The sequence below is a fragment of the Catellatospora vulcania genome (assembly GCF_009720385.1).
In the GTDB taxonomy this organism is placed as follows: Bacteria; Actinomycetota; Actinomycetes; order Mycobacteriales; family Micromonosporaceae; genus Catellatospora; species Catellatospora vulcania.
This window is the reverse complement of record NZ_ML769308.1, coordinates 56,568-114,238: the sequence shown is the minus strand read 5'-3', so window position 1 is coordinate 114,238 and position 57,671 is coordinate 56,568. Positions and strand designations below refer to the sequence as shown.

Below are 57,671 nucleotides of genomic sequence, written 5' to 3'. Positions count from 1 at the left end.
CGGCTCCCTCCTCCGCGACCACTGACCCACCCCACCACCCCGCCCCTGCCGGACCCCGCTCCGCTCTGCGATGGACGTTGGCCTATCAGATCGAGTTCGATCTACGAATACTCGATCTGATAGGCCAACGTCCATGAGAAACGGGTGTCAGCGGTCGCGTCGGCTGGTGACTGGTAGGGCCATGCGGAGGGCGTCGGTCAGGTCGGCCGGTCGGTACACACCTGCGGGCAGCGGGTCACCCCAGCCGGGGCCGGCGGCGGCGATCAGGGCCGGGCGCGGGCGGACGGCGAGCACCGGTTCGAGCTGGGACGGGGTGCCGGTCTGGGCGAACTGGGACCAGACGAAGACGGCCGACGGACCGGTGCGGCGCACCGCGTCGGCGAGGGCCAGGGGCGGCACACGGGCGCCGAGCATGCGGCTGCCGCAGCCCTGTTCGGCCAGGGCGGCGGCCAACGCCTCCAGGGGCAGGGTGTGCTGCTCGTCGGCGGAGCAGGCCAGCAGGGTGCGGGCGCTGGCCGCGCCGAAGGGGCGGGGCACCGTCCACAGCACCTCCAGGATGCAGCGCGACAGCAGGTGCTCCACCTCGATCATGTGATGGTCCGGCTGCTGCCGCCGGGCCACCTCGACCAGTACGGGGCACAGCAGGTGGTCCCAGGCGTAGACGACGCCGCGGCCGCGCACCGCCGAGGCGATGGTCGACAGCATCGCGGGCATGTCCAGGCGCACCGCGGCCACGGTGAGCCCACGCGCCGACGGGTCGGCGACCGGGGCGAGGCGGGCCGCGGCGGGTTCGCCGGGGAGCCCGGCCAGCGCGATCCGGGCCGCCTCGTGGGCCGGCACGCCTTCGGTGGTCAGCCGGCACATGACCTCCAGCCGGGCCACGTCGTCGGTGGTGTACCGGCGGTGCCGGTGCGCGACGTGCTCGCTCGGGCCCAGCCCGTACCGCTGGTGCCAGGTGCGCAGCGTGGTGACCGCGACGCCGAGCCACCGGGCCACGTCCCCGACACTGCGGCCGGACTCGCTCACGCCTTCACCCCGCTTCGCTCGGCTCCGGCATGGGTCGCGGTCGTTTTGACCCGCACGCCGCGCTCGCTCATGGCCGCTCCCCCGTGGCGCGGGTCATGTCAGCCGCCGGTGATGCGGGCGGCGGCGAGCTTGCCCGAGATCAGCACCATCGGCACGCCGACGCCCGGGGTGGTGCCCGAGCCGGTGAAGACCACGTTGGACAGCGCCGGGTGCAGGTTGCGGGGCCGGAACGGGCCCGACTGGGTGAGCGTGTGCGCGGCCGCGAACGGGGTGCCCGCGTCCATGCCCAGGTCCGACCAGTCGGCCGGGGTGATCACGGTCCGGGTCTGCACGCCCGCCTTGAAACCGGTGTAGCCGCGCGCTTCGAGGACGTCGATCAGCTCGTCGGCGTACCGGTCGGCCAGCCCGCCGCGCCAGTCCTGGTCACCGGCGACCAGGTTCGGCACCGGCGCGAGCACGTAGTAGGTGTGCCGCCCGGCCGGGGCGACCGACGGGTCGGTCCGGCTGGGGTTGGTGACCAGCAGCGACGGGTCGCTCATCAGCTCCCCCCTGGTGATCACCTCGTCGAAGGTGCGCCGCCACTGCCGTCCGAAGTGGATGTTGTGGTGTCCCGCCTGTGAGTAGGCGGCGTCGGAGCCGACGTGCAGCACCACGCACGACGGCGAGTAGCGCAGCTTGCGCGGGTGCGAGCCGGGCAGCAGCGCGTGCGCGGCGGCGGTGTCGGGGTTGAGCACGACCGCGTCGGCGGGGATGCGCTCGCCCGCCGTGGTGATCACCGCGGTGGCCCGGCCGCCGCTGCTCTCCACGCGCAGCGCCTGGGTGCCGTAGCGGAAGCGCACACCGTGTTTCTCCGCTGCCGCGGCCATGGCCGTGGGCAGCGCGTGCATGCCGCCGCGCGGAAAGTACACCCCGGCGACGGAGTCGAGGTAGGCGATGACGGTGTACACCGCGAGGGCCTTGTGCGGGGACAGGCCCGCGTACATCGCCTGGAACGAGAAGACCCGCCGGGTCCGCTCGTCCTTCAGGAAGGTGTCGATGCGGTTCTGCAGCCGCCCGAACGCGCCCGCCGCGACCAGCCGCAGCAGGTTGGCGGTGAGCAGGTCGCGCGGGCTGTCGAAGTTGCGCTCGATGAAGTCGTGGCGCTCCAGCTCCCACAGGCGGCGGGCGTAGTCGACGAAGCGCCGGTAGCCGTCGGCCTCGCGCGGCCCGCAGACCTGGGCGATCTCGACGGCCATCCGCTCCGGGTCGGCGATGACGTCGAGCTTCGATCCGTCCGGGAACCAGGCCCGGTACGCCGGATCGAGCGGGTCGAGGGTGAGCCAGTCGGCCATGTCCTCACCCACCGCGGCGAAGCCCTCGGCGATCAGCTCGGGCATGGTCAGCACGGTCGGGCCGGTGTCGAAGGTGTACCCGTCGCGGTCCAGCCGCCCGGCCCGTCCGCCCGGCACGTCCTCGCGCTCCAGCACGGTCACCTGGCGGCCGGCGCCGGCCAGGTGCAGCGCGCACGCCAGCCCGCCCAGCCCTGCCCCCACCACGACCACATGGTCGGTGCGTCCGGGAACCGTCCGCATGCGTGCGCTCCTTCCGGTCATGCCGCGCGCCAGGCCACCGCGGCGGCGAGCTCGCCGAGCGCGGCGCGGACGGACGGGTCGACGGGCGCGTCGGCGAGCGCGTCCCGCGCGTCGGCCACCCGCTCGGTGATCATGTCGCCGAGCTGCTCCGCGGCCCCGGTCGCGCGGACCACCTCGCCCAGCCGGGCGACGTCGGGCTGCTCGGCGGCCAGCAGTTTATCCAGCTCGGCGTGCTGGGCGGCGGTGGACCGGGCGCGGGCCAGCAGCAGGAGCATGGTCGGCTTGCCGAGGTCGTCGCCGACCGGCTTGCCGGTGACGGCGGGTTCGCCGTACAGGCCGAGCAGGTCGTCGCGCAGTTGGAACGCCTCGCCGACGGCCAGCCCGTAGCGGGTGTAGGCGCGGCCCAGGGGCCCGCGGGCGAACGTGGTGCCGGTGGCCCCGGCCAGCGCCGCGCCGAAGTGCAGCGGCCAGGTGGCGGTGTAGCCGGCGGTCTTGAGCCGGGCGGTGCGCAGCGCCCGCTCCGGCGACCAGCTGCGCGCGTGGTCGCCGAGCACGTCCAGGAACTGCCCGGCGATGGCCTCGACCCGCATCCGGTCGTACGCGGCCCGCGCCCCCGCCAGCGCCGCCGCGTGCACCTTCGCCCGCCCCATCAGCCGGTCGGCCCAGACCAGGCACAGGTCGCCGACCAGGATCGCGCCGGAGTCGCCGAACCGCTCGGCATCGCCGCGCAGCCGCTGCCCGGCGTGGGCCGCGGCGAGCGCCCGGTGCGCGGTGGGGCGGCCGCGGCGGGTCGCGGAGCGGTCCATCACATCGTCGTGGACCAGGGCGAACGCGTGCAGCAGCTCCAGCGCGGCGAGGGCCGGCAGCACCTGCCGCACCGGCGCATCCGGGCCGGCCATGCTGCGCCAGCCCCAGTAGGCGAACAGCGGCCGGATGCGCTTGCCGCCGCCGAGCACCGCATCGCGGGCCGCGGCGAGCAGCGGTTCGAGGGCGTGGTCGACGTCAAGCAGCGCTGCCGTCTCCGCGAGCACGAAGTCGCTGAGCGCCTGCTCGACATGGTGGTGCAGGTCAACGGCGTGGTCTACCGGCCCCGGGCCCGCGGTCGGGGTAAAGGAAGGAGCGGTCGCGGAATAGGTGTCGTTTGCCACGGGCCCAGATTAACGTAGACTCGAAGTTGCGTCGATTGTTGAGTCGATATTTCTGAGGAGAGCCCCGTGGAGCCTGAACTCGCCGCGGCGTACGAGCGCTGCCGGCAGCTGCACCGCCACCACGGCCGCACTTATTACCTGGCCACCCGCCTGCTCCCAGCCTGGAAGCGTCCGCACGTGCACGCGCTCTACGGCTTCACCCGCTACGCCGACGAGATCGTCGACAGCACCGACGACCTGCCGCCCGCCGAGCGCGCCGCCCGGCTGCGCGAGTGGTCCGACCGCTTCGTGGCCGGCCTGCACGGCGCCCCGGTCGACGACCCGCTGCTGCCCGCCGTGCTGCACACCATCGAGCGCTTCGACATGGACCGCGCCGACTTCGCGTCGTTCCTGCGCAGCATGGCCATGGACCTCGAAGTCGCCGAGTACGCCGACTACGACGACCTGCTCGACTACATGGAGGGCTCGGCGGCGGTCATCGGCACGATGATGCTGCCGATCCTGGAGGCGGCCGACGCCGACGCGGCCCGTGAGCCCGCCCGGCAGCTAGGGCTGGCCTTCCAGCTGACGAACTTCCTGCGTGACATCGGCGAGGACCTCCAGCGGGGACGGATCTACCTGCCCCAGCGCGACCTGCGCACGTTCGGCGTCAGCCCGGCCGACCTGTTCCAGGCCGCGGCGCGCGGCACCGCCACCACGGCCATCCGGGAACTGGTCCGCTACGAGATCACCCGGGCCCGCGAGCACTACGCCGCGGCGGCCCCCGGCGTCACCATGCTCGCGCCGACCTCGCAGGCCTGCATCCGGACCGCGTTCCACCTCTACGGCGGCATCCTCGACGAGATCGAGCGGGCCGAACTCGACGTCTTCGCCCGCCGCGCGACCGTTCCCACCCGTCGCCGGTTGCAGGTCGCTGCTCGCAGCCTGCTCACCCCCGCCGGCACCCCCGTGGCGATGCCCCGGGAACCGGAACGGGCCAGCTGATGGACCCGCTGCGCTACCTGCTGATCCTGGCCGCCTGCGTCGCCGTGACGCTGCCGCTGGAGCTGGCGCTCGGGGCGCGGGTCTACCGGCAGCCGCGGCGGCTGCTGGCCACCCTGCTGCCGGTGCTGGCCGTGTTCGTGATCTGGGACCTGATCGCGACGGCCCGGGGTCACTGGTGGTTCTCCACGCGGTACACCACCGGCGGCACGCTCGCGGGCCTACCGTGGGAGGAGTGGCTGTTCTTCCTGGTCGTGCCCCTGTGCGCGCTGCTCACCTTCGAGGTGCTCGGCCAGGGGTCACGGCTGCGCCGCCGCGCCGAACGGGCCGGCCTGCTACGCCGTGACCGCCGCGCCGAGCCGGCGCTCGTGCCGGAGGAGCAGGCCGCGGGACCGGACGGGTCGCCGGTGCGGCAGGTCCCGCCCACGGCCGGGCGGCCGACCGCGGGGAGCCGACGTGGCCGCTGAGTACACGATCGCCGCCGTCGCCGCCCCGGTCGCCGTGGTCGCCCTGGAACTCGCCGTGCTGCGCACCGGGCTGCTGCGCACAGCGCGCTACTGGCTCACCGTGGCGATCTCGCTGGCTTTCATGGTTCCCGTCGACGGCTGGCTCACCCGGCCCGACGCGACCGTGGTGCACTACGCCGAGCAGCAGATCAGCGGGGTACGCGCGCCGTGGCACATTCCGGTCGAGGACTACGGGTTCGGCCTCGCCCTGATCACCCTGACCCTGCTGCTGTGGCAGCGGACGCGCCCGGCCGCCGAGGGCGAGGGCCGCGATGCGTGACCCGGTGGCGGCGTTCCTGCGCCACGGCTTCACCTACCTGGTCCGCCGGGACCTGCGCGGGGTGTGGCTGCGCGGCGGGCTGCCCCGCGGCCCGTTCGTCTGGGCCGCCGACCACCACAGCTGGTGGGATCCGTTCGTCGCGTCCGTCGTGCTGGAACGCTCCCGGCACCCGGCATGCCTGATCATGGCGCAGGACAACCTGGCCCGGTACCGGTTCGTGCGCCGGGTCGGCGTGTTCGGCACCGCCGAGCCCCGCACCGGGCTGCGTTACCTGGCGCAGGGCCGCACCCTGGTCATCTACCCCGAGGGCGAGCTGCGCCCGGCCGGCCCGCCCGGCCCGCTGTCCCCGGGTGCGGCCTGGTACGCCCGCCAGGCGCGGGTGCCGCTGTACGCGGTCGCGGTCCGGGTGGTCATGCGCGGGCAGACCAAGCCCGAGGCGTACGTCTCCTGCACCGAGGTGACCCGCCGCGGCCGCGACGACCAGGTCACCGAGCGGCTCGCCGACACCCTCGCCGCCGACCTGTCGTCCCTGGACAGCCAGCTCGCCGTCGCCGACCCGCGGCGGCCCCTGGCCAGCTTCCGCAGGGTGCTCGCCGGGCGGCGCAGCGCCGACGAGCGCATCGACAGCGTGCAGGGGGCCCGGCCGTGGGCGTCCTGAGCGCCGCCGTGGCGGGCTTCCACCTGGTCAAGAGCGCCGGGCTGGTGAGCAACGCGCGCTCCTTCCCGGTGCTGGCGCGCGGGCAGTCCGCGCCGGGCCGTCCGCGCACCTCGCTGCTGGTGCCCGCCCGTGACGAGGCGGGCCGGCTCCCGTACACCCTGCCGGGTCTGCTCGCCCAGCCCGCCGAGGAGATCCTGGTCCTCGACGACGGCTCCACCGACGGCACCGCCGACATCGTGGCAGGCTGCGCCGACCCGCGGCTGAAACTGATCACCGGCGCGCCCCGGCCCGACGGCTGGATCGGCAAGAACTGGGCCTGCCACCAGCTCGCCCAGGCGGCGACCGGTGACCTGCTGGTCTACCTCGACGCGGACGTGACTCTGCGGCCCGGCGCGCTGGACGCGGTCTGGGCGCAGCAGCGCCGCCAGCGCGCCGACGTGTTCTCGGTGTTCCCGCGCCAGCAGACCGGCACCCTCGGCGAGCGCCTGCTCGTCCCGCTGATCGACGAGAACCTGCTCGGCTTCCTGCCGCACCAGCTGCTCGACCTGCCGATCCGGGCCGCCGCGGTGGCCAACGGGCAGCTGCTGTCCTTCCGCCGCGCCGCCTACGAGCACATCGGCGGGCACGCGGCCGTCGCGGGCGAGATCGTCGAGGACCTGGAGCTGGCCCGGCTCAGCCGCCGCAAGGGGCTCAAGCTGGGGCTCGCGCTCGGCGGCGAGCTGGTGAGCACCCGGATGTACGACGGTTACCGCAGCGCCGTACGCGGGCTCGGCAAGAGCATGCGGGCCGCGCACGGCGGCAGCGATCTGGTGCTGGCGGCCAGTTTCGCCTGGAACCTGACCGCGTACACGGTGCCCTGGCTGCTGTGGCGGCGCGGCGGCGGCTGGCGGGTGGCCGCGGTGCTCGGCCTGGCCGAGCGGGTGCTGTCCAACGCCAAGACCGGGCGCGGCGCGTACGCCGAAGCCGCCCTGGTGCCGTTCACCGCGCCCGCCGCACTGCCCGTCTACCTGACCGCGCTGCGCCGCACCGCGGTCTGGAAGGGACGGGAGTACCGGTGAGCCTCCCCTCCCCCGCGGGCACGCCCCTGCTCGGCCACCTGTGGCGCTGGTCCACCGACCCGGTGCGGCTGCTGCGGGACGGGGCCCGCACCGGCGACGTGTTCCGGCTGCGGCTGTGGCGCACCGCCGTGGTCGGCTACACCCCGGACTGGAACCGGGCCGTGCTCGGCGACCTGGACACGTTCCGCAGCGTCGGCAGCCTCAGCGGGCTCACGCCGTACCTTTCCGCCGGGGTGGTCTACCAGGACAACCCCGGGCACGACCCGCGCCGCCGGGAACTGAACCCGCATTTCCACGCCCGCGCCCTGGACCATCTTCTCGAACAGCTCGACCTGGTCGCGCGGGCCGACCTGCCCACCGGCCGGGTCGAGGCGCTGGGCTGGGCGAGCGGCGTGGTGCGCCGGATGCTCAACGCCGCGTTCTTCGCCAACACCATGCCGGACCGGCTGCTGGCCGACTTCCTGCACCCGCTGCAGCACCCCGCGCCGGGCCCGATGATCCCGCGGCCGCTGCTGTTCCGCCGCCTCGACGCGGCCATCGCCGCGATCCTTGCCGACCCGCCGCCGGGCAGCCTGGCCGAGGCGCTGTCCGGGATGGACGGCGCCGTCGCGGAGATCCGGGTCGGGCTCGCCGCCGGTTACGACACCACGGCCCACACGCTCGCCTGGGCGCTGTGGCATCTCGCGGGCGCGCCCGAGTGGCGGCAGACCGACACGCTCGGGCAGGTGCTCGACGAGATCCTGCGCCTCTACCCGGCCGGATGGCTGGGCAGCCGCATCACCGCCCGCGACACCACCACGACCGGCGTACGCCTGCCCGCGGGCACGCTCGTGCTGTACTCCCCGCTGCTCACCCACCACGACCCGCGGCTGTGGGAAGACCCGGGCGCGTTCCGCCCGGAACGGTTCGAGGGCGGCCGCCCCGCCTGGGGTTTCCTGCCGTTCAGCGCCGGGCGGCGCACCTGCCTCGGCGCGCACCTGGCCCGCGCCATGCTGCGCGCCGCCCTGACGCCGTGGTGCGAGGCGAAACTCGCGCAGGTCGACGGCGACCCGACGCCGAGCGCCGCGATCGCGCTGCGGCCCCGCGGTCCGCTGTGGATCGAACGGCGCTGGTGACCCGCGGCGGCGACTTCCCGCGGCGGACGGTCCCACCCTCGATCAGATTTGGGAAAGCGCATTCCAGGTAGGACGCGGTATCGCCGCCCGCCGACGCCCGTCAATGGCTCACCGGCTGCCGCAAGTATCAGGCGCTGCAACAATCCTGCACACGGTGATCCATTGACTTCGTCTCGTCCGGACTGCACCTTGTTAGGGAATGCGCTTTCCCGAAACATCGGCGGAACGGGCCTCCCGCCGATCGTGACCGGGGCGCGTGGGCACTGACGCCGGCCGTTACCGATCGGGCGGATCCGGCGCGGACCCACGACCCCGACGATCCGGCGCGAGCGCAGCCGCTGACGGCCCAGACGGCCCGATCCAGGCCTCGGCGGCACCGCAGACCAGGTCCATACCGAGCAGAGCACCCGTTCCGGGTCGATCCGCGACCTGCCCGGCGACAGGCGACAGGCCCTACAGCCACGCCGGCCCGCCGCGTCGACCCGTCCATCCGCGGCGTGATCCGCGGGCGAAGACGAAAGCGAGACGAAGATGAAACGACCAGTCGGATGGCGGCTCCCGGCCGCACTTGCCAGCACGGCCGTCGTGGCCGCGGTCGGCGTGGCGCTGCAGGCGCCCCAGGCGTCGGCGGCGACCGGCGGTGTCACCGGGTTCGCGACCCAGAACGGCGGGACCACCGGCGGCGCGGGCGGCGCGACAGTGCAGGCCTCCACGGGCACGGCCATCCACACGGCACTGTGCAACCGGGCCAGCAGCAGCACCCCGATCATCATCCAGGTCTCCGGGACCATCAACCACGGCAACACCACCAAGGTGTCGGGCTCCAGCTGCAACACCGCGGCTGACAAGATCGAGCTCAAGGAGATCAGCAACGTCACGATCATCGGGGTCGGCGGTGGCGCGATCTTCGACCAGCTGGGCATCCACATCCGGGACTCCAGCAACATCATCATCCAGAACGTGACCGTCCGGAACGTCAAGAAGTCGGGCTCGCCCCTGTCCAACGGCGGCGACGCCATCGGCATGGAGAGCACCGTCCGCAACATCTGGGTCGACCACGTCAACCTGGAGGCCTCGGGCGGCGAGGCGGAGGGCTTCGACGGCCTCTTCGACATGAAGGACGACGTCGAGTACGTGACGCTGTCCTACAGCACGCTGCGCAACTCCGGCCGCGGCGGCCTCATCGGCTCCAGCGAGAGCGACACCGGCAACAGCTTCATCACGTTCCACCACAACCTGTACAGCAACATCGACTCGCGTACGCCGCTGCTGCGCGGCGGCATCGCGCACATCTACAACAACCACTACGTGAACCTGCACGAGTCGGGCATCAACTCCCGGGCCGGCGCGAAGGCCAAGGTGGACAACAACTACTTCAAGGACTCCAAGGACGTGCTGGGCACGTTCTACACCAGCGAGCTGGGCTCCTGGCAGGTCGCCGGCAACATCTTCGACAACGTGACCTGGTCGGCCCCGGGCACCGACAACCGGCCCGCCGGTCCCAACCCGGTGTCCAACACGACCGTCAGCATCCCCTACTCCTACACCCTGGACGCGGCGAGCTGCGTGCCCAGCGTCGTCGCCGCGACGGCGGGCGCGAACAAGGGCCTGCAGGTCTCCAACGGCAGCTGCACGCCGGTGTCGCCGTCGGCGGGCCCGAGCAACAGCCCGTCGCCGCGCCCGTCCGCGTCGGCGAGCAGCAGCCCGTCGCCGCAGCCGTCGGCCTCGCCGAGCACCAGCCCGTCGCAGCCCAGCGGCACCAACCTCAGCCTCGCCTCCGACGCCGGCGCCGACGGCTCCAGCAAGGGCGGCGGCACGAGCTACGGCAACGTGAAGGACGGCAGCCTGACCACGTTCTGGTCGCCGTCCGGCGCGACCGGCGACATCTCGGTCAAGTGGAGTTCCGCGAAGTCGGTGTCCCGCGTCGTCATCCGTGAGGCGTCCGGTTCCGGCATCGGATCCTGGCAGCTCCTCAACGGCGCCACCGGCGCCGTGCTGAAGTCGGGCAGCGGCTCGGGCACGATCACCTTCACCGCCACCTCGACCACGAAGGTGACCCTCCGGATCACCAGCTCGACTGCCACGCCGAAGGTCGCCGAGTTCGAGACCTACGCGAGCTGACCGCACGACCACCCCGAGACGAGGGGCGGGAGCCGTCGCATCTGACGGCTCCCGCCCCTTTCGCATCGGCATCCGCGCGAAGCTCAGCCCGCCACTGCCCGGCGGCGGCGCGGCATGAGCAGCAGGAAGCCGACGCCGGGCAGCAGCAGCGCGGTGCCCGCCAGCACGATCACCCAGTGCTCGTCACCCGGCCCGGTCTTGGCCAGCGTGCCGCCCGGCGAGGTCTGCGGCGCGGGCGAGCTGCCCCCGGAGCTGCCGAACGAGATCTTCGTACTGGTGGCGTTGGCCTTCACGATCGCGTCCGAAGCCGACGACGGCAGGATCTGCGCCGCGATCACGCACTGGCGCTTGGTGCAGTCGAACGAGCCGAACTTCTTCGCCACCCGCAGCGTCACCGTGGGGATCTTCCCGCTGGCGTCGGCGTTGACGAACTGCGCCCCGCCCGCGAGATTGCAGTCGGTCGGGCCCTTCACCTCGGCGATGCACTGCCCGATCGCGATCTGCTTGAGGTTCGCGGTGAACCCCGAGCCGTTGACCGTGATCGACGCGCCGTCGCTCAGGCCGCTGGACTTGCTCAGCGTCAGCACCGGCTTCGCGGCGACCGGTGACGCGATCATCGGCACGGACACCGCCAGGACGGCGAGGACCGCGACCGCACGTGCTTTCCACATGGGAACCTCCTTCAGACGGGAGCACCGGAACGGTGCACCGCGGCGGCATCGGTGCCGAGGTACGCGGCGACGACGGCGGGATGGGCCCGGACCTGATCGGGCGTGCCGTCGGCGATGACCCGGCCGGAGTCCATGGCGACCATCCGCACCGCGAGCCGGGACAGCAGCGGCAGGTCGTGCTCGATGACCAGCAGCGCCACACCCAGCTCGCGGTTGACGCGGGACAGCAGGTCGGCCAGCGCCACCCCGTCGGCCTGCGAGACGCCCGACGACGGCTCGTCGAGCAGCAGCAGGGACGGCTCCAGCGCGAGCAGGCAGGCCAGCTCGACGGTGCGGCGGGTGCCGGTGGACAGCTCGCCGACCTGGCGGTCGGCGTACGCGGCGAGCCCGAACAAGTCGAGCAGGTTCGCGGCCAGCGCCTCCTGCCGGCGTTGCGGGCCGCGGCCGCCCAGCGCGGCGGTCAGCAGGCCGGTCGGCGCGAGGCGCTCCCCCGCGACCAGCAGCGATTCGCGTACGGTCAGCGTCGGGAACAGCCTGGCGTCCTGGAACGAGCGCACCAGCCCCAGCCCGGCCCGCCGCTGCGGGCTCAGCGCGGTCACGTCCCGCCCGGCGAAGGCGACCTGCCCCTTGTCAGGGCGGGTGAACCCGGCCAGGATCTCGAACAGCGTGGTCTTACCGGCCCCGTTCGGGCCGATGATCCCGACGACCTCGCCGGCCGCGACCGTGAGGTCGACCCCGCCGACGGCCTGCACCCCGCCGAACGCCCGCGCCACCCCCCGCGCCTCCAGCAACGCCCCTGGCCCCGCCACCAGCGGCAACCTCCGCCGCGGCAACGTCACGGCACGCGGCGTCTCCGCAGCCACCGACGGCTCGGTTCCATGATCGCTGTTTCGTGTCAAAACCTCGGGTGAGACCACAGATTCCGACACGAGACGGCGATCATCGCCTTCCACCGAGGTCCCCGACCGGCCAGCCCGGCGCCCCCGGCCACCAGGCAAGCGCCCGACCAGCCGGAATAGCGGCTCGCCCAGCCCGCCTGGCCGCGCCCCGCCCACGCGGGACGGCCGCTCCCGCCCGCCGGGCAACCTTCGCACCAGCCGGGCCAGCGGTTCCCCGAGGCCGCCCGGCATGACCACGACGACGAGCAGCCAGCCGAGGGTCAGCGCGGCCTGGCCGAAGATGCCGAGTTCCACCAGGCCGGGCAGGCCGACCAGCAACAGCGCGCCGAGAACCGAGCCGCCGAGCAGGCCGAGGCCGCCGACCACGGTCAGCGCGACCACGTCGATCCCGGCAGCCGCCGGGAAGCTGTTCACGGTGACCTGGGTCTGGCCGTGTCCGATGACGACACCGCCGAGCCCGGCGAGCGCGCCCGCGGCGGCGTACACCTGGAGTTTGCGGCGCGGCGCGGGCACGCCCAGCGCGCGGGCCGCGTCCTCGTTGTCGCGCAGTGCCAGCACCACCCGGCCGAAGCCGCCGGCCCGCAGCCGGTGCGCCAGCCACAGCGCGAGCACCAGCATCAGCAGCGCGAACAGGTAGTAGTCCTTCGCCAGCACCAGGGCGTATCCGGTCCAGACGGGTTTGGCGGCGCTCACCCCGTCGCCGAGCAGCCACGGCAGCCGCAGCAGCCACGCCTCGGCGGCGAGCGCGAACGCCAGTGTCGTGGCGGCCAGCGCGATGCCGCGCAGGCGCAGCGCGGGCAGGCCCACCAGCACGGCCGAGGCGGCGGCGGCCGCGCAGCCGGCCACCGCGCCGGTGAAGAAGTTCCCGGTCGCCGCCGCCACGTGCAGCGACACGGCCGCGCCGATGCCCGCGAAGGCGAACTGTCCCAGCGACAGCTCCCCGGCCAGGCCGGTGACCAGCAGCACGGACAGACCGACGACGGCGAACCCGGCCACGGTGGTCAGCGCCGAGGCGGTCTCGTTGGTGACGACGTACGCCGCTGCGGCCGCCAGCAGCAGGGCCGCTCCCGCGGTGACCCGCCCGGCCCGGGACGCGGGGGCGGGCACCGCGCGCGGCCAGCGCGCCTGCTCTCCGTCGCGGCGGCCGAGCTGCGGCTGGACCAGCAACGCGACCAGGATGAACAGCGCCAGCGCCAGGGACACCCCGCCGCGGCCCGCGCCTGTCGACAGCAGCACCTGCTCGCCGACGCCGACGGCCAGGCAGGCCGCGAACGCGATCGGCAGCGAGGCCATGCGCGCGGCCACCGCCCCGGCCAGGCCGCGCAGCAGCAGTTCCGGTCCGAGGGTGTCGATGGACTGCGCGCCCTGGGTGGGGGTGACCAGGATCGCCGAGAACGCGGCGACGGCCCCGGCCAGCGCCCAGGCGAGGGTGGTCATGCGCGCCGCCGGGATGCCGTTGAGCTGTGCGGTGTCCGGCGCGTCCGCACCGGCGCGGACCGCCAGGCCGAACCGGCTGCGCCGCAGGAACAGCGCCAGCCCGCCGAGCAGCAGCGGCGCCAGCAGCGCCATCGCCGTGAACGCGGGCCCGATCGGGGTGCGCCCGAGCGTGAACGACGGCAGGCCGGGCGGCTTCGGGAAGGTCAGGCCGTTCAGCCCCTGGCTGCTCACCAGCAGGGCGAGGATCAGCACGAACTGCGACAGCCCCAGCGTGGCGACCATCCCGGTGACCCCGGGCCGGCCACGCAGCCGCCGTACGACGGCGACCTCGATCAGCGCCGAGACGCCCCCGGCGACGGCCATGGCCAGCGGGAACGCCACCCAGTACGGCACTGCGGCACCGGTTACGAGCCGGCTGAGCACCGCCGCGCCGAAGACGCCGACGGAGCCGTGGGCGAAGTTGAGGAAGCGGCTGGACCGGTACACCAGCACCAGGCCCACCGCGAGCAGCCCGTAGGTGAGGCCGGTGAACAGGCCGAGGACGATCGGGTCGATCATGCGTGTCCGCCCAGCATCAGCGAGCGCACCAGCTCCGGCCGGGCGGCCAGGTCCTGCGGGCGGTGCTCGGCGGCGATGACGCCGCGTTCCATGAAGCAGATCCGGTCGACCAGCGACAGGGCCACGTTCACGGACTGCTCGACGACCAGCACGGACACGCCGGTCGCGTTCAGCCGCCGCAGCATCTCCAGCAGGCCGCCGACCACGATCGGGGCCAGGCCGAGCGACAGCTCGTCGACGAGCAGCACGCGCGGGCGCTGGATCAGCGCCTTGGCGAGCACCAGCATCTGCCGCTCGCCGCCGGACAGGGTCGAGGCGGGCTGGTGAGCCCGCTGCGCCAGGCGCGGGAACACGGACAGGGCGGCGTCGACGGCTTCGCGGACCTGGGCGGGCGGCATGGCGTACCCGTGCAGGCGCAGGTTGTCCAGCACCGACAGCGAGCCGAACGCGGCCTGGCCCACGACGGTGGACAAACCGAGCCGCACCCGCCGCACCGCCGAGACGCCGGTGACGTCCGCGCCGAACAGCTCGACCCGGCCCGCCGTCGGCCGGTGCAGGCCCGACAGCACCCGCAGCAGGGTGGACTTGCCGACCCCGTTGGGGCCGCACAGACCCACCATCTCGCCGGGCGCGACCCGCAGCTCGACCCCGAACAGCACCTGCACCGGGCCGTAGGAGCAGTCGATCCCGGTCGCCGAGAGCGCGTCAGCCGGCAAAGCGCACCTCCTCGCCCCGATAGCCGAAGCACGAACAACCCGTGTCGTACGCCAGCACCCGGTAGCCGTTGCCCGCCGCGCGCCGGTCCCCGCCCAGCAGCCCACGGGTGCCCGCCGCCGGGGTGAACCGGTCCCCCAGCGCCGACGCCGCCTGCGCGAACGCGGCCGCGTTCAGGTTCGCGCCGAGGTCCTTCGCGGCGGCGTGCAGCAGCAGGGCTGCGTCGCAGTAGGTGAACGCGACGCGGGCGTTCTCCCTCGTCTTGAAGCTCTGCCCGCCCTTGGCGAAGATGTCCAGGCAGGCCCGCTCGGCCTCGCCCTCGGGAAAGGCGAGCTTGCTGTCGGGCACGTCCTGGCTCGGGTTGAAGCCGATCCCGACCATGCCGTCCAGCGCCGCGACCGGGATGGTGCCCGGGTTGTTCACCAGGAACGCCGGATTGTCGAAACTGGACACCGCGTACCGTGCCGTGTAGCTCTGCGCGGCGGCCGTGGTCAGGAAGAACGACGCCAGCCGCGCCCCGCCGAGGAACATCACCCGGCCGATGCCCTTGCTGCGGAAGTCGACGACGGCCTGGTTGAGTCCGGCGTTCAGGGTGCCGAGGTCGGTGGTGTCGACCCAGGCGACGGTCGGCGCGACGCCGAGCTTGCGCAGCTCCGGCTCGGCGAGCCGGTCGTAGACGGCGTGGTTGACCGGGGTGTCCGCGGCGACCACGCCGACCGCGTCGGCTTCGGTGAAGAAGCCCTCGCCGTGCAGCGAGCCCAGCAGCGCCCTGACGAACTCGTCATAGCCCGGGTAGCTGGCCGACCACAGGTACGGCGACAGACGTGTGTACGTGGCGTCGTCGTTGGGGACCAGGGTCGCATCCAGCATCAGCGTGCCGCGCGAGGCGTAGCAGGGCCGCGCGTTGGACTGGAACTGCCCGGTCAGCACGACGGCGAACGCCTTGTCGTCCTGGGTGATCTGGTTGCACAGCTTCTCCTCGGCGGCCGGGGAGTCGTTGCTGGCCTCGTACGAGCGGAACACGGCCTGCAGCCGCCGACCGGCGATGCCGCCATTGCTGTTGACGTGCTCTTCGAGGGCTTTGACCTGTGCGGGCAGGTCGCCCGCGTCGGCGGTGCGGAAGCCGAGGCTGCTGCCGGTGGTGCCCAGGTCGACGCCGACGAAGACCACCTTCACGGTGCTGTCGGTGACGCCGGGCCCGGTCCCGGTCAGCGTCACCGGCGGCCCCTGGTCGAGCGCGCCGGGCATGACGGCCGAGCAGCCGGTGAACGCCACCGCCGCCACCACCGCCGCGGCCGCGGCGCGCAGCGCCGTCGATCTGTCCACGGGTCACCCTCTTTCGCGAGTGGCAAGGTAGGCGTCGAGCGCCCGGAGGTCGACGACCGCGGCCGGCTGCTGCGGCTCGCGTTCCAGCAGGCGGCGCACCTCGTCGGGGGCCAGCTGCCCGCCCGCGAGGCGGCGCATGCGGCCCGCGCCGGGCGCGTCGTCGAAGACGAGGTACGCCCCCAGGTCGGGCACCCGCACCACGGCGGGCAGCAGCATCGGCCCGTCCACGGCGAGCGCCGGACCGGCGGCACGGGCCCGGCGGCGGCGCACCAGCCGCACCACCCCGAACCCGATCAGCGCCAACCCGACGACGTTGAGCAGCACCAGCCCCCACGGGTACGCCTGGTGCACCGCCTTGGCCTGCCCGAGGCCACCCAGCTCGGCGGTGACCGGATACGCCCCGAAAGCCGCGAACGGGATGGTGACCGCGACCTCGTAGGTGCGGGTCTCGCCGGGGCGCAGCTCGCCGGTGGGCGGGGTGGGCACGGCGTCGGCCCCGTTGCCGACGCGCACCGTCAGCGGCGCACCGGTCAGCACCGACGGACCCGCGTTGCGCACGGTGTAGACCAGGGTGCGGTGCTGCGGGCCGCCGAACCAGGCCGAGACCGACCCGCCGCCGCTGAGCCGGGCCTCGACCACCTCGAGCTTGGCCTGGGTGCGCTCCGGAACCGGCACGGGACCGGTCGGGTGCCCGGACACCTCCAGGGGCGTGTCCACATGACCGCTCTCGCCGGCGCCCACCGCGGCCGCGTGCACCACGCACGGGCAGGGCCGGGGCGGCTCGCCGACGGTCAGCACGACGGAAAACGTGCCGTCCGGTTTCACCGCGGTCGCCAGCGCACCCCGCATGTCGCACGAGGACGAGCCGCCCAGCGCCAGCTCACCACAGGTGATCAGCTGCACCAGGCGTCCGGCGGGCCAGTTCGCGCCGGTGACGCGTACGGTGTCGCCGGGCCGGGCCTTTGGGGCGGACAGCGTCACGCTCCACCCGTCGGCATGCGCGGGAACCGGCATCGTGAGCAGGGCCAGCATCGCGAGCGTCGCCAGCACGCCGGCGGTCAGGCGACGGCGCACCCCCGCAGTCACCGGCACCGGCACCGGCACGGCGGTCCCCCATCCGGTCGCGGCCGACGGACCGATGTCCCGGGGCCGCGTCGTCGTCGCGGTGGAGGTCGCCCGGATCTTGTGCAGTTGGTGTCGTTGGAGCGACACGAACTGCACAAGATTCACATCGGAGCTGCTTCCGTCGATCACGTGCGGCGTGACCGGGCGGCTCATGTCAGGCCTCGCGGGCGCAGACGGTGGGCGCGGCGGCGACGCCGGACCAGCAGGAACGCCACGGCGGCCAGCAGGGCGAGCACGGCGAGGGCGGGCAGTACGCCGGTGACGGTCGTCGTGGAGCCGGTGGCGCCCACGCCGCCCTCGGCGGTCACGGTGACCGTGGTGGTGACGACGTCGACCGGCCAGGTGCCGCGCAGCGCCGCCCGCAGGCGGGTGCGCGCGCCGGGCACCAGGTCGAGCTGCGAACCGGGTCCGGCGGCCGAGACGGTGTGTCCGAACAGGCCGGACGAGGTCACCGTGATCGCGGGCACCAGGTGGATGTTGCCCGTGTTGGCCAGCGTGTAGGTCAGCCCACCGGAGTCGGCGGACAGGTCCTCGACGGCCAGGCCGGGCACGGTCGGGCCGCTGACGCGCAGGTATACCCGGGCCGCCACGGCGTGGGTGACGCCTACCGTCATGCCGCCCTCGGCGAGCTGGCCGCTCGGCGTGGACTCGGCGGCGACCACGCCGCCGACGTGGTCGCCGGGCGGGGCGTTGGCCGGGACGGTGACGGTGAACGGGATGTCGGTCTGCCGCTTGGCGGGCACGACGACCTCGGCCAGGCCGAGCTGCGTCCACGCGCCGATGCCCTGCTGCCGATCGCTCTGCGGGCGCAGCCCGAACCCGCCGTCGGCGCTGGTGTTGAAGGCGTCCGCGCCGTACAGGCGCAGGGTCATCGGGCGGTCGGTCAGGTTCGCCACACGCACCGAGTCGATGACGGTGCGGCCGGGCGGCGACTCCAGGAAGAAGTACTGCCGCGGGGCGGGGCCGGGCTTGTCGGGCGGGGTGGGGGTGACCGCCCAGCGCCCGTTGCCCGCGGCGTGGGCGCCGACCGGCGCCGTGACGGCGAGCAGTGCGGCGGCGAGCGCCACCGCGGCCGTACGCGACCAGTTGGCCATCAGCCTCTCCCCGGGTGGTGGGATACAGGGGCCGGTGGGGACGGATAGCGCCCGCCCCCACCGGTTCCCGCTCAGCTCAGCGTGATCGTGAGCGTCGCGGTGTACGAACCGGCCTGCTGGTGCGCGGGCACGGTCAGGGCGAGCGCCGCGGAGGCGTCGAAGCTGCCGCCGGTGCCCGCCGCGTCGGCCGGAGCCGAGCACAGCGTGGCGCCGTTCACCGGGCCCGCCGAGCCCGCTGCCGCCGTGGCGGCGTTGGTCGCGCCGGCGGTGCCGGCGCAGGCGGGGGTCCAGGACAGGTTCGCCTTCGGGATGGTGCCGCCGGGGGTGCCGGTGAAGTCGGTGAGCGTGCCGACCAGGCTCCAGCCGAAGGTGCTGCCGCGGTAGTCCGTCACCGTGATGACCGGCAGCGATCCGGTGCTGGTGTGGACCGTGCCGTCGAGCGTGACGCCCGACAGCGTGATGTTGCCGCTGCCCGCCGCGCGGGCCATCGCGAGGTTGCCCGCGGTGACGGTCTGCGACAGGTTGTACGTCAGCGAGCAGGTCCCGGTGGTCGCCGCGCCGGTCTTCGCGACGCAGGCGTCGGCCGAGGCCGCCCAGTTCGCGATGGCGAAGAGAGTGCCGGGGCCCACGCCCGACGACGCGCCGAGGTACGCGGTCGCGGGGTCGTTGACGGTGTAGGTCGTGCTGATGCCGCCGGCGGCCGAGGCCGTGATGGTCACGGGTGCGTCCCCGGTCGGGTTCGGCGGCGGGGGTCCGGCCAGCGCCTGGTAGCCGCGGATGGCCACCGTGCTGCCCGGGTTCCAGTTCGTTCCGGTCACCGCGACCGAGGTGCCCGCGCCGCCGCCACCGGGATTGATGGAGACGCTCGGGGTGCCCAGGATGGTGATCGGCGCGAGGACGGTGTTGACGCCGTCGGAGACCGCGATGCTGCGGACCCCGGTGGTGGCGCCGGCCGGCACGGCGATGGTGCCCGTCCCGGCTCCCGATCCGTCGGTGCTGCCCGTGCCGGCGCCTTCGCCCGTGCCCGCGCCCGCGCCGTCCTTGATGGAGGCGGTGAGCGTCGCGCCGGGCGCCAGGCCCGCCACCGCGAAGGTGACGGTGTTGCCGGCGCGGGCGTGCGTGGTGACGGTCTGCCCGGACACCGCGGTCACGGTGGCCGAGCCGTCGAACACGCTGAACGCTTCGACGATGGTGCTGGCCTGGGGTGCGGCCTTGTGGTCGCGGTCCCCGGCGTTGGAGCAGTACGTCGCCGCGGTGGTGTTGGCGAATTTCACCCGCGTCACCGTGGCGCTGGCCGCGCCGGCCGGCCCGGCGACGAAGGTGCCCGTCGCCGTGATCGCGCCGAGCGGCGTGTACGGATCCTTGGCCGACGTCGGGTACGGCGCCAGGTTCAGCGTGACCGTGCCCGACTGCGAGCCGCCGAGCGCCACCGTGGCGACCACCGGGACGTCACCGGCGACCAACGGGGCGGGCCCGTTGAGCGGTCCGGCGGCGGCCGTGAGCGTCACGGTGACGGTCTGGCCCGGTGCCGGCGTGGCCGGTGACAGGGTCAGCCCGAACGTGTCGCTCCAGGTGGTCGGTGACGAGCCGGTGCCCGTGTCGCCGAAGTAGAGCCGGCAGCCCAGCGAATTCGCTGTCGGTCCGTACGCCTGTGCCGGGGCCTCGATCAGACCCAGCGCGGCGACGACAGCGATGCTGCTGGTGACGACCGCCCACTTACTTCGCATGGAACCTCCCTTCTCTCTCTGTTTCGCTAGACGAAACAACGTTCTCGCCAGCGATACGTCAATGAAGTCAGCGCCGACCCGGCTTGTCAACCGTCCGACCGGAGATGTTTACCGATGGCCCCGGGAAACCCTTGCGCCAGCAGGGCAGCGAGGTTTAGCTTTCCCACTGACGAAACGGTGTTCCCATCTACGAAACACCAGGGCGGCCCAGATGATCTCAGTGCTGTTGTCGGCGATCGCGGTGTGCCTGCTGATCCTGGCCGTCGTCGCGGCCCGTACGAGAGGTGCCGCAGGGCCCGCCGCCGTCCTGATCGCGGTGATCTGCGTGGGCCTCGCCTACGACAACGGCGCGGTCGCGATCGGACGGCTGCTCGGTTTCGGCCCGCAACTGGAGGCCGTGAACGCCCCGCGGTACTGGATCCACGCGCTGCTGACACCGCTGCTCGTCATCGCCGGTGCGGCGCTGGCCGCCCGGCTCGGCGTGACCCTGATGACCCGGCGCGCCGTGCGCCTGGCCGGTATCGCGCTCGTCGCGGCGCTGGTCGCGCTCGGTGTCGCGGGCGACATCCTCGCGCTGCGCCTGGAACAGCGCGAGTACGCCGACACCCTGCGCTACGTCAACGCGGCTGCCGCCGGTCCGCCGATCCCCGCCATCCTCACGATCCTGCTGGTCATCGCCATCGGCGCGCTGACCTGGCGCGCCGCGCGGTGGCCCTGGCTGTGCCTGGGCGCGGTCGCCATGTTCGCCGCCGCGGCAGCCGGCGCCGCCCACTTCTGGATCGGCAATGCCGGCGAGCTGGCGCTGCAGTTGGCGGTCGTGGCCACCCTCGCCCGCGCGGCACAGCACGTGGACGCCACTACGGCCGCACCCCAGGCGGCATGAACTCGCGGTCAGCCGACCAGGACCTAGCCCACCGCCTGCGGATGGCGACCTCGCGGTCGGCCGACCAGGACCGGGCCCACCGCCTGCGGAAGGCGGGGTGAGCTGCCGGCTGGCCCGCGCCCGGACGCGTGGCCAGGAATGCGTGGCTCGCGGGCTGTCCGGGGTCGGGCCGCCTGCCCACGGAGGGCGACATCCTCACGCGGGCCACAACCCAGAAGTTGTAGCTACAACTTCTGGGTTGTGGGCCGCGCACGGAAGTTATCCCCCACGAGCGCCCGGTTTGTCCGGCTAGCAGGACCGCAATCGACGCGGCATCCGTCGCAAAGGCCCACGGAGCAGGCCGGATTCGTAGAATTCAGGGCATGTCACGGCGATCCGCAGGTCGGCAGCAGGTCCGGGTGCTGGTGACCGGGGCCACCGGGTACATCGGCGGGCGGCTCGCGCCGCGGCTGATCGAGGCCGGGCACCACGTCCGCTGCCTGACCAGGTCGGCAGGGCGGCTGCGGGACGTGCCGTGGGCCCGCGGCGCGGAGATCGTCGAGGCGGACGTGCTGGACCTCGACGCCACCCGCGACGCACTGCGCGGCATCCACGTGGCCTACTACCTGGTCCACTCGCTCGGGTCACCGGGATTCGAGGACGTCGACCGCCGTGCCGCGCACACCTTCGCCGAAGCTGCGCGCGAGGCCGGGGTCAAGCGCATCGTCTATCTCGGCGGCCCCGAGCCGCACACCACGCCCGGCGGCGAGCCGGCCTCGGCCCACCTGCGCTCCCGGGACGAGGTGGCGACCCTGCTGGCCGCGTCCGGCGTGCCCACCGTGACGCTGCGGGCCGCGGTCATCATCGGCTCCGGCTCGGCGTCGTTCGAGATGCTGCGCTACCTCACCGAGCGCCTGCCGATCATGGTGACGCCGCGCTGGGTCGGCACCCGCATCCAGCCCATCGCCGTCCGCGACGTGCTGCACTACCTGGTCGCCTGGGCGGGCGTGCCGGGCGAGGTCAGCCGCTCCTTCGACATCGGCGGCCCCGACGTGCTCACCTACCGCCAGATGATGGACCGGTATGCCCGCATCGCCGGGCTGCGCCCGCGCGTGATCGTGCCGGTCGGCGTGCTCACCCCCTGGCTCAGTTCGCAGTGGGTCAACCTGGTCACGCCGGTGCCCGGCGCGATCGCCAAACCGCTGGTCGCCAGCCTCATCCACGAGGCGGTCTGCCGCGAGCACGACATCGCGCGCTATGTGCCCGACCCGCCGGAAGGGCTCAAGGACTTCGACGAGGCCGTCGAGCTGGCGCTGGTGAAGATCCGCGACGCCGAGGTGGAGACCCGCTGGTCGACCGCCACCTGGACGGGCGCGCCCGCCGAGCCGCTGCCCACCGACCCGGACTGGTCGGGCGGCAGCGTGTACATCGACCACAAGACCCGCCGGGTGCACGCGCCGCCGGACGCGCTGTGGAACGTCATCATCCGCATCGGCGGCGAGACCGGCTGGTACTCCTCACCCCTGGCCTGGGTGCTGCGTGGCTGGCTCGACCGGGTGATCGGCGGCGTCGGGCTGCGCCGCGGCCGGCGGGACCCGGTGGAGATCTACGTCGGGGAGGCGCTGGACTTCTGGCGGGTCGAGGAGATCGAGCACGGCCGGCTGCTGCGGCTGCGGGCGGAGATGCTGCTGCCCGGCCGCGCCTGGCTGGAGCTGCGGGTGGATCCCGACCTGCTGAGCCCGGCGCACGTCTGCCGCTACGACCAGCGGGCCGTCTTCATCCCGCGAGGGCTGCTCGGCCACCTGTACTGGCAGTGCATCTCGCCGTTCCACCACTTCATCTTCGGCGGCATGGCCCGCAACATCGCCCGCGCCGCCGAGCGGGCCGCCTCGCCCGCCGAGCCGACGCCGCCGCCGGTCCGGGCGCTGTCGGCCACCCGGGTCCGCGCCGATGCCGCCCCGTGACCGCCGGAACGTAGGCGGAGGCGCCACCCAGGGGTGCGGGTGGCGCCTCCGTCATTTCTGGGGAGGATCAGGTCAGAGGGTCAGCGACCATGTGTCGATACGCCCGGTGTCGGCGCTCGCGGCATCGCGGACCCGCAGGGTCCAGGTGCCGTTCGCAGCCTCGGTGGAGAGGTTGACGGTGTAGGTCTGGTTGATGTTGTCGGCGCTGCCGCCGGACCGGTTGTGCAGGTTGTACACCGATCCGTCCGGCGCGACGAGGTCCACGACCAGGTCACCCTTGTAGGTGTGGATGATGTTGACCGCGACCGCGCTGGTGGACGACGCGTTACGGGCACAGCCCGCGATGGTGATCGTGCTGGTCACCGTCGTGAGGTCCGGGATCGTGACGTCGGTCGGGTTGGTGCCCGAGCAGCCCGGCGCGCCGTTCACGGTCAGGCTGTAGGTGGTGGTCCGGGTCGAGCTGGCGCCCGTGCCCGTGACGGTCACCGCGTACGTGCCCGAGGGGGTCGACGCGCTGGTGGCGATGGTCAGCGTGGAGCTGCCACCGTTCGACGAGATCGACGTCGGGCTGAACGACGCGGTCGCGCCGCTCGGCAGGCCGCTGGCCGACAGGCTCACGGTCTGCGCGCTGCCGTTGGTCAGGGTCGCGCCGATGGTGCTGGTGACCGAGCTGCCGGGGTTGACCGAGCCCGACGCCGGCGACGCGGCGAGGGAGAAGTCGTTGCCGGTGGGGCAGGCGGTGTCGCTGCCGGCCACGTTGACCGCGGTCCAGGCGGCCTGGACGGTCTTGTACTCGACCGAGCAGGTGCCGTAGAGGTCCGTGGCGGCACGCAGGGTGTACGCGCGGGCCGTGTTGGCCGGGTTGCTGGTCAGCACGTAGCGGGTGCTGGAGGTGAAGTACACGTCCAGCGCGCGGTACCAGATCTTCTCAGCCTTGGCGCGGCCGATGCCGGTGACGGCCGGAGCCGAGCCGCAGACCGGGCTGGTGCCGTACGACGTGGCGCCGGTGCCCTCGGCCAGGTTGAAGAAGAAGTGGTTGCCCGGGCCCGAGCTGTAGTGCACGTCGACGCTGTTGGTCGAGGTCGACCAGCAGCCGTGCGACGAGCCGTCCAGGGTCGGGTTGTACATGTAGCGCAGCGGGGTCCCGTTGCCGTTGATGTTGATCTTCTCACCGACCTGGTAGTCGCCCGGGTCGGACGGCGCGGCCGCGTAGAACTCGACCATGTTGCCGAAGATGTCCGAGGTGGCCTCGTTCAGACCGCCGGACTCACCCGAGTAGACCAGGCCCGCCAGGGCCTCGGTGACGCCGTGGCTCATCTCGTGGCCGGCGACGTCGATGGAGACGAGCGGGCGGCTGTTGCCCGAGCCGTCGCCGTAGGTCATCTGCGCGCCGTCCCAGAACGCGTTGACGTACGCGTTTCCGTAGTGGACCCGGCTGGGCACGCCCGCGCCGTTGCCGAAGATGCCGTTGCGGCCGTGCACGTTCTTGAAGTAGTCGAACGTCTTGGCCGCGCCGAAGTGCGCGTCCACACCGGCCGACTGCCGGTTGGAGTTGGCCCCGGTGCCCCACGCGTTGTCCGCGTCGGTGAACGTCGTACAGGTCGACGTGCCGTTGTTCATGTCGCAGGTGCGGCCGTTGCCGCGAACCGGGTCGATGAGCTGGTACGTCGAGCCGGACAGCGTCGTGTCGATGCTGACGTTGCCCGTGTAGATGCCGTTGCCGGTGCCGGTGACCGTCTCGATCTCGTCGAACGAGCCGATGAGCGCGCCGGTCTGGGCGTCGGTGATGACGTGCAGCTTGGACGGGGTCTGGCCGTCGGCCAGCCAGCCGTGCAGCGTGGTCTCCCAGGCAAGCCGGCCCTGGCCGGTGCTGGCGTCGACGAACAGCTCCGAGCCCCGCTCGGAGGTGATGGTGCCGGCGAAGTTGGCCTTGGCCGTCTCCAGCGCCTTCGCCGCGGTGACCTTCGGGGTGGTCGCCACGGAGATGGGCGCGAGCAGGCCGTTGGAGACGCCGGCGTAGGCGCCGCCTGCCTTGGTGTGCACGACGAAGTCGCCACCGTAGACCCGCAGACCCTGGTAGGTGCGGGTGTACTTGGTGTGGGTCGCGCCGTTGGCGTCCTTGCGGACGCGGTCGACGGCGTAACCGTCCGACGCCGACGAACGGATGTCCGCGGCATTGGCGCCGACGGACGCGGCGCGCGATGCCGCGGCCGTATCGGGCGCTGCCGCGCCCGAGGTTGCTGACACTGCCACGAACGCGACCGCGGTGACGGCCACGCCGGCAGTGGCGAGGATCTTCCTCACGAGTCCTCCCCGACTCTCCACAAAGTTCTCGTGGCGGTAGCCACGAGCACCCTATGGATACCCTGTTACCCCCTTACATAGAAAGACTTGAGTATCGAGATTCCTGTGTGACATACTCGCGCGCGATTCATGCACCGGCCGTCACATATTCGACCCGTCCGGTCAGTCGGGCAGAGCCGATCGCACCCCTCCGTTTCACTCCGGGATGTTCTGAGTGCCGATGCGCTTGCGGAACACCCAGTAGGTCCAACCCTGGTAAAGCACCACGATCGGCGCGAACACCACGGCCACCCAAGACATGATCTTCAGGGTGTACGCCGACGACGCCGCGTTGAGCAAGGTCAGACTGTTGACAGCCGGCTCGACGGTCGACGGCAGCACGTACGGGTGAAGCCCCGCGAACAGCGACGCCACGGCCAGCGCGATCGCCGCCGCGGTGCCCGCGAACGCCCAGCCCTCACGGCGGCCCTCCGGGTCGGTGCGCGACCGCAGCCGGTTCGCGACCAGGCCGCCGACCAGGCATACCGCCGCGAGCACGGACAGCACGACCGCCGCCGTGCCGCCCCGGAGGGCCAGGGTCAGGCCGAGGAACAGCACCGCCAGCGCGGCCGCCCCGGTCCCGGCCCGCCCGGCCAGCAGGTTGGCCCGCCGCCGGATGTCGCCGCTGGTCTTCAGCGCGATGAAGATCGCGCCGTGGGTGACGAACAGCGCGACCATCGTCACCCCGCCGAGCAGCGCGTACGGGTTCAGCAGGTCCAGCAGGCTCCCGACATGGTCATGCCCGGCGTTCAGGGGAATCCCGCGCACCACGTTGGCGAACACCACGCCCCACACGAACGCGGGCACCGCCGAGCCGAACACGATGCACCGGTCCCAGCGCCGCCGCCAGGCCGCCTCCGGGCGCTTGCCGCGGAAGTCGAAGGCGACCCCGCGCAGGATCAGCGCCGCCAGGATCAGCAGCAGCGGCAGGTAGAACCCGGAGAACAGGGTGGCGTACCACTCCGGGAAGGCGGCGAACATCGCCCCGCCCGCGGTGATCAGCCACACCTCGTTGCCGTCCCACAGCGGGCCGATGGTGTTGATGACGACGCGGCGCTCGCGGTCGTCGCGGCCGAGCACGGGCACCAGCATGCCCACGCCGAAGTCGAAGCCCTCCAGCACGAAGTACCCGATGAACAGTCCCGCGATCAGCAGGAACCACAGGGTGGTCAGTTCCATGGCGCACCTCTCCTAGTACGCGAAGGCCAACGGGCGGTCCTCGTCGGACTCGACCGGGGGTGGCGGGCTCACGTCGGGCAGCCCGGCGCGGGCGTACTTCAGCAGCAGCCGCACCTCGATGAAGGCGAGCGCCCCGTAGAGCACGGTGAAGACCACCAGCGAGGTGATCAGCTCGGCCGCGGTGACGTTGGGCGAGTTGGCCGCCGCCGTCTTCATCTGGCCGAACACCACCCACGGCTGGCGGCCCATCTCGGTGAAGATCCAGCCGGTCGAGTTCGCCACCAGGGGCAGCAGCGGCAGCAGCGGCAGCGCCCGCACCAGCCACCGCGAGCGGGGCGTGCGCCCGCCCCGGATGGCCCACAGGGCCCACAGCGCCAGCAGCGCCGCCGCCGCGCCCAGCCCGATCATGAGACGGAACGTCCAGTAGGTGAGCGGGATGTTCGGCTTGTAGCTGCCGGGGCCGTACTTCTGCTCGTACTGCGCCTGCAGGTCGTTGATGCCCTCGACCCGGCCGTCGAAGCTGCCGGTGCCCAGGAACGACAGCAGGCCCGGGATCTCCACCGACCAGACCGGGCGGCTGCCGTCGAGGGTGCCGACGGTGAACGCGGAGAACGGGGCGGGCTGCTCGGATTCGTAGAGCGCCTCGGCGGCGGCCATCTTCATCGGCTGCACCTCGGTCATGATCTTGCCCTGGACGTCGCCGGTGAGCAGCATCGCGCCCATCGCGACCAGGGTGGTCCACGCGCCGATCTTCACGGCGCTGCGGTAAGCGCCGGTGTCCTGCCCGGGGCGGCGCACCAGGTGCCACACCGCGACCGCGGTGACCAGGCCACCCGCGACCAGGAAGCAGCCGGCGACCGTGTGCGGCACGGTGATCAGCGCGACCTTGTTGGTCAGCACGGCGACGATGTCGGTCAGCTCGGCCCGGCCGGTGTCCGGGTTGATCCGGTAACCGACGGGGTTCTGCATCCAGGAGTTCGCGGCCAGGATGAAGTACGCGCTGAGCACCGTGCCGACCGCGACGACCCAGATGCAGGCCGCGTGGATCCTCTTCGGCAGCTTGTCCCAGCCGAAGATCCACAGCCCGAGGAACGTCGACTCCAGGAAGAACGCGACCAGCGCCTCCATGGCCAGCGGCGCGCCGAACACGTCGCCGACGAAGCGCGAATACTCGCTCCAGTTCATGCCGAACTGGAATTCCTGCACGATGCCCGTCACCAGGCCCATCGCGAAATTGATCAGAAACAGCTTGCCGTAGAACCGGGTGAGCTTGAGCCACTTCTCGTTGCCGGTGCGCACCCAGGCCGTCTCGAAGGCGGCCACCATGAACACCAAGCCGATGGTGAGCGGCACGAATAGGAAGTGATACACGGTGGTGATGCCGAACTGCCAGCGGGCCAGCTCCGTCACGTCCATACCGGGGACTCCTGCCTGTGCGAGGCTACTGGCAGCAGCGTGCTCCCTGGATATGAGCTGAATGAAGCCGTCTCCCCCCAATGCGAGCTGTGTCACGCTCGTACGTCACTGTCCGGCTCGCGCCGGGCGGCAAGCCATTTCGAAACGTCTATGCGGCCGCCTCTGCCCGCCGAATCCTGAAGCCCTGGAACCACTCCTGCTTCCGTCCCGGCAAAGGAGCTGCACACCGGCATTGAAGCCGCGGGCCGGGCGGCGGCCGATCACCGCCACCCGGCCCGATAGGTCAGCAGAGGCCGTCGCACCCGCCGCCCGTGCCGGGCGGTCCCGGCGGCACCCGGTCCCCCGGGTTCGGCAGGTCCGGCCGGCTCTCCGGCAACGGCATGACGGCCAGCCGCGTCGGCTCGACCAGCAGGTACAGATCCCCGGCGGTGTCGTCGACCAGCATGATCGTGCTGGGGTCGCGCACGTCGTCCGGCGTGCCGTCCGTGCCGGGCGCGTGCCAGCCCTGCACCACGTTGACCGACGCGCCCCGCAGCCGCAGCACGCCGTCCACCATCTCCTGGGTGACGATGGCGCCGTACGCCTGGTCGGGGTCGACGTACCCGCCCTCGTCGTCGGGGTAGTCCGTGCCCTCGCTGGAGCCGTCGTCGGTGCCGTCGAGGGCGCCGCGGGACTCGCCGTAATACGTCGACGCCGTGTCGCCGTCGGGCTCGACATCGCGGCCCCGCATCGAGTTCACCGCCGCCGCACCGTCCACCCTGGTGTCCTCGGTGCCTTCCCGGGTGCCGGTGAGGTCCTTCTGCGCGTCGCGGAACTCGATCCGCAGATTCCCGTCGACCCGCGTCACCTGCTCGGTGCTGCCGTCGCGGTAGCGGTTGATCGTGTCACCGTCGCCAACCTGCTCGGCGCCGATCCAGCCGCCGTGCGCGAAGTGGGGGTCGGCCGCACCTGCGCTGACCAGGCTCGCGTCGAAGCGGCCGAGCTTGATCCCGGCCGGCAGGCCCGGCTTGGCCGTCAGGCCGTCCAGGCCCAGCGAGAAGCCGTCGCGCTCGATCGAGATGCCGTACTCGTCCAGCGTCTTCGCGGAGACGCCCAGGCGGCTGAGCGTGTCGGCCCGGCTGGGCAACGGGAACGCGCCCAGCGGGTCGACGCCGAGCTTCTGCCGCGCGGCCAGGATCTCGGCCGGGAACACCGCGAACCCGCCCAGGCCGTACTCGAACGACGGCAGCGCCCGGCCCGCGGCCAGCTCCGCCACGAGCCGCAGCGGCGGCCGGCTGGCCGGGTCGTGCGGATCGGTGCCCGCGGCGACCTCGTCGGCGTCACAGACACCGTCACGGTCCGAGTCGTATACCCGCCACGCGACGTAACACCCGGTGGGATCGCACAGGCGCAGCACCCGGTGCTCGCGGCGCGGTTGCTCCGCCGCGCCCGCGGGCACGCCGCCGCCCATGGCCAGCACCGAGCACAGGACGGTGGCGGCGCCGATACTGAGAATTCTTCGAGACATGCCCGCGACCCTCGCACCGGCCCGCTGCACAGGCCGCCCGGTGTCGTCATCCCGCCAGTCGCACCCCCGGATCACCTGGGGATATCCCTGGTACGGCAGCACTACTCTGTGCGCGTGTTCCCCGATGTCGATGCCGATCGACTGCTGTCCGCCGCCCGGCGCACCGCCGACCCGGCCGCCGCCGCCCGGCTGATCGCCGAGGCGTTCTTCCACGTGTCCCGCACCGCCGACCCGGCCACGCTGAGCCCGCTCGTCGACCGGCTGGCGGCGCTGCGCTCCGACCCGGCCCGGCCGCAGACCGAGGCGCTGTTCCACACCGTCGCCGGGGCCGTCGGCGTACGCACCAGGAAACCGCACGCCACCAGGCACCTGGAGAGCGCGCTGCGGATCGTCGAGACGCACCGCCTGGACGCCGACCCGCTCCACCTCGAATGCGCCATGCTCTGCACGCTGACGCTGATGCGTCCACAGGAGACCCGGCCCCGGTTCGCCCATCTGGTGGCGCAGGCCGATGTCACACCCGCCCGCCGCGCCCGGCTGGTGTCCATGCTCGGCCTCGGCGACGCCTGGAGCGGCGACCTGCTGCGCGGCCGGGCAGGGCTGCACGAGGCGCGACGACTGGCCCAGGCGGCGGGACGGCTCGACATCGAGGCCGAAGCGACCTCGTGGCTGGTCAAGATCGAAGCCATGTGCGGCGACCTGGCCGCCTCGGCGGCCTGCCTGACCCAGGCCCGCGACCTGGCGGCACGATCGGGGTCGCGCTGGGTCGCGGCGCACATCGCCGAATGCGCGGCCGCGCTGCACCTGGCCTCGGGCGACACCGACGCCTGGCTCGGCGTGCTCGAATTCCTGGTGGGCACCGTCGTCGGGGCCAACTCCGGCCTCATCTTCGAGCACCGCTGGGAACTGGCCACCCACTACGCGCTGCACGGCCGTGCGGACGCCGCCGCCGCGCTGCTGGCGGCCATGCCCGACCCGCCGCTGGGCTGGCCCGGCGCACCGGCGCTGCCGGCCTGGCGCGGCTGGATCGCCCAACCCGCCGACCCCGCGGCGATGGCCCGGTTCGAGGCGTCCCTGGCCGGGCTCAACCGGCCCGTGGAGCGGCTCTCCCGGCCCCGGATGGCGTGGCTGCTGGGCGCGCAGCACGCCCGGCTGGGCCGCCGTGCGGACGCGACCCGGCTGCTGGAGGTCGCCTGCACCGGCTACGCCGCGATCGGCGCTGCCGGCCTGCTCGCCCAGGTCATGACCGACCTGCAACGCCTCGGCCTGCCGGGCGGACCTGCGGTCGCGTTTCCCGCCACCGCCGTGCCGGCGCCTGACGGACCGCGGCTCGCCGTGCCCGTGCACCGCCCCGACGGCCCATCGCTGGCCGAGCCGGGCGGCAAGCACGCGGCCAGGCCCGATGGGCAGCGGCTGACCGAGGCCGAGACCCGGGTCGCCCAGGCCGTCGCGGGCGGGCGCAGCAACCGGGAAGTCGCCGCGCTGCTGGGCGTCTCCGCCAAGACCGTCGAGTTCCACCTGGGCAACATCTTCCGCAAACTCGGCGTCCGCAACCGCACCGAACTGGCCGCCACCACCTCGACCCTCCAACTCGGCGCATGAACCGCCGCTACGCTCCTGTGCATGCGCGCTGTGTTGCGGGTCGGCGCCTGCCAGACGCCGGAGCTGCTGGGCGACGTCGACGCGGCGATCTCCTGCATGGCCGGGTTCGCCGCGCGGGACGAGGCACGCGACCTCGACCTGCTGCTGTTCCCGGAGGGCTTCCTGCAGGGTTACCTGGTGGAGCCCGTGCACCTGCACACCCGTGCGCTGAGTCTCGGCTCGCCCGGGTTCGCCGCGGTGCTGCGCCGGCTGCGCCCGATCCGGCAGACGCTGGTGTTCGGCCTGCTCGAGGCCGACGGGGACCACCTGTACAACTCGGCGGTCGTGGTGACCGGCGGCGAGCTGACCGGGGTCTACCGCAAGACGCACCTCCTCGACGGCGAGCGGTGTTTCGAGGCGGGCGGGTCGTACCCGACGTTCGTCCGCGACGGGGTCCGGTTCGGCATCAACATCTGCTATGACACCTGCTTCCCCGAGGCCGCCGCCGCGGTCGCCGGGCAGGGCGCGCGGGTGCTGCTGGTGCCCGCACAGAACATGATGCGGCGGCCCGCCGCCGAGCAGTGGCGCGACCGCCACCATGCGATCCGGGCCGAGCGGGCCCGGGAGACGCGGCTGTGGCTGGTCTCCGCCGACGTCACCGGCGAGCGCGACGAACTGCGGGTCGGCTACGGCCCGACCAGCGTGCTGAGCCCTGCCGGTGAAGTCGTCGCGCAGGTCCCGCTGGGCACGACCGGAATGGTGACGGCGATCATCCGGTGATCCGCCGTCGCTCGGTCAGCCGACGTCGGGTGCGGTGGCCGGAATCCGCCGGATGCGCCGGGCCAGCTCGCCGAGCCCGATCAGCAGCAGGCCCAGCAGGAAGAACAGCACCGCGAAAACGACCGCGTTGAACGCGACCGCAGGGTAGCCGTGCGTGCCCACGTCGATGAACGGATACGGGTACCTGCCCGTCAGCGCTCCGCGCACCAGCGCGAATGCCAGGTAGGCCAGCGGGTAGGCCAGCCACAGCCCGGCGTGCCACCAGCGCACCCGCTCCCGGTTGACCAGCAGCCAGTCGATCGCCGCCAGCAGCGGGGTCACCGTGTGCAGGAGCAGGTTGTGCACCGTGTCGGCGCCCGGGTCGGCGGTGAAGAACGGGCTGGCGGGATTGGTCAGCACGAGGTGGTACACGGTCCCGGTGATCGCGATGTAGAGCGTCGCCGCCCCGCGCAGCCGCACGTCGCCCCGGCCGAACGCGGCGAGCCCGAACACGGCCGCGACGATCAGGTTGCTCTGCACCGTGAAGTAGACGGCCACGCCGGGGCCGCCCCCGGTGTGCACGAGCAGCAGCACCACGCCCGCGAGGGCGCAGACCGCGGTGAGCGCGCGCAGCGCGCGGGCGATCGACATGCGCGAGAACGTACCAACGGGCGACCGCTCTGAACAGGGGCCGCATCCGGGCGGCGCATGACGTGCCGGGCACGGGCGCGGCGGCCGCGGCGTCTGGTCGATGTCCGAGGCTGTTGCGTTCGGACGGTCGGCGGTATTTCATGGCGTCGGCGATCACCGGATCGGCCCGGTCACCCTGGAGGACGCGATGCTCGCACGGCTCGGTCGGATCGTCGCCCGGGGGCGGTACGCGGTGATCGCCGGGTGGGCCGGGATCGCCCTGTGCGGGGCGGTCTTCGGCGGCACGGTCTACGACCGGACCGAGCCGCTGGACGACCTGCGCCCGAACGCGGAGTCGACCGCGGCCCAGGCCCGCATCGACGAGCTGGCGCCGACCGGCGAGCAGATCGTGGCGGTGCTGTCGGGGCGGAACTTCTTCGCCACCGACCTCGTCAACCAGGCCAGCCAGATCATGTTCGAGATCCGGGCGATCCCGGGCGTCGTCAAGGTCACCGACGCGTACACCGCGGGCTCGGCCCAGGTCTCGGCCGACAACCTGAGCTCGCTGGTGGTCGTCGAGCTGTCGCCGGAGCTGGACGACGACGCGGCGCTCGCGGTCGCCGACCAGGTCAGCGCGGCACTGCACCGCGTCGCCGTGCCGACGGTGCTGGTCGGCGGGAAGCTGCTGGCCGAGCGGGACTTCGGCGACCAGGCGATCGCGGACGCCGCGTTCGGGGAGTCGGTCGCGCTGCTCGTGCTGTGCGGGGCGCTGATCGTCATGCTCGGCGGCCTGGCCGCGGGCAGCCTGCCGATGGGCGCGGCACTGGCCACGGTCGCCGGGACGCTGCTGGCGCTGACCGGCCTGGCCGGCGCGATGGGTGTCAGCGACTACACGGTCAACGTGGTCACCCTGCTGGGGCTGGGCCTGGCCGTCGACTACAGCCTGCTGATCCTGGCCCGGTTCCGGGAGGAGCGGGCCGCCGATCCGCGCGCCCCGCTGCCCGACCTGCTGGCCCGTACGGTCGCCACCGCCGGGCGGGCCGTGCTGGTGTCCGGGCTGGCCGTGGGCGTCGCGCTGTCCGGCCTGTTCTTCTTCGCCGAGCCGCTGCTGGCCGCGATGGCGCTGGGCGGCGCGCTGGTGGTCCTGCTGGCGACGGCGACCGGCCTGACCCTGGTGCCCGCGCTGATCGCGGTCGCACACCGGCGCATTCCCGCGCCGGGCACCCGGACCTGGGTGTGGCGGCGTCCGGCCCGCCGCGGCCCGGGTCTGCTGGCACGGTCGGCGGCTTTCGCGCAGCGCCGGCCCGCCGCGGTGGCGCTCGCGGTGACCGCGGGGCTGCTCGCGCTGGGCGTGCCGCTGCTGCACGTGAACCTGGCCGACTCCGACGCCCGCTCGCTGCCCGCGAGCAGCGAGGCCCGGCAGGCGTACGAGGCGGTCGAGCGCGACTTCGCCGCGAAGTACCCGCAGCCGGTACCCGTGGTGATCGAGGCCCCGGCCGGCGACCCCGCGGTGACGTCGCTGCTGGACCGGATGCGTGCCCTGCCGGGGGTGACCGACGTCGACCTGCGCGAGAGCCTGCCGCCGGACGTGGTCATCGCCGAGGTGGAGTTGCCGGGCCGGGCTGCGAGCGAGCGGACCCAGCAGCTGGTACGCGACCTGCGCGCGCTGGACACCACGGTGCCGGTGCTGGTGGCCGGGCCCGCCGCGCAGCTGGTCGACGCGAAGGACGGCACCGCCGACCGGCTGCCTGTCGCGCTGGCCGTCGTCGTGGCCGCCACGGCGCTGCTGCTGTTCCTGCTCACCGGCTCGCTCGTGGTGCCGCTGAAGGCCCTGCTGATGAACCTGCTGACCATGCTGGCGACGCTCGGCGTGCTGGTCGCCGTGTTCCAGTGGGGCTGGGGGTCGGCCCTGCTCGGCTTCACGCCCTGGGGCGCGCTGGACGTGACCACACCGCTGCTGCTGTTCGTTTTCGTCTTCGGCCTGTCCATGGACTACGAAGTGTTCCTGCTGGCCCGGATCCGCGAGGAGTGGGACCGCCGCACCGGCGACGACCGGGCCGCCAACGACCGCGCCGTGCTGGCGGGGATCACCGCCACCGGCCCGGTGGTCACCGCCGCGGCGGTGTCGATCGGCATCGTCTTCCTCGGCTTCGCGCTGGGCGAGCTGGTCGCCGTCAAGGAGATCGGCGTCGGCATGGCCGTCGCCGTCCTGCTGGACGTCACCGTCATCCGCGGCCTGCTGCTGCCCGCGCTGATGTCGCTGCTCGGCCGCGCCAACTGGTGGCCCGCCCGCGCCGCCGCGCTGCCGCCGACCGCCACGGCCACCCCACCGGCCCTGCCCCACCCGCGCCAGGAGCCCACCGCGAAGGCATCCTCCGCCCACACCCCCGCCCGCACACGTCGCTCCGCATGAACACGCACACCCCGCTTCGCGTGGACGCGGACACTCCCCGCCTTGCAGGGACGGGCACACCCCTGCCTTGCATAGACGTTGGCCTATCAGATCGAATATTTATAGATCAAAGTCGATGTAATGGGCCAACGTCAATGCGTGAAGCCTCGGCTCCGGCGTGGCGGCGGCCGCGTTAGGGTGCCGTGTGCCGATCCCCCACCCCGACGCCGCGCTGCTGCGCGCCCTGCTCATCCAGTACGACGACGGGTCGGGCGACTGGCCGGCGCTGGCGTGGCGGGCCGGCGACGGCTGGCAGATGATCTCCAGCGCGGTGCTCGGTGGCGGCATGGGACCGCGCTCATGGGTGCTCAACGCCCAGGTGGGCCACGGATACGCCCGGCTCGACCCACATCGGCACCTGAGGGAGATCGCGCAGCAGCACGGCCTCACCGGCCACGGCGTCGGACTGATGACCGCCGCCCGCGTGACCGAAGCCGCGTTCGCCCGGGACGGCGACGTCGAAGCCCTGGTCACAGCCGGCATAGGCGTGTCCGGCTGGGCGGCGGAAGCTCCGGCTGTGGACGCCGCCACGCAGGCACAGAGCGCCCTCGTGCCCGGCACCATCAACATCATCGTGGCGCTGCCGGTGGCCCTGTCGCCCGCCGCGATGGTCAACGCGGTGGCCACTGCCACGGAGGCGAAGGTGCAGGCGCTGCGCGACGCGGGTTTCGACGCCTCGGGCACCCCCACCGACGCCGTGTGCGTCGCATCCCGGGAGGCCGGCGACGAGGTGCCGTTCGCGGGGCCGCGTTCGCCGTGGGGTGCACGACTGGCCCGAGCTGTGCATTTGTCCACTCTGGAGGCCGCGCTGCGGTATCGGGCGCGCCGACTTTCGTAGGGATAGCAAGAACTTTTGCTGAGTTGATCGAAAGATATAGACAGCGCGATGGAAAGCGTCTAATGTCTCGATCCACCCTCCGATGTTTCTGGTGTGTTAATCGTCGGCGTCGATGACCACCCGGGCACGGCCACCCCTCCCTCTCCCCCAGGAGTAACGATGGGCAGACGACTGCTACGCCGAACTCGCGGTCCCGTGCTGGTCACCCTGGCGCTCGCCCTCGCGGGCGGCGTGTGGGCCGCGCCCGCCGCCGCGGTTCCGGCCCAGGAACCGGGCGTCACCCTGCGCGTCTTCGACGTCCAGGTGCCGCTGAACGAGATCTGCGCCCTCAAACCCGCGCAGACGCCCAATATCGACAAGCTGATGCCGACGGTCAACTGGAGCACCGCCGCCGACTTCGGGTTCGAGGACCTGTTCGTCGCCCAGGTGCTCGGCAACGTCAACATCACCCAGGCCGGGTCGTACACCTTCCGCCTCACCAGCGACGACGGCTCCGAACTGCGGATCGACGGCGCGATGGTGGTCAACCACGACGGGCTGCACGGTGCGACCGCCATGGAGGGCACGGTCAGCCTCACCACGGGATACCACGCGCTGAACATCGACTACTTCGAGCGTACCGGCGGCCAGCAGCTCACCCTGGAGTGGCGCACCCCGGGCTCGTCGACGTTCGTCCTGGTGCCGAACTCGGCGCTGAGCACCGACGCGGGGGTGGTGCGGGTGACCGCGCCCGGCCGCAAGGAGTGCGAGGGCGTGGCCGACTCCCCCGGCGACGGGCTGCCGCTGACCGGCGTGCACCCCGGCTACACGCTGACCAACCTGCGGCCGGGCACGTTCCAGCCGAAGGTCACCGGCATGGACTGGCTGCCCGACGGCCGCCTGGTGATCTGCACCTGGGGCGGCAGCGACCAGTCCGGCACGTCCCAGGCCGGTGAGGTCTACGTGCTGGGCAACACCGGCGGGGCGACCAGCCCCGGCAACGTGACCACCAAGAAGATCGCCGGCAACCTCAAGGAGCCGATGGGCCTCAAGGTCGTCGACGGGGTCGTCTACGTCACCGAGAAGCAGCGCCTGACGCAGCTGCTCGACACCAACGGCGACGACGTCGCCGACCAGTACAACACGATCGCGACCTGGCCCTGGGGCGGCAACTTCCACGAGTTCGCGTTCGGGCTGCTGTATGCCGACGGGTTCTTCTACCTGAACCTGTCGGTGTCGATCAACAGCGGCGGCGCGACCACGGTTCCGCAGCCCGCGACCAACCGCGGCACCGCGATCAAGGTGAACCGGGCGACCGGCGCGGTGTCCTACGTGGCCGGTGGCCTGCGCACCCCGCACGGCATCGGCTGGGGGCCGGAGAACGGCATCTTCGTCACCGACAACCAGGGCGGCTGGCTGCCCTCGTCGAAGCTGCTGCACATCAAGCAGGGCCGGTTCTTCAACCACTACACCACCCCGGCCGGGCCGTTCGACACCGCACCGGTGACCCCGCCGGTGCTGTGGATGCCGCAGAACGAGATCGCCAACTCGCCCAGCACCCCGATCCTGCTGCCCAGCGGCGTGTACGCCGGGCAGTTCGTGATCGGCGACGTGACCTACGGCGGCCTGCAGCGCGGGTTCGTGGAGAAGGTCAACGGCGAGTACCAGGGCGCGCTGTTCCGCATGACGCAGGGCCTGGAGGCGGGCGTCTCCGAGGTGAACATCGGCCCGGACGGGGCGATCTACCTCGGCGGGCTCGGCGCGGGCGGCAACTGGGGCCAGTCCGGCAAGCTGACCTACGGCCTGCAGAAGCTGACCCCGAACGGCACGTCGGTGTTCGACATCCTCGCCGTGCGGGCCACCGGGGCCGGGTTCGAGATCGAGTACACCCAGCCCCTGTCGGCGGCGACCGCGGCGAGCCTGGCCTCGGCGTACAAGGTCAAGCAGTGGCGCTACGAGGCCACCGCGGCCTACGGCGGCCCGAAGCTCGACGAGCAGAGCCTGACCGTCACCTCGGCCACCCTGTCCGCCGACGGCAAGAAGGTGACCCTGGCGGTCAGCGGCCGGCAGGCCGGGCGCGTGGTGCACATCCGCTCGCCGCGCCCGTTCACCTCCAGCACCGGCGCTTCGCTGTGGAGCACCGAGGCCTGGTACACCCTCAACGCCATCCCCGGCCAGACCCCACCCCCCGCGGACGGGATCTACCAGGCCGAGTCCGCGGTCCGCGCGGGCGGCGCGTCGGTCGCCACCGACCACACCGGCTACACCGGCACCGGCTTCGTCGCCGGGTACGGCACCCTCGGCGCGAGCACCACGTTCACCGTGACGGCGGGCTCGGCCGGGACCTACCAGGCGGGCCTGCGCTACTCCAACGGCCCGAACCCGTCCGCGGGCCCGAAGACGGTCAGCCTGTACGTCAACGGCGCCAAGCTGAAGCAGATCACGCTGGCCAGCACCGGCAACTGGGACACCTGGTCCACGCTCACCGAGAGCGTGGCGCTCAACGCCGGGGCGAACACCATCGCGATCAAGTACGACAGCGGCGACATCGGCCACGTCAACCTCGACGCGCTGACCGTCTCCGGCGGGGCCGGAGCCATCGTCGGCATCGGCGGCAAGTGCGTCGACGTCGACAACGCGGGCACCGCCGACGGCACGAAGATCCAGCTGTACACCTGCAACGGCTCGAACGCGCAGCGCTGGAGCCGGGTCGGCAGCACCTACCGGGCGCTGGGCAAGTGCCTGGACGTCGACAACGCGGGCACCGCCAACGGCACCAAGGTGCAGCTGTGGACCTGCAACGGCAGCGGCTCGCAGGTCTGGCAGCCGCAGCCGGACGGCACGCTGCTCAACCCGCAGTCGAGCAAGGTGCTCGACGCCCTGTCGGGCAGCTCCGCCGACGGCACCCAGCTGCACATCTGGCAGGCCGCCGGGGTGCTGAGCCAGCGCTGGGCGGTGGCCGGCAGCGGCCAGCGGATCCAGCTGTTCGACGGTGACGACGTCGCCTCGTGGCAGAACTCCAGCGGCGGCGCGGCGACGTGGCCGTTCTCCGGCGGCTCACTGGAGTCGCTGGGCGGCGACATCCGCTCCCGGCAGGCGTTCGGCGACTTCAAGCTGCATGTGGAGTGGTACGAGCCGCTCTACCCGGCCAACGTCACCGGGCAGCAGCGCGGCAACAGCGGGATCTACCTGCAGGACCGCTACGAACTCCAGGTGCTGGACTCGTACGGCGACACGGCGCTGGACAACACCGAGGCGGGCTCGATCTACACCAAGGCGGCGGCCAGTGTGAACGCGGCGGGCGCGCCGGAGACCTGGCAGTCCTACGACGTCGTGTTCCGGGCGGCCCGCTTCGACGGCTCCGGGAACAAGACGGCCGACGCCCGGGTGACCATCGTGTGGAACGGCTACGTGGTGCACAACGACATCACGGTCAACGGGCCGACCGGTGCGGGCGCACCGGAGAGCGCGGCCGGCGGGCCGATCCGGCTGCAGGATCACGGGGACGCGGGCGCGAACCCGCGGTTCCGCAACATCTGGCTCGAACCGCTGTAGCCAATCACTGCAAATCGGATCAAAGCTGCGCCCCTGCTGCTACAACAGCAGGGGCGCAGCCCTGTGACCAGGCAACAAATCCATTCTCGACTAATCCTACCGGCCTTGTATAGAATCGACGACGTCGCCACCTCCAGCCCCGAAAGGCGTACATCATGAGTGACCTCACGCCGCCGCAGACCGCCACCGACACCAACGCCGTCGCCCGCGTCGTGCGCGCCGCCCTCAACGAGGACTGGCTGGCCACCGCTGTCGGCCTGCTCCTGGTCGCCCTCGTGCTGACCGGCGTCATCCCGACGGGCCTGGTCCCCTGATGGTCGCCACCGAAGAGGACCTCGCGGCGCCGCCTGCCGAGCGCCCCGCCCGCACCTGGCCGTGGCTCGTCCTCGGCGTGCTGATCGTGCTCGTCCTCGGTTCGGTGGCCCGGTTCCTCGAGGACACCATCCCGGCCGCGGCCAAGGGCACCAGCCTGGAGAAGTTCGCCGCCGCCGTCGAGTACCCGATCTACGCGATCGTGCTCGGCCTCATCGGCAACGTCATCGTCTACTTCACGGGGCTGCGCGAGCGCATCGCCGACGCCGTGTTCACCGAGTTCTTCATCAAGACCGGCCTGGTGCTGCTCGGCGCGTCGATCAACCTCAGCCTGATCGTCAAGGCCGCCGGGCCCGCGATCCTGCAGGCCGTCCTGCTGATCAGCAGCGTCTTCCTGATCACCTGGTACCTCGGCGGGCTGCTCGGCCTCGACGAGAAGCTGCGCGCCCTGCTGTCGGCGGCCGTGTCGATCTGCGGCGTCAGCGCCGCCATCGCCGCCGCCGGAGCCGTGCGGGCCAAGCGCGAGCAGCTCGCGTACGCGGCCAGCCTGGTCATCATCTTCGCGCTGCCCTCGATCTTCCTCCTGCCGTGGCTCGCCGACCTGCTCGGGCTCAGCCCCGCCGTCGCCGGGGCCTGGATCGGCGGCAACATCGACACCACCGCCGCGGTCACCGCCGCCGGCGCGATCGCGGGCGAGCAGACCCTGCAGATCGCCACCATCGTCAAGGCCACCCAGAACGCGCTGATCGGCATCGTCGCGGTCGCGCTCACCGCGTACTTCGCCTTCAAGGTGGAGAAGGACGCCGACGCGCAGCGCCCCGGCCTGCGCCAGCTGTGGGACCGCTTCCCCAAGTTCGTGCTCGGCTTCATCGCCGCCTCCGCCATCGGCACCTGGTATGTCGGCTCCGTCAGCGCCGCCGAGGGCAAGGCCCACATCGCGGTCATCAACGACCTGCGTACCTGGTTCCTGATCCTCGCCTTCGTCAGCATCGGCCTGCAGCTGCGCGTCAGCGCCCTGCGCGAGGCGGGCTGGCGCCCGGTCGCCGTGTTCGGCGGCGCGACCCTGGCCAACCTCGCCATCGGCCTCGGCCTGGCGTCCATCCTGTTCGCAGGCTTCACCGTCTGACGACACCGACTCCGCGCGCCGGTCGCTGGGCCACAGGACCGGCGCGCGGCTCATGTCCTGCGGCCTGCAACCGGCGCGCGGCCCTATCGTCGAGGCATGGACACGTCCGCACTGATCGACGCCTTCAACGACGCCTGGAACGACCACGACCTCGAAGCCGCGCTCGACCTGTGCACGGCCGACGTGGTGTTCGAGAGCACGAACCCCGCCCCGGACGGCCGGCGGCACGAGGGACGCGACGAGGTGCGCGAGGCCTGGCGGCCGGTGTTCGAGCAGGTCTCGGGCCGCTTCGACATCGAGGAACTGACCGTCGCGGGTGACCTGGTGGTGCAGCGATGGCGATATGACTGGGGCGCCGGCCACGTCCGCGGCGTCGACGTCATCCGGATCCGTGACGGCCGGATCGCCGAGAAGCTGTCCTACGTCAAGGGCTGAAGCCCGATCGCGTGGTCACGGCCACACCCGAGGCCGCCGCGAGTGCGCGTCACCTGCGGCGGCCTCGGGTGGTGATCAGCCGAGTGGCGCGTCGACCTGCGCCGGGTCCATGGTGGCCGGTGGTGTCCGCGGCTCCGGGTCCACCGAGCGCAGCAGCTTCGTCGGCTGCGGCACCGGATCGCCGACCGGCGGTGGCGGCAGCGCCATCGGCGGCTCGACCTGTGCCTGGCTGCCCAGCGCGGCGTCCGGAACCGTCGCCGCTCCGTACGGCCGGGCCGCCGTCGACCCTGACGGGCCGGCCGACGGCGACGTCAGCGGGGCGGCCGACGGCGGCACCTGGACCGAGCTGGACGGACCGGGTTGTGCCGACGACGACGGACCGGGCGAGACCGACGGGCCGGCCGGCACCGTGGAGGGAGACGGGCTCCCGGACCCCGCCGGGCTCGCGGACGGCGACACGCTCGCCGATGCCGACGGGCTCGCCGAGCCCGAGGGGCCACTGGAGGGCGTCGTGGACGCCGACGGGCGGGTCGTAGGCGTGGCCGACGGGGAGGCGCTCGCGGAAGGCTTGGCCGACGGAGAGTCGCTCGGCGACGGCGACGGCGACGGCGACGGCGACGGCGACGGGGTGAACGACGGTCCGTCGTCGTCGCCGGAGCATCCGCCGCAGCTGTAGTACAGGATGTCCCAGTGGTTCCCCTCGTCGGTGTAGATGTTCCCGGACGGGGCCTTGTACTGGTAACCCCAGCCCTTGATGTAACCGACGTAGCGGAAGTACCGCTTGATGTAGCGGCCGATGCAGTCGTACTTGCTGATGTCGATCTTCCAGCCGTTCCAGTGGGTGTACGTGCCGGAGCCGTGGCCGGTCTCGGTGCCACCGGTGACCCGCAGGTCGCACTTGCTGGCCTTGCGCAGCGTGAGCAGGCCGTCGACGGTGGAACGCCGGATGCGCTCGAACGACGTGCAGTTCGCGTTGTTCCGGTTGGAGCAGTTGCCGCTAGACCAGATCGAGATCCCGGCGTCGCGGAACATGTCGACGGTGGTGCGGTGGCTCAGGTAGGCGGCGGCCTGCGCGCTGGCAGCGGGCCAGCCGAGGACGAGGACGGTAGCCGTGGTCAGCAACAAGAGACCACGTCGCACAGGGCGGCGCATGGATTCTCTCCACTGCTCGGGGATGATCGGGTTGCCCTGACGCTACCGAGAATCGGCGATAATCGGACAAGAATTCGTAAATCTGCCCAAATGCCCCATTAGTCGACGGCCGATCGGCTCGCGGGAGACAAGTGCTCGCAACGCCCACAACTTCTGGGTTGTGGTTACCACTCCTGGGTTGTGGACTCCCCAGCGAGAGGCACCTCTCGGGCCGATGGGACCAGCCCGCGGCGCGCCGTCCGTGCCGTTGGACTCACACCGCGCCGGCCAGGAGGAGGCGCACCGCCTTCGCGGCGGCATCGTGCGCTGCCGGAGCAGCCGGGGGCGCGTCCGGGCGCACCTGACCGGCCCCGCCGACCAGCGGCCCGCCCGGATGGCACGGGGCCAGGTTGAAGTGCAGGTGCGGCACGCGGTCGCCGAAGACGTACACGTAGACCTTGTCCGCCCCGGTCGCCTCGCGCACCGCCGCGGTGGCCCTGGACAGCACCGGCCCGAGGGTCGCCGCCTCCGGTCCGTCGAGAGCGGTGACGTACGGGATGTGCCTGTGCGGCTCCAGGTGCGCGAAGCCCGCGACCGCGCCGCGCAGCACCACCGACAGCCGCCAGTACTGGTCCTCCCACACCCGGCGGCGGTCGAAGAAACCGTCCGCGTCGGCGGGCCGGCACAGCAGACAGTCGCCGACGGGCGTTTCGTCGCGGGTCACGCGGCCCAGTATGCGGTGAGCCCGCGCACCAGGTCACCTCGTCGACAGCGGTCGGCCGGTCACGGCGCCGGTGGCAGCGTCGTCCAGGCCCCGGCGCGGGAGGTGAGCACGGTCAGGGCGTCGGGGGCGAGGCCCGCGTGGTCGTCGGCGGTCAGGTTGAACACGCCGGTGACGCCGACGCAGCAGGCGCGTTCGAGCTGGTCGCGGGCGGCCATCTTGTCGCGGTGGCCAAGGAACGCCTGGTGCAGAAGGGTGACCGCGTCGGCGGCGTACCCGGCGGACGGGGCCGGCGCGGTGCCCAGCTCGGCCGCGAACCGGCGCACGCTCGACCAGTTCGGCAGCGCCTCCGGGGCTTCGGCGGCCACCGGCAGCCACGGGCTCACCGCCCGTACGCCCGCCGCGGCCTCCCCCGCGAGCTGGTGGAACGTCGCCTGCGCGGCGTCCGGCGTGGACAGCACCGGGCCGGTCCAGCCGGCGGTCTTGGCAGCGGCGGCGGCAGCGGCGGCCAGGGGTGCGGGCAGGTCCAGCAGCAGCGCCTCCGGGGTCGCCGCGAGCAGGGCCTTCACCTTGTCCGCGAGGGCCGTGCCGTCGAGCGGCACCGTCTCGGTGGACACGATGCGCGCGCCCTGCCCGGCCGCCTCGGCCGCGAGCGCCTCGCGCAGCACCGGGTTGTCCCGCGCGTCGAGGCGCAGCACCCCGGCGGCGCGCTGCCCGGCCGCCGTCATCGCGGCGAGCAGCGTCCGGTGCACCTGCGTGTCGGTGGGCGCGCTGCGGAACGCGTACGGCGAGGTCGGTGTCGGGCCGGTGGACGGGAGCACGAGCGGGGTGCAGGCGGCCTGCGCGGTGCCGGCGACGGCGTCGTCGAGCCAGCCGGCGGGCGGCCCGACCAGTGCGTGCACGCCCCGGTCGAGCAGCCGGGAGACGGCCTCCCGGGCGGTGGCGGGGGTGTCGCCGACGTCCTGGAGCAGCAGTTCCAGTTGCGCGGCGGGATGGGCGCCGCCGTGCCCGGCCCCGCCGTTGAGCCCGTCGGCGCGCCGCTGCACGCCCAGCAGCTGCTGGCGGCCGTAGTCGACGAGGCCGCCGGTGCGTGCGACGAGCACGCCCACCCGCAGCGGCGGGTCGGCGGCCGCCGACCGGCCCGCGGGCAGCAGCGGCACCGTGGCCAGTCCCAGCCCGGCGGCGATCACGGATCTGCGGCTCAGCTGACGGGACATGGCATACCTCCGCGTGCTCGATCGTTGCCGCGAATGATCCACCCGGCGCCGAAGGCACTACATCCGATTTGTCCATTTAGTGACACCGCGGTCACACCCACGGAGCAGCCACACACCCCTTCGTGGCAGCCTGTACGGGTGATCAAAGCGGTGGTGTTCGACTGCGACGGCGTCCTGGTGGACTCGGAGATCATCAACAACGCGGTCTTCGCGGAGATGGTCACCCGGGCGGGCCTGCCCACCACCCTGGCGCAGAGCATCGAGCGCTACATGGGCCGCGCCACGGCCGAGTGCGTCGCCGACGTCGAGCGCGAGCTGGGCCGCCCCGTCGGCTTCGACCTGCCCGCGGCGTACGAGCGCGAGGTGCTGGCCCGCCAGCGCGACGGCCTCAAAGCCGTCGACGGCGTACTCGAGCTGCTCGACCTGCTGCGCGACGCCGCGGTGCCGGTGTGCGTGGCGTCCAGCGGCACGCCGCACGAGATCGCGTTCCGGCTGCGGGTGACCGGGCTGGCCGGATACTTCGGCGCGCACTGCTACAGCGCGTCAATGGTGGCCCGCGGCAAGCCCGAACCCGACCTGTTCCTGCTGGCCGCCGACCGCATCGGGGTGGACCCGGCGGACTGCGCGCTGATCGAGGACAGCCCGTTCGGGGTGCGCGGCGGCCGGGCCGCGGGCATGACCGTTTTCGGCTACGCCGCGCTGGCCCCGGCGGACACGCTGCGCGCCGCCGGGGCCGAGCACGTGGTCACCGCGATGGCGCAGGTCCCGCCGCTGCTGGGGCTCACAGCCGCTTGACGCGGCCCACCACGTGCTCGCCGAGGCCGTTCAGGAAGGCCACCGGCTCGGCCGTGTACGGCATCAGATGCACCTGCGTCACGCCCAGCTCCGCGTACGGCTCCAGCGACGCGGCGAGGGCCGCCCCGCCGGCCGCGTCCGGGGTGACCGGGGCCGACCAGGCGATCGTCTTGCGGATGCGGTCGTAGTCGGTGCCCTCGCGGTCGCAGTGCCCCTTGAGCACGTCGAGCTTCGCCGCGATCTCCCCGGGCGCGCTGTCCGGCCCGGCGAACAGGTTGCAGGCGTCGGCGTACTTGGCGACCAGGCGCAGCGTCTTCTTCTCGCCCCCGCCGCCGATCATGATGGGCGGGTGGGGCGCGGACAGCGCCTGCGGCGAGTTGACCGTCTCTGCCAGCTGGTAGTGCCGCCCGGCGAAGGGGCCGTCGTCGTCGCTCCACATCTGGCGGACGATCCGCAGCGTCTCCTCCAGCCGCTCGAACCGCTCGGCGACCGGCGGGAACGGCACCCCGTAGGCGGCGTGCTCGCGGTCGTACCAGGCCGCGCCGATGCCGAGCACCGCCCGGCCGCCGGACAGCACGTCCAGCGTCGTCACGATCTTCGCGAGCAGCCCCGGGTGCCGGTAGGTCACGCCGGTGACCAGCAGCTGGAGCGTGACGGTGCTGGTGTTGGCGGCCAGGAAGCCCAGCGTGGTGTAACCCTCCAGCATGGGCTGCCGCGGGCCGCCCAGGTCCATGCCGTCCATCTGCAGGTAGTGGTCCATCACCGACAGGTTGGCCACGCCGGCGTCCTCGGCCGCCCGCCCGGCCGCGGCCAGGGTCGGGCCGATCGCCGCCGTCCCGCCGGGGAACGTGAAGCTGACGAGGTGCACCCCGAGATCCATGGAAAGCCCCCTGCTGTCGGCCGCCGAGCCCGCCACACCGCGGAATCCGACGATCATGCACGAAACCACCATCCTATGTCCCCACCGGCCACCGGCAGGGGGCACTGCCAAGATCACACATAGGCGGCACGGCATCGCCGGTGGCACAATCGCCCGGTGCATCTCGACGACGTGTGGCTGCGCTACCGCCGCGGCGGCCCGTGGGTCCTGCAGGGCGTCACGGCCCGGGTGGATCCCGGCGGCATCGTGGTCGTCCTCGGCCGCAACGGCGCCGGCAAGTCCACATTGCTCCAGCTCATCGCCGGGGTGCTGCGCCCGACCCGGGGCCGGGTGAACGACCGGCCCGCCGTCGTCGGCTGGGTCCCGGAACGCTTCCCCGCCGACCAGCCCCACAGCGTCACCGGCTACCTGCGGGCCATGGCCGCGATGCGCGGGCTCGGCTCCGCTGCCGCCACGCGCGCGGTCGACGAGTGGGTGCACCGGCTCGGCCTCGGCGGGTTCCGCGACGTCAAGCTGCCCGAACTGTCCAAGGGCACCGCGCAGAAGGTCGGCCTGGCGCAGGCCATGCTCGCCCCACCGGACCTGCTGATCCTGGACGAGCCATGGGAGGGCCTGGACGCCGCCACCCGCGACCTGGTCCCCGAGATCGTGCTGGAGGTCGCCGCGCGCGGCGGCTCGGTGCTGGTCAGCGACCACCGCGGGGAGACCGTGCGGCTGCCCGGCGCAGCCACCTGGACCGTCGCCGACGGCACGCTGACCACGGCTGCCCCCGAGACCGGGCAGCGCTGCGTCGTCGAGGTCGCGGTCGACGCCGCGGACCTGGCCGGCGCCGTCGCGCGGCTGCGCGAGCAGGGCCACCACGTGCTGCGGGTACGCGAGGAGGTCGGCTCGTGATCGCGTTGACCAGGATGCGGCTGCACGGCTTCGTCCGCACCGGCCGGGCGGTTGCGCCCCTGATCGCCGCGCTCGCGGTGCTGTCGATCCTCTACGGCGGCGGCCAGGCCGAGACCGTGGAGGCGTACGGCGTCTCCGCGCTGGTCGCCTTCCCCGTGCTGGCCTGGCAGACGAAGATCCTGCTGGACGTCGAGCCGGACGTGCAACGCCGACTGGCCCGGGTGACCCTCGGCTCCGCCGCCCGCGAGATCGCGGCCGGCCTGCTGGCCGCCGCCACGGCCGGGCTCGGCACCATCGCCGTCGCGCTGGCCGTGCCGTGGGTGTTCGGCGGTGTCAAAGGCGACGCGAGCGGCGTGAAGGGCGACGCCGTCAGCATCCTGATCGGACTCGCCGTGCACCTGCTGGCGCTGGGACCGGCCGTGGCCCTGGGCGCGCTGTCCAGCCGCGCGGTCACCCGCACCGCGGGCATGGGCGCGGCGGTCCTGGTCACCGGCTCGGTCCTCGCGATCGTGCTCGGCCTGCAGGGCTCGCCCGCCCCATGGCTGGTCCCCCCGCTGATGGCGGCCACCCGCCTCACCACCTCCGGCGGCACCACCCGCACCGCCCTGACCCTGATCGCCCACGCCACCCTGTGGACAGCCGCCGCCGCCTTCGCCTACGCCCGCCTCCGCCGCAACCGCGCCTGACCGGCCCACCCTCCCCTCCCCTCCCCGCCCCGCCGCAACTCTTATAGAGTCGCGCCTTCTGCGCGCTTCGACGGGCGCGACTCTTTACGGGTTGCGCCGAGAGGAGCCTGGCAGAATGGGGTGGGTGCCCAGCTTTCGGTCGTGGGATGGGACGGAGCTCAGCTATCGGGTCGTCGGGGACGGGCCGCCGCTGGTGTGTGTGCCCGGCGGGCCGGGACAGGCCGTGCGGTATCTCGGTGAGCTGGGCGGGCTGTCCGCCACCCGGACGCTGATCCTCCTCGACAACCGCGGCACCGGCGACTCCGCCGTCCCCGCCGACCCGGCCACCTACCGGGTCGACCGCATCGCCGACGACGTCGAGGCGCTGCGCGCCCACCTGGGCCTTGCCGCCATGGACCTGCTCGGCCACTCGGCCAGCGGCGGGGTCTGCTTCCTGTACGCCGACACCCACCCGCAACGGCTGCGCCGCCTGGTCATCGTCGACCCATCGCTGCGCGTGCTCGGCCTGCCGTCCGATCTGGACTTGGCCCACGTGCTGGCCGAACGATCGCACGAGCCGTGGCTCGACGAGGCCGCCGCCGCGCTGACCGCCGAAGCCGCCGACGACGCGGAACTGGAGCAGCTGCGCCGGCTGTCCGCCCCACTGATGTACGGCCAGTGGAACGACGCGGCGAAGGCGCAGGCCGCCGCCGAGCCGGCCGAGTTCGCCAAGCCCGCCACCGACGGCTTCTACGCCGGGTACGAGCCCGACCCGGCGCTGCCGGACCGGCTGGCCGGGCTCGCCGTGCCCACCCTGTTCGTGGTCGGCGAGCACGACATCTGGCCCACCCGCCACGCCGTACGCGCGCTGGTCGAGCGGCTCAGCTCGGCACGGCTGTCGGTGCAGCCGGCGTCGGGTCACTTTCCGTGGGTGGACGATCCGTCGACGTTCGCGGCGACGGTGGAGTCGTTCCTGAACGGGGCCGCAGCAGCATCATGAGGCCGCCGGCCAGCAGCCCCCAGAACGCCGCCCCGACCCCGAGCAGCGCCACCCCGGACGCGGTCACCACGAAGGTCACCACCGCCGCCTCGCGCCCCTGCGCCTCGGCCGTCGCCGAGGCGATCGCCGCGCCGAGTGCGCCGAGCAGGGCCAGACCCGCGACCGCCTCGATCAGCAGCGGCGGCGAGCTGAGCACGAAGGCCGTCGCCGCGCTCGCGCCCAGACCCAACGTGATCATGCCGACGCCCGCGGTCACCGAGGCGATCCAGCGCCGCCGCGGATCGGGATGCGCGTCGGGGCCCGCCGCCAGCGCGGCGGTGATGGCGGCCAGGTTCACCGCATGCGAGCCGAACGGCGCGGCGAGCGCCGTGGCCGCGCCGGTGCCGAGCAGCACGCCGCGCAGCGGCGGGGTGTAGCCGTACCCCTGCAGCACGGCCATGCCCGGCACGTTCTGCGACGCCATGGTGACCAGGAACAGCGGCACCGCCAAGCTGACCAGCGCCTGCCAGGTGAACGTCGGCGCGGTGAGCACGACCTCCGGCGCGGCGGCGGCTCCGCGCAGCGCGGCCGGTGAGTCCAGCGCGATCACCAGTACGGCCGTGACCAGCGCGGCGGGCACCGCCCAGGCCCGCGCGAAGCGGTTCAGCACCAGCCAGACCAGCACTATCGGCGCGGCGAGCAGCGGCACGTCGACCAGCGCGCGCACGGGGGCGATGCACAGGTCGAGCAGCACGCCCGCCAGCATCGCCGCCGCGATCGGGCGCGGGATCGCCGCGATCGCCCGCCCCAGGGCCGGGAACAGCCCCGCCGCGACGATCAGCGCCCCGGTGACCGCGAACGCGCCCACGGCCGCGGCGAAGCCGCCGTCGACCGCGCCGGTCGCCGCCAGCAGCGCCGCGCCCGGCGTGGACCAGGCGATGCTGATCGGGATGCGGTGGCGCAGGCCCAGCACGATCGCCGTCGCGCCGGCGGCCACGCATACCGCCAGCAGGCCCGACGCGGCCTGGCGCGAATCCGCCCCCACCGCCCGCAACCCCGCCAGCACCACCGCGAACGTGCTCGCGAACCCGACCACCGCCGTGACCACCCCGGCCACCACCGGCTGCAACACTCCCCTACCCACGCCCACGCCCACGCCTCCCCAGCCCTCGACCACGCCCCACCATCCGCCGCCGACGCACCGCCGCTCGGGCGCACCCGTTTTTCATAGACGTTGGCCTATCACGCTGAGTTTGATCTCATCTTTTTAGACCAGATAGGCCAGCGTCTATGGAAACGGGCGGGTTGCGTCCGGCGGGGAGTGGAGCTGTCTGCGAAGCCATCGTTCCGCAAACGGAACGGTGGCTCGTGGTGCACGATAGCCCCATGAGCGCGCGTCCGGCAACCGCCCGCAGCAGCCCGCCTCCGGCCCTGGAGCCCGGCGCCGAAGGCGTCGGGCCGCGGCTGCGCCAACTGCGGGAGGCGGCCGGGATCTCGCTGTCCGAGCTGGCCCGCCGGGCGAACGTGGGCAAGGCGACGCTGTCGGGCCTCGAGAACGGCACCCGCAACCCGACCCTGGACACGCTGTGGTCGGTGACCGCCGCGCTCGGCGTGCCGATCACCGCACTGCTGTCCGGGCAGCTGGCGGGCGTGGTCCGCGGCACCGCCGTCGAGGCCACCCTCCTGCAGGTCTTCGACGACGAGAAGGTCACCTACGAGCTGTACCGCATGGTCGTCCCACCCGGCGCCGTCCAGTCCTCACCCGCACACCACCCCGGGGTCACCGAACACATCACCGTGTTCGACGGCGTGCTCCGCGCCGGCCCCACCGACGCACCGCTCACCGCCCACCCCGGCGACCACATCTCCTGGCACTCCGACGTCCCCCACCTCTACGAAGCCGTCGGCCCCCACCCCGTCCACGCCACCCTTCTCATCCGCTACCCCCGCCCCTGATCTCTGCGCCCCCACCGGCGCTCTGAAGAACGCCGGTTCGGGTCGAAATGTGGGGCATGGCCAGAGGTTCTGCCCGAAGACAGCGGTCTCGGACAGCCGACGGGGACGGTCAGGGGCGGCGGGCGGCGAGGAGGAAGCGCTGGGAGTGGGCGACGAACGGGCCGTCGGCGCGGATGCGGGCGTCCATGGCGACCAGGCGGTCGTGGTATTTCTCCACATCGAAGCCCGGCACCGTCCAGATCACCTTGCGCAGGAACACGATCACCGCGGCGACGTCGTAGAACTCCGTGCGCAGCGCCTGCGGCCGCAGGTCCGTGACCGTGAGCCCGGCGGCCTGCGCGCCGTCGGCCAGGGTATCCGGCAGCCGGCCCGTGCCCGGGTCGACCGGGCCGAGGAAGAACTCGCTCAGCTCCCGCATCGACCCCGCGCCGATCTGCTGGGACAGGTAGACCCCGCCGGGGGCGAGCACGCGGGCCGTCTCGGCCCAGTCGGTGACCGTCGGATGGCGGCTGGCCACCAGGTCGAATGACGCGTCGGGGAAGGGCAGTGCGGCCCCGTCGGCGGCTTCGGCGACGGTGACGCCCAGCGGGGTCAGGTTGCTGCGGGCCAGCGCGAGGTTCGGCGCCCAGGACTCCGTCGCGGCGGCGGTCGCCGGTCGGCGCACGGCCCTGGTCAGCACCTCGGCGTACACCTCGCCGCCGCCGGTCTGCACGTCGAGCACGGCGGTGGCGGTGCCGACGCGCTCGGCCAGCAGGCGCGCGTACCCCCAGGCGGGGCGCTGTTCGGTGGCGCGCCCGGCGAACCAGCCGAAATCCCACCCGTCGACGGGCGCGCTCGCGCCCTCTGCCAGCAGTTCCTCGAACGATCTCACTCGGCCAGTCCATCGCAGGGCACCCGTCGGGGCAACGGGTTTACGACAGCTCGGCACCTTTGCGTGTCGTATCGCGTTAGGCCGGGTGACGGTAGGAGAAGGTTTATGTCAAGGCCTAAGCCACGACCCAGATCCTCTAGCGATGTCCGGCGTACGGCCCACGGCACGACCTATGTCGGGCGGACGGCGATCCAGAGCCGCGCCCTGACCATGGTCGCCGAGGGCCGCCAGCGCTGGAGCGAGCACCACATGCAGGTGCAGGGCATCTGCGACCGCTGCGGGCACACCTACCCGTGCGAGGACGCGCTGCAGGCCGCTTGGCAGATCGTCTACTGGGAGCCGTACCTGCCCGAGCCGGGCCTGGTCCGGCCGTACGTGGACTGAGCCATAATCCCTAGCCGTCCTAGGCTGTTACCTAGTACCGTTAGGTCCATGGCACGGGCAGGGCTTTCGGCGCAGCGGCTGACGCTGGCGGCGGCCGACCTGGCGGACACCGTCGGGCTCGACCACGTCACGATCTCCGCGCTGGCGCGCGCGTTCGGGGTCAAGGACGCGAGCCTCTACTCCCATGTCCGCAACCTGCAGGACCTGCGGCACCGCATCGCCCTGCTGGCGGGCGGCGAGCTGATCGACGCGATCGGCGCGGCCGTGGCGGGCCGCGCCGGCCGCGACGCGCTGATCGCGTTCGCGGACGCCTACCGGGCCTACGCCATGGCCCACCCCGGCCGGTACACGGCCACCCAGCTCCCGGTGCCGCCCGAGCTCGTCACCGCCGACCCGGCCGCGTTCCGGCGCACCTACGAGCTGACCTACGGCATGCTGCGCGGCTACGGACTGTCCGAACCCGACCTCACCGACGCGGTGCGCCTGCTGCGCAGCACGTTCCACGGGTTCGTGAGCCTGGAGGCCACCGGCGGCTTCGGCCACCCCCGCGACGTCGAGCAGTCCTGGCGGCGGGCCGTCGAGGCGCTGCACGTGCTGCTCGCACACTGGCCCACCGCGGCCCCCGCCCGAGAGGACACCCCCGCACCATGACCTGGCACCACCTCCAGCAGCACGTGCAGCAGCGCGTCGACGAGCTCGTCGACTCCGGGCAGGAGACCGGCGTACAGGTCGCCGCGTACCGCCACGGCGTGCCGATCGTCGACGTGGTGGCCGGGCTCGCCGATCCGGCGACGGGACGGCCGGTCACGCCGGGCACGCCGTTCTTCAGCTTCTCCACCGGCAAGGCGCTCACCTCGACCGTGGTGCACGTGCTGGCCGAGCAGGGCCGGCTCGACTACGACCTGCGTATCGCCGAGGTGTGGCCGGAGTTCGCCCGGCACGGCAAGGACGGCGTGACGCTGCGGCACGTGCTCACGCACACCGCGGGCCTGCCCGCACTGCCGCCCGACGTGACCGCCGCCGACCTCGCCGACTGGGACCGCATGTGCGCGATCCTGGCCGACGCGACGCCGCTGTGGGAGCCGGGCACGGCGCACGGCTACCACGTGTGGACGTACGGCTGGCTGGTCGGCGAGACGGTACGCCGGGCGACCGGCCGCACCGTGTCGCAGGTGCTGGCCGCCGACGTCGCCGCGCCGCTGGGCGTGCCCGGTGAACTGCTGCTCGGCGTACCCGCTGAGGATCTTGACGGGCTCGCCGTGCTCGACGACCGGAGCTGGTCGGACGCGCTCAAGCAGCTCAGCGCGCAGCTGCCCAACTTCGACCGGGCGGTGCCGCACGGCGCGCGGCCCGACGCGGACCTGGGCAACGACCGCGCCTTCCTGCGCGCGGACGTGCCCGCCGTGGGCACGATGAGCGCCCGCGCGGCGGCCCGGATGTACGCGGCGCTGCTCGGCGAGGTGGACGGGGTCCGCCTGATCTCCGCGGCGCGGCTGCGCGAGGCGAGCAGACCGGCCACCCGGGGTCCGGAGTGGACCTTCGGCATGCCGGTGACCTGGACGCTGGGCTACGCGGTGGACGGGCCGATGATCGGCGTGGGCGGCCTCGGCGGCAGCCTGGCCGGGGCACTGCCCGAACTCGGGCTCACCGTGGCCGCGACGAAGAACGCCCTCGCTGTCGGCGACGGCGACCCGATGGAGCAGCTGCGCGAGACGATCGTCGAGGCGGTCCGCCGCGCCGCATGACCACGGCGGGCCCGCGGTGACAGAGGTCAGCTACGGGTGAAAGTGCCCCAGCCGTCGGCGTCCAGGTGAGCGACGCGCACTTGCGCGGCCGGGCCCGCCCCGTCGACCGTGAAGGTGGCCCCGTCCAGGCCGACCGCGTTCTCGCCGGTGGTCTGGTAGCTGAAGGTGTCCGCGTCGTAGTGCGTGAGCGGGAACGCCTGCTTCTTCGGGCCGAGCGTCATGGTCAGCTTGTCGCCCTGCGCGGTGACGGTCAGCGGACCGTAGTACTCGTTGGCGTACGTGCCCGTATACGCCGAGACCGGCTTGGCGGCGGCCGGGTTCGCGGGCGGCTTCGCGTAGTCGGTCTTCGACGTGTCCGCGCTCTCCATCTTCTGCAGCACGCCGAGCATGAACGGCAGCCAGTCGGTCTTCTGCCGGCCGTAGGACGCGATGTCCATGAAGTTGTACGCGACGGCCTCGGCCACACCGATCGGCTGCGCGTTGGTCAGCACCACGATGCCGAGCCCCTCGCCGGGCAGCATCGTCACGTTGGTGGCCGCACCCAGGTCGAACGCCCCGGAGTGGCCGAGCCGCAGCCGCCCGAACTCGTCGTAGTCGACGTTGAAGCCCAGCCCGTAGAAGCCGACCGGGCCGTCAGGGGCGCGCGGCGGTGCGGCGACGTTGTGCGGCAGGTGCGTCTCCTGCAACGCCATCGCGTCGATGAGCTGCTTCCCCTCGTACCTGCCGCCGCCGAGCTGCAGCCGCATCCACTTGACCATGTCGTCGACGGTCGAGCTGACCCCGCCCGCCGGGCTCTGCGCCTGCGGATCGCGCACGTACTTCGCCTGCCAGGCGTCGCCGACCTTGACGTGCCCGACGGCCCGGTCCGGGTTCTTCTCGAAGTCGGCGAACTCCGAGCTGGTGTCCGTCATGCCCAGCGGCTGGTAGAGCGTCTGCGCCGACAGTTGCTCCCAGCTGCGCCCGGCCGCCTTCGCCACGGCCAGCGCCGCCGCCGTCAGCCCGAAGTTGGTGTAGAAGTAGCTGGCCCGGAACGGCGCGAGCGGCTCCAGCCGCAGCCGCGACAGGATGTAGGCGCGGTCGAAGCCGAGGTCCTCCAGCAGGTCCCCGGCATGGTCGGGCAGGCCGCTGCGGTGCGAGAACAGGTCGGCCACGGTCGCGTTGCGGGTCACCCACGGGTCCTTCAGCGCGAACGCCGGGTCGTGCTTGACCACCGGGTCGTTCCAGGCCACCTTGCCGCCGCCGACCACGCCCGCGACGACGGTCGACGCCAGCGGCTTGGACAGTGAGGCGAGCTGGAACACCGTGTCGGGCGCGACCGCGCCGGGCGCGCCGACCTTGCGCACGCCGTACCCCTTGGCGAACACGACCTTGTCCCCGTAGACGACGCCGACGGCCACTCCGGGCACCCCGGTCTGCTTCATCGCGGCCTGCACCAAACCGTCCAGCTGAGCCACCGCGTTATCCACCTTGGCCTGGTCGAGCAGGGGCGGCTGCTGGGCGACCGGCCCGGCCGCGAGCGACGGGCTGGGCGCAGGAGTGGGCGCGGGTGTGTGCGTGGGCGGGGGCAACGCGGCGACGCCCAGCAGGACGGCGAGCAGTGCCACCGACGAGGCCCGGCGCCGGCGGTAGGTGGTCACGCCTTCAGTCAAGCCACTGTCGCCGGAACTGTCTCGAATATCCGGCTATTTCCTAGAATGGGCATCGACTTCCGAACGGACCCACATTACCATCCATAGAGTTGAATTCGTACGCACACGAGGGAGCGACGATGTCGACCGGCAGTGAAGTCATGGAGGCCCGCACCTACCCGTTCGGTGACCCCGACCGGCTCAACCTGAACCCGCTCTACGAGCAGCTACGCCGCACCGAACCACTGACCCGGGTCCGCCTGCCGTACGGCGAGGAGGCCTGGCTCGCCACGCGCTACGACGACGTCCGCCTGATCCTCGGCGACGCCCGGTTCAGCCGCGCCGCCAGCGTCGGCCGCGACGAGCCGCGCACCCACCCGCACCAGGGCGAGTCCGGGATGCTCGCGATGGACCCGCCCGAGCACACCCGACTGCGCAAACTCATCGCGAAGGCGTTCACCGCCCGCCGGGTCGAGACCCTGCGCCCGCGCACCCAGGAGATCGCGAACCAGCTGCTCGACGACATGGAGCGGCACGGCTCCCCCGCCGACCTGGTCGAGCACTTCGCCACGCCGCTGCCCGTCACCGTCATCTGCGAGCTGCTCGGCGTGCCCTTCGCCGACCGCGACCGGTTTCAGCTGTGGTCCGAGGCGATCATCTCGACCACCTCGCTAACCCCGCAGCAGATCATGGAGTACCTCGGCAACCTGCACGCCTACATCGCCGGCCTGATCGCCCAGCGCCGCGTCCAGGAGACCGACGACCTGCTCGGCGCCATGGTCAAGGCCCGTGACGAGGACGAGGACCGGCTCACCGAGGCCGAACTCGTGCAGCTGTCGGCCGGCCTGCTCGCCGCCGGGCACGAGACCACCGTGACCCAGCTGCCCAACTTCGTGTACGTGCTGCTCACCAACCCCGACCGGCTCGCCGAGCTACGCGCCGATCCGTCGCTGATCCCCGCCGCCGTCGACGAGCTGATGCGGTACGTGCCGCTGGGCACCGCCGCCGCGTTCGCCCGCTACGCCACCGAGGACATCATGGTCGGCGACGTGCTGGTCCGCGCCGGCGAGCCGGTGCTCGGCGCGCTGGCGTCCGCCAACCGCGACGACAAGGTCTTCGACCACCCCGACGAGCTGGACTTCCACCGCGAGAGCAACCCGCACCTCGGCTTCGGGCACGGCCCGCACCACTGCGTCGGCGCGCAGCTGGCCCGGATGGAGCTGCAGGTCGCGCTGCACGCCCTGATCACCCGCTTCCCGAACCTCGAACTCGCCGTCGCCGAATCCGAACTCCCCTGGAAGAAGGGCATGCTGGTGCGAGGTCTGCAGGAACTGCCGGTGCGCTGGTGAGCGGGCAGTGGAAGGTCGCCGTCGACCGGGACCGCTGCATCGGCTCGGGCCTGTGCGCGGGCACCGCGCCCGACTACTTCGCGCTCGTCGACAAGAAGTCCACGCCCCTGCGTGACCTCGTCGACCCGGATGAATCGGTCAGCGACGCCGCCGACTGCTGCCCCGTCGAAGCCATCCTCGTCACCGACCCCACCACCGGCGACACCATCGCCCCCGTCTGAGGCTCCCGCCGCACACCGTTTTCGCATAGACGTTGGCCTATCTGGATGACTTTTTCGCGATCGACTTCATCTAGATAGGCCAACGTCTATGCAAAGCGCGGCGGGTGAGATGGACGACAGTCGCGGGGCGCGTTCGGTGGCTGGTTCGGCCATCGTGCTCGTGCTTGCGTACAGTTTCCGGGCGAGGTAGCGGGCGAGCACGGAACGGGCACCGAGATGACGATCAGCGAGCAGGAGCGCACCGGGATCGACGCTGCGCACCTTGAGGTGTGCCTGAACGTGCTGGCCCAGGTCGAGGACCTGCCGACCGAGCACCCGGACGCGGTCGCGGTGCGCCGCGCGGTGGGACGGCTGTTCAAGACCGTCAAGCAGCAGCGCCGCCGGGACAAGCGCGAGGAGATCCTCGCCGCCGACGAGGCGGTGACCGCGGCGACGGCCACCGGCGCCCCGGGCCGCATCGACGACGAGACCGCGGGCGTCTTCGGCCTGACCTCCCCCACCAAGGGCGACATCGCCGGCCACCTGCGCCAGCCGCGGGCCTGCTACACCTGCAAGGACCGGTACACGCAGGTGGACGCGTTCTACCACCAGCTGTGCCCGCCGTGCGCGGAGCTGAACCATGCCCGCCGCGACGCCCGCACCGACCTGACCGGCCGCCGTGCGCTGCTGACCGGCGGCCGCGCCAAGATCGGCATGTACATCGCGCTGCGGCTGCTCCGCGACGGCGCGCACACCACCATCACCACCCGGTTCCCGTCGGACGCGGTGCGCCGCTTCCAGGCGATGCCGGACAGCGCCGAGTGGCTGCACCGGCTGCGCGTCGTCGGCATCGACCTGCGCGACCCGGCCCAGGTCGTGGCACTGGCCGACTCCGTCGCGGCGCAGGGCCCGCTGGACATCCTGATCAACAACGCGGCGCAGACGGTGCGCCGGTCTCCGCAGGCGTACGCGCAGCTGCTGGCGGCCGAGTCGGCCCCGCTGCCGGACGGCCCGCTGCCGGAGCTGATCAGCTTCGGTCACTACACCGGGTCGAGCCCGGCCGCGGCGGCCATCCAGGCGATGCCGCACCAGCAGCTGAGCCCGGAGCTGGTGACCTCGCTGGCGCTGACCACGGGCGGGGCGAGCCTGGCCCGGATCGCCGACGGCTCCGCGATCGACGCGGGCGGCCTGGTGCCCGACCTCGACCCCAGCAACAGCTGGGTGCAGGTGGTGCAGGAGGTCGACCCGATCGAGCTGCTCGAAGTGCAGCTGTGCAACGTCACCGCCCCGTTCGTGCTGGTCG

Annotated in this window: 51 protein-coding genes (2 of these 51 cut by a window edge); 29 read left to right on the top strand and 22 right to left on the bottom strand. The window is 72.7% G+C overall.

What is annotated here, in order from left to right; all coding sequences use genetic code 11:
• On the top strand, positions 1 to 25 hold the 3' end of the coding sequence (locus tag F6W97_RS16400; protein WP_155371207.1) for a maleate cis-trans isomerase family protein. Its footprint begins 719 nt before the window's first position; only the last 25 of its 744 coding nucleotides appear in the window; its start codon lies beyond the left edge, outside the window; it ends in the stop codon at positions 23 to 25.
• A gap of 122 nt (positions 26 to 147) precedes the next feature.
• Here the strand turns inward: F6W97_RS16400 and F6W97_RS16395 are convergent, their stop codons facing one another.
• The 3 genes from F6W97_RS16395 to F6W97_RS16385 all read right to left on the bottom strand — a co-directional run bounded on the left by F6W97_RS16395 (position 148) and on the right by F6W97_RS16385 (position 3,745).
• Positions 148 to 1,026, bottom strand: a complete 879-nt coding sequence (locus F6W97_RS16395; protein ID WP_155371206.1) for a MerR family transcriptional regulator — start codon at positions 1,024 to 1,026, stop codon at positions 148 to 150.
• 98 nt (positions 1,027 to 1,124) lie between these two features.
• A complete protein-coding gene (crtI, locus tag F6W97_RS16390; protein ID WP_155371205.1) occupies positions 1,125 to 2,597 on the bottom strand; it encodes a phytoene desaturase family protein in 1,473 nt (490 codons plus the stop codon).
• Between the two features lie 17 nt (positions 2,598 to 2,614).
• Positions 2,615 to 3,745 carry a polyprenyl synthetase family protein gene (locus tag F6W97_RS16385; protein ID WP_155371204.1) on the bottom strand — a complete coding sequence of 377 codons (1,131 nt, stop codon included), beginning with the start codon at positions 3,743 to 3,745 and terminating at the stop codon, positions 2,615 to 2,617.
• Between the two features lie 66 nt (positions 3,746 to 3,811).
• On the opposite strand from F6W97_RS16385, the gene F6W97_RS16380 reads away from it, so the two are divergent.
• The 7 genes from F6W97_RS16380 to F6W97_RS16350 all read left to right on the top strand — a co-directional run bounded on the left by F6W97_RS16380 (position 3,812) and on the right by F6W97_RS16350 (position 10,464).
• Complete coding sequence (locus F6W97_RS16380; protein ID WP_155371203.1) at positions 3,812 to 4,729, top strand: phytoene/squalene synthase family protein; 918 nt, start codon at positions 3,812 to 3,814, stop codon at positions 4,727 to 4,729.
• A complete protein-coding gene (locus tag F6W97_RS16375; RefSeq protein WP_155371202.1) occupies positions 4,729 to 5,193 on the top strand; it encodes a lycopene cyclase domain-containing protein in 465 nt (154 codons plus the stop codon). The genes F6W97_RS16380 and F6W97_RS16375 overlap by 1 nt, the downstream gene beginning before the upstream one ends.
• Complete coding sequence (locus F6W97_RS16370; RefSeq protein WP_155371201.1) at positions 5,183 to 5,512, top strand: lycopene cyclase domain-containing protein; 330 nt, start codon at positions 5,183 to 5,185, stop codon at positions 5,510 to 5,512. The genes F6W97_RS16375 and F6W97_RS16370 overlap by 11 nt, the downstream gene beginning before the upstream one ends.
• Entirely contained in the window at positions 5,505 to 6,170 is a 666-nt protein-coding gene (locus F6W97_RS16365; RefSeq protein WP_155371200.1) for a lysophospholipid acyltransferase family protein, read from the top strand. The genes F6W97_RS16370 and F6W97_RS16365 overlap by 8 nt, the downstream gene beginning before the upstream one ends.
• A complete protein-coding gene (locus F6W97_RS16360; protein WP_155371199.1) occupies positions 6,158 to 7,228 on the top strand; it encodes a glycosyltransferase family 2 protein in 1,071 nt (356 codons plus the stop codon). Before F6W97_RS16365 ends, F6W97_RS16360 begins: the two co-directional genes overlap by 13 nt.
• On the top strand, positions 7,225 to 8,343 hold the full coding sequence (locus F6W97_RS16355) for a cytochrome P450 (RefSeq protein WP_155371198.1): 1,119 nt from the start codon (positions 7,225 to 7,227) through the stop codon (positions 8,341 to 8,343). The genes F6W97_RS16360 and F6W97_RS16355 overlap by 4 nt, the downstream gene beginning before the upstream one ends.
• A 531-nt stretch (positions 8,344 to 8,874) precedes the next feature.
• On the top strand, positions 8,875 to 10,464 hold the full coding sequence (locus F6W97_RS16350) for a pectate lyase family protein (protein WP_155371197.1): 1,590 nt from the start codon (positions 8,875 to 8,877) through the stop codon (positions 10,462 to 10,464).
• An 83-nt stretch (positions 10,465 to 10,547) separates the two neighbouring features.
• Here the strand turns inward: F6W97_RS16350 and F6W97_RS16345 are convergent, their stop codons facing one another.
• The 7 genes from F6W97_RS16345 to F6W97_RS16315 all read right to left on the bottom strand — a co-directional run bounded on the left by F6W97_RS16345 (position 10,548) and on the right by F6W97_RS16315 (position 20,015).
• Positions 10,548 to 11,135, bottom strand: coding sequence for a neocarzinostatin apoprotein domain-containing protein (locus F6W97_RS16345; RefSeq protein WP_155371196.1), 588 nt, complete (start codon positions 11,133 to 11,135; stop codon positions 10,548 to 10,550).
• A gap of 11 nt (positions 11,136 to 11,146) precedes the next feature.
• Entirely contained in the window at positions 11,147 to 14,029 is a 2,883-nt protein-coding gene (locus tag F6W97_RS16340) for an ABC transporter permease subunit (RefSeq protein WP_155371195.1), read from the bottom strand.
• Positions 14,026 to 14,745 (bottom strand): ABC transporter ATP-binding protein, encoded by a 720-nt coding sequence (locus F6W97_RS16335; RefSeq protein WP_155371194.1) that lies wholly within the window; start codon positions 14,743 to 14,745, stop codon positions 14,026 to 14,028. The genes F6W97_RS16340 and F6W97_RS16335 overlap by 4 nt, the downstream gene beginning before the upstream one ends.
• Positions 14,735 to 16,069: a type 1 periplasmic-binding domain-containing protein gene (locus F6W97_RS16330; protein ID WP_155371193.1), complete on the bottom strand. Its 1,335-nt coding sequence runs from the start codon at positions 16,067 to 16,069 to the stop codon at positions 14,735 to 14,737. The genes F6W97_RS16335 and F6W97_RS16330 overlap by 11 nt, the downstream gene beginning before the upstream one ends.
• A 3-nt stretch (positions 16,070 to 16,072) precedes the next feature.
• The gene (locus tag F6W97_RS16325) at positions 16,073 to 17,281 is read right to left on the bottom strand and encodes a hypothetical protein (protein ID WP_155371192.1); all 1,209 of its coding nucleotides are present in this window, start codon (positions 17,279 to 17,281) and stop codon (positions 16,073 to 16,075) included.
• 62 nt (positions 17,282 to 17,343) lie between these two features.
• Positions 17,344 to 18,288: a WxL protein peptidoglycan domain-containing protein gene (locus F6W97_RS16320; RefSeq protein ID WP_155371191.1), complete on the bottom strand. Its 945-nt coding sequence runs from the start codon at positions 18,286 to 18,288 to the stop codon at positions 17,344 to 17,346.
• 71 nt (positions 18,289 to 18,359) lie between these two features.
• Positions 18,360 to 20,015: a WxL domain-containing protein gene (locus F6W97_RS16315; RefSeq protein WP_155371190.1), complete on the bottom strand. Its 1,656-nt coding sequence runs from the start codon at positions 20,013 to 20,015 to the stop codon at positions 18,360 to 18,362.
• Positions 20,016 to 20,226: 211 nt separating this feature from the next.
• Between F6W97_RS16315 and F6W97_RS16310 the strand changes: the two genes are divergently transcribed.
• Positions 20,227 to 20,898: a hypothetical protein gene (locus F6W97_RS16310; RefSeq protein ID WP_155371189.1), complete on the top strand. Its 672-nt coding sequence runs from the start codon at positions 20,227 to 20,229 to the stop codon at positions 20,896 to 20,898.
• Positions 20,899 to 21,260: 362 nt separating this feature from the next.
• Entirely contained in the window at positions 21,261 to 22,841 is a 1,581-nt protein-coding gene (locus F6W97_RS16305; RefSeq protein WP_155371188.1) for an SDR family oxidoreductase, read from the top strand.
• A gap of 72 nt (positions 22,842 to 22,913) precedes the next feature.
• Here F6W97_RS16305 and F6W97_RS16300 read toward each other — a convergent pair whose 3' ends face one another.
• The 4 genes from F6W97_RS16300 to F6W97_RS16285 form a co-directional block, all read right to left on the bottom strand.
• A complete protein-coding gene (locus F6W97_RS16300) occupies positions 22,914 to 25,145 on the bottom strand; it encodes a M4 family metallopeptidase (RefSeq protein ID WP_155371187.1) in 2,232 nt (743 codons plus the stop codon).
• Positions 25,146 to 25,340: 195 nt separating this feature from the next.
• Positions 25,341 to 26,363 (bottom strand): cytochrome d ubiquinol oxidase subunit II, encoded by a 1,023-nt coding sequence (gene cydB, locus F6W97_RS16295; RefSeq protein WP_155371186.1) that lies wholly within the window; start codon positions 26,361 to 26,363, stop codon positions 25,341 to 25,343.
• Positions 26,364 to 26,375: 12 nt separating this feature from the next.
• The gene (locus F6W97_RS16290) at positions 26,376 to 27,779 is read right to left on the bottom strand and encodes a cytochrome ubiquinol oxidase subunit I (protein WP_155371185.1); all 1,404 of its coding nucleotides are present in this window, start codon (positions 27,777 to 27,779) and stop codon (positions 26,376 to 26,378) included.
• A 283-nt stretch (positions 27,780 to 28,062) separates the two neighbouring features.
• Positions 28,063 to 29,286: a thrombospondin type 3 repeat-containing protein gene (locus F6W97_RS16285; RefSeq protein WP_155371184.1), complete on the bottom strand. Its 1,224-nt coding sequence runs from the start codon at positions 29,284 to 29,286 to the stop codon at positions 28,063 to 28,065.
• Between the two features lie 114 nt (positions 29,287 to 29,400).
• On the opposite strand from F6W97_RS16285, the gene F6W97_RS16280 reads away from it, so the two are divergent.
• Complete coding sequence (locus tag F6W97_RS16280; RefSeq protein WP_155371183.1) at positions 29,401 to 30,888, top strand: helix-turn-helix domain-containing protein; 1,488 nt, start codon at positions 29,401 to 29,403, stop codon at positions 30,886 to 30,888.
• A 21-nt stretch (positions 30,889 to 30,909) separates the two neighbouring features.
• Entirely contained in the window at positions 30,910 to 31,647 is a 738-nt protein-coding gene (locus F6W97_RS16275; protein ID WP_155371182.1) for a carbon-nitrogen hydrolase family protein, read from the top strand.
• 15 nt (positions 31,648 to 31,662) lie between these two features.
• On the opposite strand, the gene F6W97_RS16270 is transcribed toward F6W97_RS16275, so the two are convergent.
• A complete protein-coding gene (locus F6W97_RS16270) occupies positions 31,663 to 32,277 on the bottom strand; it encodes a Pr6Pr family membrane protein (RefSeq protein WP_155371181.1) in 615 nt (204 codons plus the stop codon).
• Between the two features lie 100 nt (positions 32,278 to 32,377).
• Here F6W97_RS16270 and F6W97_RS16265 point away from each other — a divergent pair, with 100 nt between their 5' ends.
• From F6W97_RS16265 to F6W97_RS16240, 6 genes are all read left to right on the top strand, one after another.
• Complete coding sequence (locus F6W97_RS16265) at positions 32,378 to 34,669, top strand: MMPL family transporter (protein ID WP_230686726.1); 2,292 nt, start codon at positions 32,378 to 32,380, stop codon at positions 34,667 to 34,669.
• 184 nt (positions 34,670 to 34,853) lie between these two features.
• Positions 34,854 to 35,546: an adenosylcobinamide amidohydrolase gene (locus F6W97_RS16260; RefSeq protein ID WP_230686725.1), complete on the top strand. Its 693-nt coding sequence runs from the start codon at positions 34,854 to 34,856 to the stop codon at positions 35,544 to 35,546.
• 159 nt (positions 35,547 to 35,705) lie between these two features.
• Positions 35,706 to 39,080 (top strand): 3-keto-alpha-glucoside-1,2-lyase-like domain-containing protein, encoded by a 3,375-nt coding sequence (locus F6W97_RS16255; RefSeq protein ID WP_155371180.1) that lies wholly within the window; start codon positions 35,706 to 35,708, stop codon positions 39,078 to 39,080.
• 155 nt (positions 39,081 to 39,235) lie between these two features.
• The gene (locus F6W97_RS16250; RefSeq protein WP_155371179.1) at positions 39,236 to 39,394 is read left to right on the top strand and encodes a hypothetical protein; all 159 of its coding nucleotides are present in this window, start codon (positions 39,236 to 39,238) and stop codon (positions 39,392 to 39,394) included.
• A complete protein-coding gene (locus F6W97_RS16245; RefSeq protein ID WP_155371178.1) occupies positions 39,394 to 40,518 on the top strand; it encodes a YeiH family protein in 1,125 nt (374 codons plus the stop codon). Before F6W97_RS16250 ends, F6W97_RS16245 begins: the two co-directional genes overlap by 1 nt.
• A 96-nt stretch (positions 40,519 to 40,614) precedes the next feature.
• Positions 40,615 to 40,953 (top strand): nuclear transport factor 2 family protein, encoded by a 339-nt coding sequence (locus F6W97_RS16240; RefSeq protein ID WP_155371177.1) that lies wholly within the window; start codon positions 40,615 to 40,617, stop codon positions 40,951 to 40,953.
• 75 nt (positions 40,954 to 41,028) lie between these two features.
• On the opposite strand, the gene F6W97_RS40135 is transcribed toward F6W97_RS16240, so the two are convergent.
• The 3 genes from F6W97_RS40135 to F6W97_RS16225 form a co-directional block, all read right to left on the bottom strand.
• A complete protein-coding gene (locus F6W97_RS40135; protein ID WP_196279181.1) occupies positions 41,029 to 42,078 on the bottom strand; it encodes a hypothetical protein in 1,050 nt (349 codons plus the stop codon).
• A gap of 280 nt (positions 42,079 to 42,358) precedes the next feature.
• Complete coding sequence (locus F6W97_RS16230) at positions 42,359 to 42,808, bottom strand: HIT family protein (RefSeq protein WP_155371176.1); 450 nt, start codon at positions 42,806 to 42,808, stop codon at positions 42,359 to 42,361.
• A 59-nt stretch (positions 42,809 to 42,867) separates the two neighbouring features.
• Positions 42,868 to 44,022: an ABC transporter substrate-binding protein gene (locus F6W97_RS16225; protein ID WP_155371175.1), complete on the bottom strand. Its 1,155-nt coding sequence runs from the start codon at positions 44,020 to 44,022 to the stop codon at positions 42,868 to 42,870.
• Positions 44,023 to 44,160: 138 nt separating this feature from the next.
• On the opposite strand from F6W97_RS16225, the gene F6W97_RS16220 reads away from it, so the two are divergent.
• Positions 44,161 to 44,817 (top strand): HAD family hydrolase, encoded by a 657-nt coding sequence (locus F6W97_RS16220; RefSeq protein WP_230686724.1) that lies wholly within the window; start codon positions 44,161 to 44,163, stop codon positions 44,815 to 44,817.
• Here F6W97_RS16220 and F6W97_RS16215 read toward each other — a convergent pair.
• Positions 44,804 to 45,754 (bottom strand): LLM class F420-dependent oxidoreductase, encoded by a 951-nt coding sequence (locus tag F6W97_RS16215; protein WP_407924581.1) that lies wholly within the window; start codon positions 45,752 to 45,754, stop codon positions 44,804 to 44,806. The genes F6W97_RS16220 and F6W97_RS16215 overlap by 14 nt on opposite strands.
• Before the next feature lie 99 nt (positions 45,755 to 45,853).
• Between F6W97_RS16215 and F6W97_RS16210 the strand changes: the two genes are divergently transcribed.
• The 3 genes from F6W97_RS16210 (at position 45,854) to F6W97_RS16200 (ending at position 48,256) form a co-directional block, all read left to right on the top strand.
• A complete protein-coding gene (locus tag F6W97_RS16210; RefSeq protein WP_155371173.1) occupies positions 45,854 to 46,591 on the top strand; it encodes an ATP-binding cassette domain-containing protein in 738 nt (245 codons plus the stop codon).
• Entirely contained in the window at positions 46,588 to 47,277 is a 690-nt protein-coding gene (locus F6W97_RS16205; RefSeq protein WP_155371172.1) for a hypothetical protein, read from the top strand. The genes F6W97_RS16210 and F6W97_RS16205 overlap by 4 nt, the downstream gene beginning before the upstream one ends.
• Positions 47,278 to 47,401: 124 nt before the next feature.
• Entirely contained in the window at positions 47,402 to 48,256 is an 855-nt protein-coding gene (locus F6W97_RS16200; RefSeq protein ID WP_230686723.1) for an alpha/beta fold hydrolase, read from the top strand.
• Here F6W97_RS16200 and F6W97_RS16195 read toward each other — a convergent pair.
• Positions 48,138 to 49,385 (bottom strand): benzoate/H(+) symporter BenE family transporter, encoded by a 1,248-nt coding sequence (locus F6W97_RS16195; RefSeq protein WP_230686722.1) that lies wholly within the window; start codon positions 49,383 to 49,385, stop codon positions 48,138 to 48,140. The two genes, F6W97_RS16200 and F6W97_RS16195, sit on opposite strands and share 119 nt — an antisense overlap.
• Positions 49,386 to 49,621: 236 nt before the next feature.
• Between F6W97_RS16195 and F6W97_RS16190 the strand changes: the two genes are divergently transcribed.
• Positions 49,622 to 50,191 (top strand): helix-turn-helix domain-containing protein, encoded by a 570-nt coding sequence (locus F6W97_RS16190; protein ID WP_155371170.1) that lies wholly within the window; start codon positions 49,622 to 49,624, stop codon positions 50,189 to 50,191.
• Positions 50,192 to 50,300: 109 nt separating this feature from the next.
• Here the strand turns inward: F6W97_RS16190 and F6W97_RS16185 are convergent, their stop codons facing one another.
• A complete protein-coding gene (locus F6W97_RS16185; RefSeq protein WP_155371169.1) occupies positions 50,301 to 51,062 on the bottom strand; it encodes a class I SAM-dependent methyltransferase in 762 nt (253 codons plus the stop codon).
• A 210-nt stretch (positions 51,063 to 51,272) separates the two neighbouring features.
• Between F6W97_RS16185 and F6W97_RS16180 the strand changes: the two genes are divergently transcribed.
• The 3 genes from F6W97_RS16180 to F6W97_RS16170 are packed head-to-tail and all read left to right on the top strand — an operon-like array spanning position 51,273 to position 53,191.
• Positions 51,273 to 51,446 carry a hypothetical protein gene (locus tag F6W97_RS16180; protein ID WP_155371168.1) on the top strand — a complete coding sequence of 58 codons (174 nt, stop codon included), beginning with the start codon at positions 51,273 to 51,275 and terminating at the stop codon, positions 51,444 to 51,446.
• Positions 51,447 to 51,494: 48 nt separating this feature from the next.
• Positions 51,495 to 52,097: a TetR/AcrR family transcriptional regulator gene (locus tag F6W97_RS16175; protein ID WP_155371167.1), complete on the top strand. Its 603-nt coding sequence runs from the start codon at positions 51,495 to 51,497 to the stop codon at positions 52,095 to 52,097.
• Positions 52,094 to 53,191, top strand: a complete 1,098-nt coding sequence (locus tag F6W97_RS16170; RefSeq protein WP_155371166.1) for a serine hydrolase domain-containing protein — start codon at positions 52,094 to 52,096, stop codon at positions 53,189 to 53,191. Before F6W97_RS16175 ends, F6W97_RS16170 begins: the two co-directional genes overlap by 4 nt.
• A gap of 26 nt (positions 53,192 to 53,217) precedes the next feature.
• Here the strand turns inward: F6W97_RS16170 and F6W97_RS16165 are convergent, their stop codons facing one another.
• Complete coding sequence (locus F6W97_RS16165; RefSeq protein WP_230686721.1) at positions 53,218 to 54,828, bottom strand: serine hydrolase; 1,611 nt, start codon at positions 54,826 to 54,828, stop codon at positions 53,218 to 53,220.
• 131 nt (positions 54,829 to 54,959) lie between these two features.
• Here F6W97_RS16165 and F6W97_RS16160 point away from each other — a divergent pair, with 131 nt between their 5' ends.
• The 3 genes from F6W97_RS16160 to F6W97_RS16150 all read left to right on the top strand — a co-directional run.
• On the top strand, positions 54,960 to 56,168 hold the full coding sequence (locus F6W97_RS16160) for a cytochrome P450 (protein WP_155371164.1): 1,209 nt from the start codon (positions 54,960 to 54,962) through the stop codon (positions 56,166 to 56,168).
• A complete protein-coding gene (locus F6W97_RS16155; RefSeq protein WP_155371163.1) occupies positions 56,165 to 56,389 on the top strand; it encodes a ferredoxin in 225 nt (74 codons plus the stop codon). The genes F6W97_RS16160 and F6W97_RS16155 overlap by 4 nt, the downstream gene beginning before the upstream one ends.
• Before the next feature lie 216 nt (positions 56,390 to 56,605).
• Positions 56,606 to 57,671 carry the 5' portion of an SDR family oxidoreductase gene (locus F6W97_RS16150; protein WP_155371162.1) on the top strand. The gene runs 386 nt beyond the window's last position, so 1,066 of the gene's 1,452 nt are visible here — the first part of the coding sequence; its start codon is at positions 56,606 to 56,608; the stop codon falls past the right edge of the window.

Coding starts and splice junctions, on each gene's coding strand:
- crtI (WP_155371205.1), bottom strand. CDS start 2,597: ATGCGGACGGTTCCCGGACGCACCGACCATGTGGTCGTGGTGGGGGCA.
- F6W97_RS16375 (WP_155371202.1), top strand. CDS start 4,729: ATGGACCCGCTGCGCTACCTGCTGATCCTGGCCGCCTGCGTCGCCGTG.
- F6W97_RS16365 (WP_155371200.1), top strand. CDS start 5,505: ATGCGTGACCCGGTGGCGGCGTTCCTGCGCCACGGCTTCACCTACCTG.
- F6W97_RS16350 (WP_155371197.1), top strand. CDS start 8,875: ATGAAACGACCAGTCGGATGGCGGCTCCCGGCCGCACTTGCCAGCACG.
- F6W97_RS16345 (WP_155371196.1), bottom strand. CDS start 11,135: ATGTGGAAAGCACGTGCGGTCGCGGTCCTCGCCGTCCTGGCGGTGTCC.
- F6W97_RS16340 (WP_155371195.1), bottom strand. CDS start 14,029: ATGATCGACCCGATCGTCCTCGGCCTGTTCACCGGCCTCACCTACGGG.
- F6W97_RS16320 (WP_155371191.1), bottom strand. CDS start 18,288: ATGGCCAACTGGTCGCGTACGGCCGCGGTGGCGCTCGCCGCCGCACTG.
- F6W97_RS16315 (WP_155371190.1), bottom strand. CDS start 20,015: ATGCGAAGTAAGTGGGCGGTCGTCACCAGCAGCATCGCTGTCGTCGCC.
- F6W97_RS16310 (WP_155371189.1), top strand. CDS start 20,227: ATGATCTCAGTGCTGTTGTCGGCGATCGCGGTGTGCCTGCTGATCCTG.
- F6W97_RS16305 (WP_155371188.1), top strand. CDS start 21,261: ATGTCACGGCGATCCGCAGGTCGGCAGCAGGTCCGGGTGCTGGTGACC.
- cydB (WP_155371186.1), bottom strand. CDS start 26,363: ATGGAACTGACCACCCTGTGGTTCCTGCTGATCGCGGGACTGTTCATC.
- F6W97_RS16290 (WP_155371185.1), bottom strand. CDS start 27,779: ATGGACGTGACGGAGCTGGCCCGCTGGCAGTTCGGCATCACCACCGTG.
- F6W97_RS16285 (WP_155371184.1), bottom strand. CDS start 29,286: ATGTCTCGAAGAATTCTCAGTATCGGCGCCGCCACCGTCCTGTGCTCG.
- F6W97_RS16275 (WP_155371182.1), top strand. CDS start 30,910: ATGCGCGCTGTGTTGCGGGTCGGCGCCTGCCAGACGCCGGAGCTGCTG.
- F6W97_RS16270 (WP_155371181.1), bottom strand. CDS start 32,277: ATGTCGATCGCCCGCGCGCTGCGCGCGCTCACCGCGGTCTGCGCCCTC.
- F6W97_RS16265 (WP_230686726.1), top strand. CDS start 32,378: ATGTCCGAGGCTGTTGCGTTCGGACGGTCGGCGGTATTTCATGGCGTC.
- F6W97_RS16255 (WP_155371180.1), top strand. CDS start 35,706: ATGGGCAGACGACTGCTACGCCGAACTCGCGGTCCCGTGCTGGTCACC.
- F6W97_RS16250 (WP_155371179.1), top strand. CDS start 39,236: ATGAGTGACCTCACGCCGCCGCAGACCGCCACCGACACCAACGCCGTC.
- F6W97_RS16245 (WP_155371178.1), top strand. CDS start 39,394: ATGGTCGCCACCGAAGAGGACCTCGCGGCGCCGCCTGCCGAGCGCCCC.
- F6W97_RS16240 (WP_155371177.1), top strand. CDS start 40,615: ATGGACACGTCCGCACTGATCGACGCCTTCAACGACGCCTGGAACGAC.
- F6W97_RS16225 (WP_155371175.1), bottom strand. CDS start 44,022: ATGTCCCGTCAGCTGAGCCGCAGATCCGTGATCGCCGCCGGGCTGGGA.
- F6W97_RS16215 (WP_407924581.1), bottom strand. CDS start 45,754: ATGATCGTCGGATTCCGCGGTGTGGCGGGCTCGGCGGCCGACAGCAGG.
- F6W97_RS16190 (WP_155371170.1), top strand. CDS start 49,622: ATGAGCGCGCGTCCGGCAACCGCCCGCAGCAGCCCGCCTCCGGCCCTG.
- F6W97_RS16180 (WP_155371168.1), top strand. CDS start 51,273: ATGGTCGCCGAGGGCCGCCAGCGCTGGAGCGAGCACCACATGCAGGTG.
- F6W97_RS16175 (WP_155371167.1), top strand. CDS start 51,495: ATGGCACGGGCAGGGCTTTCGGCGCAGCGGCTGACGCTGGCGGCGGCC.
- F6W97_RS16170 (WP_155371166.1), top strand. CDS start 52,094: ATGACCTGGCACCACCTCCAGCAGCACGTGCAGCAGCGCGTCGACGAG.
- F6W97_RS16160 (WP_155371164.1), top strand. CDS start 54,960: ATGTCGACCGGCAGTGAAGTCATGGAGGCCCGCACCTACCCGTTCGGT.